This is a genomic window from Arthrobacter sp. 2MCAF15, assembly GCF_052115605.1.
In the GTDB taxonomy this organism is placed as follows: domain Bacteria; phylum Actinomycetota; class Actinomycetes; order Actinomycetales; family Micrococcaceae; genus Arthrobacter.
Window position 1 is genome coordinate 110143 of the sequence record NZ_JBFRGZ010000006.1, and the last position, 57671, is coordinate 167813.

Sequence of the window (57671 nt, forward strand, 5' to 3'; positions counted from 1 at the left end):
GTCGTCGGGCCGCGTCTACCGCTGCGTGAGAACCCGCCGCGACGGAGAGCAGCAGCGCCACGGCCAGGGTGGCACGAAGGCTGCGTGGGGCAGCCGGTCGGGGACGGCGGCCCCGTCCGGCTCCGTCAGTCCCAATCCAGCCGGACCTCTTCCAGCCGAACCCGATCCAGTCAAACCCGGTCCAGTCAAACCCTCCTCTGGCCCGCCCGGGCAGGAACAGCAGGATCCCCGCGGCCGCCGCCAGGGTCGCGCAGAGAGCGGCCAGCCCGGCCGGGGGCAGCCAGTTTCCGGCAACGGCAGTCCCCCAGACGAGCAGGGCCGGCAACACCAGCCGAAGGTCCGTCCGCCGACTGCGTTCCGCCCCACGCCGGCGCAGGGCCGTGCCGCGCGCCGCCCCGGACAGGAGGCGGGCGGAGATGTGTCCCGCAATAGGCCCGCTGAGGCTCGATGAGAACGGTAGCCGCTGCGCACGGTGGCCCGGCGGCGAAGCACCTCCCCGCCGCGCCCCGCGGTTTTCCGGCGCAGGCTCGTCGGCTCCGCGGCCCGGGCCGGCGCAATCCGTGCGTCCGGAATCCGGCGCCGGGGAATGGACCGCTGCGTCGACATACCGCTGCCAGCGGCTCCTCCGGCCCGCTTCAGGACCGGTCGCGCGGGTTTGCCCCATGTCTCGCTGTGCCATGTCGGCGCCGCGCGGGGCCATGTCAGCGGCTTGCGGATTCATCCCACTGGCTTGCGGGGCCATCTCAGATACCCACCAACGGAAGTAGGGCCGCCAGCAGCTTCGGACCGATCCCGTCAACAGCGTCGAGCTCCTGAACAGCCTTGAACCGACCGTGCTGCTGGCGCCAGTCCACGATGCGCTGCGCCAAGACCGGACCGACGCGCGGGAGTGTCCCTAGCTCCTCGACGCCGGCGGTGTTCAGGTTGACCTTGCCGCCGCCACTGCCTGACCTTGTGCCGCCCGTGGCGGAACCCGCCACAGGCCCGCCGCCGTCTGTGGGCGCCTCGGCTTGGTCGGGTTCCCCGCGGACCGGCACCTGGACTTTCTGCCCGTCCTCCAGCACGGCTGCGAGGTTGAGCCGGTCCGGATCCCCGATCTCCGTGGCCCCGCCAGCCGCAGCAATCGCTTCGTGCAGCCGGCTGCCCGCGGGCAACTGCACCACGCCCGGCCGGGCGACGGCGCCGGCGACATGCACAATGATGCTTCCGGGTGCAGCGCTGGCCTCTTTTCCCGGTGGCGCGTCTCCCAGTGGCGCGAGGGTAGCCTCCGCTGCCGGGGCGGACGCCTCTTCCGCGGCAGGGGCGGCCTCGCTGAGCGCGACCACCTGGGCACCGCCAGTGCCGGCCTGCCACCAGAAGCAGGCGCCCAGCACCGCGGAAAGGATGCCCACCAGCGCCGCCGCACGCACTCCGGTCCGCGCCCGCAACCGCGCCGATACCGGCCGCCTTTCTGACCGCCGGTTCCCCGGCAGCGCCCCCGAATGGGTTCCGGCATCGCGCGCGCTACGGCGGCTGGCAGCACCGGCGGAAGGGGCGGACCGGGACCGGTCGGGCAGGCCGAACGCCGACACTTCCAACAGCCCAGAGGCGGGCCCCGCCGCCCCGGCGTCTCCTGTATCCGTTTGTCCATGATCTGCTGCGCCCCCGAGCGTCACCGCCAGGCGTTCCCGGGCAACCCGAATTCCCGTGGCGGACTCAGCTTCGGGGCTCCGGCGTGACATGGAATCGACACTAGGCAACCCGCAGCCACACTGGCATCAGGGATCAGGCGTATGTGGAAACACCTGCGTAGTACCAGTATTCCGATGGCATCGGGCAAGTATTCCCTACGCTGGTGCCCACCCGGACCCGGTGGTAACGTCTGGATCCTCATTCGAGAAGACTTTTGCCGGCTGGGGGCAACCCTGATCGTCTGGATGTGTCAGCCAGGCGTCGAAAGCTGGTGTGCGATGGAAAGGTTGTTTTGGCCGGCAGCGGTCGTGGCCCTTAGTGGTGCCATGCTGCCGGCCCCGCCCGCAGTGGCAGACACAATTCAGGCCACCTCAACCCAGGTGGTCAACTTCTCACTCGACAGCAGTTTCTGTCCCCAGCACGGCCTCTACGGCATAGCGCATGTGACCGTTGACGGCACGGCAGGCATGAAGGCCGACCAGAACTTCATCTGGACCACCCAGACGGCCGCCACCTCTATCCACTCGGTTCCGCCGCAGGGCGCCGTCGCCAATGTCACCGTGGTCTACCACTGCAACGTCCAGGTGCTGTGGTGGGTGGAGCCAGGCGCAGCCCGGAAGGTGAGCGCCTCGCTGTGGGTCAACGGTTCGGGCCAGCAACCGAGCTACACCATCGGACCGAATCGGCCAGCCCCCACCCCGACGGCCGCGCCGGAACCAACGACCATTCCGGTTCCCTTGCCGGCCCCAGAACCAACGACCATTCCGGCTCCCGCACCAACAACCATCCGGGCCCCGGCGCCAACGACCATCCCGGCTCCGGCACCAACGGCTATTCCGGCTCCCGCACCAGCTACCGTCCAGGCTCCGGCACCAACAACCGTTCCAGCCCCTGCGCCAACGAACATCCCGGCTCCCCCGCCAACAACCGTCCCGGCTCCCCCGCCAACAACCGTCCAGGCTCCGCCACCAACAACCGTTCCAGCCCCTGCGCCAACAACCGTTCCGGCTCCCCCGCAAACGACCGCTCCAGTTCCAGGACCGACGCCTGCACCAACGTCAGCACCGACGTCTGCACCGGCCTCCGCGCCAGCGACCCCGCTGGTTCCAGGACTTACGATCACACCTACGCCGTGAGGCGAAGCGCCCGGCCGCCGCTTTACTTCTGGTAGGTGATGTAGGCCTCGTACTGCACCCGCCATTTGTCCGCAGCCTTGGGATCAGGCACGGTGGTGGTGAGGAACTGGACGCTAGTCACCTGGCCTTTGAGGTATTTGAGCCACTTCGTCACCTCTTCCGAAACGTCGCGGTCGAACTGGACTACGTGGTGCACCTGCATCGCCATGGCGGCCTCCGGTACGTTGGGTTTGGTGCAGTGACTGTACCCCCAACGCCCTCTCGCGGCCATAGCCCGGATAACCCAGAACCCAGAGCCCCCAGAGTCCCCAGCCCACAGCCCTCAGCCCGGACGGGTCTCATCCAGACTCGAACCGTCCGAAGGTGAGCTTGCAGAAATGGCGCTGCCGGGCGTACTGCCCTCACCCACAATCACCGCCAGCACACCCAGCCCGGCGTGGGCAGCCAGGACGGCCGGAAGGGCACTGATCTGGGCCGGCGGACAGGCGGGCAACGCTACCGCCAGGCGCCGGGCGAGCTCTTGGGCCTCGGACTCATTGCCGAAATGGTGCACGGCCAGCCTCGCCTGCCCGGCAGGACGCGTGGAGGCATCGGCGGCAACGATTTCCTCGAGCCGTGCGATCGCCTTCGCCGCGGACCGGACCTTTTCCAGCGGGATGATCCGGCCGTCGTCGACCGCCAGGATGGGCTTGATGGAGAACATCGTCCCCAAGAGCGAGGCCGCGGCCCCCACTCGGCCGCCCCGGCGCAACTGCTCCAGGCTCGGAACATAGAAGTAGACTTTGGTGCGATCCAGCCGGTCCTGCGCGAAGGCCAACACGTCGGCCGCGTTCCTGCCATCGGCCGCCGCGACGACAGCGCCCTGCACGCCCATCCCCTGGGCCATGCCAACTGTCCGGGAGTCGAGGACTTCTACCGGAATGCCGACCCGTTGGGCTGCAAGGCGGGCGGCGTCGGCAGTCCCGGACAGCTCGGCGGAAATATGGATCGAGACCACAGACTGGAAGCCACGTTCGCGGGCCTCCCGGTACGCGTGCTCAAACTGCCCTGGTGAAGGGCGGGAGGTCTTGACGGGCTTGCCGCTGGCCAGGGCAACGGCAATCGTCTCCGTGATGTCGTCTTCGCCCTCGCCGTAGATTTCGGCGCCGACCATGACGGGCATCGGAACCACCGTGAGCCTGCCGTCAGCGGCGAAAGCACGGATCCAGTCGGCGGGCAGCGCGGCGGCAGAGTCCGTAACCACGGCGACCTGCACGACGGCGGCCGGAGCCGCTTCGGGGACGGCGCCGCCCCGGCCCTGCCGAAGGCGTATCAGCCGCTCGCGCAGCCATGGCCAGCCTGACGGCTCGCGGTCTGGCACGAGGGACCTCCTGCTGCTCTGGGGACGCATGGACTTTCTCCGGCCAGGGCAATCCGTGCCGGTCACCTTAGCGACACTGGCCGCCGGCTACAGCCGGCGGCCCGTGTCAGTGCAGTGCCAGGCCAGTGTCAGGCCATCCCGCCCGGCTAGGCCGGGACGATGTTGACCAGTTTAGGCGCCCGCACGATCACCGTGCGGAGGGCGCGGCCGTCGAGGGCCCGCTGGACGTTTTCCGAGGCCAGCGCCAGTTCGCGCAGGTCCGCTTCGGAGATGTCCGGGGACACCTCCAGGCGGTCCCGCACCTTGCCCTGGACCTGGACGACGGCGGTGACCGTGTCCTCCACGAGCAAAGCGTCGTCGTGCGTGGGCCAGCCGGCGTTTGCGACCGACGCCGGGTGTCCCAGGACATTCCACAGGTCCTCGGCGGTGTACGGCGCGAACAGGCTCAGGATGACCGCAACGGCTTCCACGGCTTCACGGACCGCAGGGTCCGCGCCGCCGGCCCCCGTGGCTGCGTCAATGGTTTTGCGGGTCGCGTTGACCAGTTCCATCAGCTTTGCCACCACCACGTTGAACTTGTTGTGGTCAAGCAGGGTCTGCGCATCGGCGATCGTGCGGTGGGTGATGGTGCGCAGGGCACGGTCACCGGTGGAGAAGTCGACGCCGGGCGCGCTCGTTACGTCCTGGCCGAGCCGCCAGGCACGGGCCAGGAACTTCGCGGAGCCCGACGGCGATACGTCCGCCCAGTCGACGTCGTCCTCCGGCGGGGAGGCGAAGATCATGGTCAGGCGCACGGCGTCCACGCCGAACTTGTCCAGCTGCTCGCCAAGGTCGACGCCGTTGCCCAGGGACTTGCTCATGGCCTTGCCGCCGTTGAGCACTTGGCCCTGGTTCAGCAGCGCCCGGAACGGCTCGTCAGCATCGATCATGCCGAGGTCGTGGATGACCTTGGTGAAGAACCGCGCGTACAGCAGGTGCAGGATGGCGTGCTCGACGCCGCCGACGTACTGGCCCACCGGCATCCAGTCGTTGATCTTGGCCGGATCAAACGGGCCCTCGGTGTACTGCGGGGACACGAAGCGCAGGAAGTACCAGGACGAGTCCACGAAGGTGTCCATGGTGTCCGTGTCGCGCTTGGCCGGGCCGTGGCAGGAGGGGCACTCCACGTTGACCCAGTCCTCGACGGCGGCCAGCGGGGACGTGCCCTTCGGGGACAGGTCTTCGCCACGCAGGTCTGCCGGCAGGGTCACAGGCAGCTGATCGTCCGGGACCGGGACTTCGCCGCAGGCCGGGCAGTGGATGATGGGGATCGGGGTGCCCCAGAACCGCTGCCGGCTGAGCAGCCAGTCACGCAGGCGGAAGTTCACGAACTTCTCGCCTGTGCCCAGCTCGCGCAGGATCTCGATGGCGGCCGGGATGGCCTCGGCCTTGGGCAGCCCGTCGAGGCCGCCGGAGTTGATCAGCGTTCCCTCGCCGGAGGTCGCGATGCCCGTGGTTGCGGGATCTTCCTCGCCGGTGTCCAGCACAGCCCGGACGGGCAGGTCAAAGGTCCGGGCGAAGTCGAGGTCGCGCTGGTCATGGGCCGGCACAGCCATGATGGCGCCGGTGCCGTAGTCGGCCAGGACGTAGTCGGCGGCCCAGACGGGCAGCTTCTCGCCGTTGAGCGGGTTGGTCGCGTAGCGCCCGGTGAAGACGCCGGTCTTCTCGCGCTCGGTGGACTGGCGCTCGATCTCCGACAGTGCCTTGACCTGTTCGCGGTAGGCGTCCAGGGCGGGGGCGTGCTCGTCGGTGACCAGTTCGACGGCGAGAGGCGCGTCGGCGGCGACGACGAAGAACGTGGCGCCGTAGAGGGTGTCCGGGCGGGTCGTGAAGACGGTGACGTCCTTGGCGGCCTTGCCGCCGTCGGCCTCGATCACGAAGTTGACGTGGGCGCCCTCGGAGCGGCCGATCCAGTTCTTCTGCATGGCGAGGACGCGCTCGGGCCAGTGCCCGCGCAATTCGTCCATGTCATCGAGCAGTCGGTCCGCGTAGTCGGTGATCTTGAAGTACCACTGGTTCAAGGACTTCTTGGTGACGGGGGTGCCACACCGCTCACAGGCGCCATTGACTACCTGCTCGTTGGCCAGCACGGTCTGGTCCTTGGGGCACCAGTTGACCGGCGAATTCTTGCGGTACGCCAGTCCGCGGTCGTAGAACCGCGTGAACAGCCACTGGGTCCAGCGGTAGTACTCCGGGTCGGAGGTGTGCAGCCGGCGGGACCAGTCCGCCGAGATGGCGTAGCGCTTGAACGACGCCGCCTGGGTGTCAATGTTGGCGTACGTCCACTCGCTGGGGTGCGCGTTGCGCTTGATCGCGGCGTTCTCCGCCGGGAGGCCGAAGGAGTCCCAGCCAATCGGGTGCAGCACGTCGTAGCCCTGCTGGCGCAGGTAGCGGGCCACGACGTCGCCCATCGCGAACGCCTCGGCGTGGCCCATGTGAAGGTCACCGGACGGATACGGGAACATGTCCAGCACGTAGCGGCGTTCCTTGGAACCGTCGTCGAGCGGCGTGAAGACCTTCAGGTCTTCCCAGACCTGCGGCCATTTGGCTTCCATCGCCGCGAAGCTGTAGGCACCTTCCTCGGGCCCCTCCGCCGCGGCTGCCGGCGATCCGGTCTGTGTTTCCGGCTGAACGCTCACTGCTGGCCTCTTCTGTTCTATGCGGCCTGTTATCCCAAGCCTGTCTACCTTCAGGCCTGCCTGCCGCCAGGCCTGTTCACCTTCAAGTCTGCACTGTCGCGGCCGGCTGCCCGGCCCTGACTCCATGCTGTCTGTACGTCGCACTCATGCTGTAACAACCTGCTTTGCGGTTCGGAATATACCCCGGACACACAAAAGCCCCTCGACATGGAGGGGCCGCCGCTCGGCAATCCGAGTCTCTTCGGGATCGAGGTCTCGTCGGGATGCCGGGCGGCTAGCTAAGAAGAAGCACTGCGCGCATAGGACCACTTTAGCCCCTTGGGCTGGCTCGTGCGGAACCGCGGGCCCGGCGCCGCCCGGGAGCCACCACGGAACCGGCCTCCCGGCACCCTTCGCAGACAACTGTGCCCAAAATTGTTACAAATGACATACCTATGGATTAGCAGTACTTACTGCCAGTCTCAGAATGTCGTGGGCGCGTAGTCAAAACGGAAATTCAAGTATCCATCCGCGGAAAAGCAAGTAATTAATTCACCGGCACTTGGGTGAATTAATGCAGGGCGGCGACCAGTTCCAAGAAGTTCTCTCCAGAAGCGCATTATGCGACCCAAAGCTGGGAGAAACCCGTGAAAACACGCGGCCGTGACCCGTAATTTTCAACCTTGCCAAACGATTCCGATGGGGACACTATTCGATAAAGGTCAGCAATCGGGATCTCTTGGGGGGATTCGCAAATGGTCTCGGGTTGAGGAGCCTGTCATGTATCACTTGCGCAATTTTTCCGTGCAACCGCCGGACACCCCCGCTGGCCGCCGTCGCGCCGCCAGCGCCCGGAAACAGGTCTAGCCATGTTCGGATGGATTACCCGTTTCAGTATGCAGTTCCGCATCCTGGTTCTCGCCATGGCCGCCGGCCTCATTACCTTCGGGGTAGTGAACGTTCCAAACGTCGCCATCGACAGCATGCCGGAGTTTGCCCCCGCGCACGTCGAGATCCAGACCGAGGCCTTGGGCCTGTCAGCTGCCGAAGTCGAGCAGCTCATCACCGCACCGATGGAAGCCGACCTGTTAAATGGGGTGGCGTGGCTCGATGAAATCCGGTCAAAGTCCGTTCCGGGCCTGTCTTCAATCGAATTGGTATTCGAGCCCGGTACCGATCTTCTGCGCGCGCGCCAGCTCGTCGCAGAACGCATGACCCAGGCCCACGCACTGCCGAACGTCTCGGCACCGCCCTTGATCATGCAGCCGATGTCCTCCACCAGCCGTGTCCTTATGGTCCGGATGAACTCCCAGCAGCTTTCCGGGATCGAAATGTCGGTCCTGGCCCGGTGGAAGATCAAGCCGCGGCTGATCGGCATTCCGGGGGTCGCCAACGTTTCCATTTGGGGACAGCGCGAACAGCAGCTCCAGGTCGAGGTGACCCCGACGCAGCTCCGGGACAAGGGCATCACCCTCGAACAGGTCATCAAGACCACGGGCAACGCCGTCTGGGTGTCTCCGCTGAGCTTCCTTGAGGCGTCAACCCCCGGCACGGGCGGATTCGTCGAGTCGCCGAGCCAACGTCTGGGCATCCAGCACGTCTTGCCCATCAGAACGCCGGCGGACCTGTCCAAGGTCAGCGTCGAGGACGCCCCATCCCCCATGCTCCTCGGTGACATTGCCCAGGTGAAAGAGGACCACCAGCCACTGATCGGCGACGCCGTTGTCGGCCAGGACGCAGGCCTGCTGCTGGTCGTGGAGAAGTTCCCCGGAACCAGCACGATGCAGGTCACCAAGGACATCGAAGCTGCCCTGAACGACCTGCAGCCCGGGCTCTCCGGAATCCAGATGGACACGTCCGTCTTCCGGCCCGCCTCGTTCCTGCAAGATACCGTGGACGGACTCGGCGTGGCGCTGCTGGTCAGCCTCCTGATCGCCGTCCTGCTCTTCTGGCTCCTCTTCCGTTCCTGGCGCGTGGCCGTGATCGCCCTCGTGGCCATCACCACAACCGTCATGGCCGCGGGAGTGGTTCTGTACCTGTTTGACTCCACACTGAACATCTCGGTTCTCGCCGGCATCATTCTGGGCGTCTCCGTGATTGTGGGAGACATCGTGGAGGATGTCCAGGCCCAGCGGCGCCGTACACTGCGGACCACCGCAACCGAGACTGAAGCCACGATCAGGTTCCGGATGGTCCAACTGGTCCGCGGCGTCCGCACGCCGCTGTTCCACGGTTCCCTCGTCATGGTTCTCGCGCTGGTTCCGACGCTGTTCGTCACAGGGGTCGGCGGTGCGTTCTTCCAGCCCCTGTTCTGGTCGATGGCGCTGGCGCTGGCCGTGTCCATGGTGGTGGGTTTGTCCCTGACGCCGGTCCTTGCGTATCTCCTGCTTCCCGGCGAGAGCGCCCCGCGGGCCGAATCGTCCGCGGTTCTCCGGGCGCGGTCGTACTACGACCGGGCCCTCGAGGGCGCACGTTCCCGCACCGCGCTCGGCGTCGTCGCAGTCGCCGTCGTCGGCCTGCTGGGACTCGCCGCCGCATCACAACTGATCGGAAACCGGGCGGTCGTTCCGACGATCCCGGACCGAACGCTTCTGGTGCAGTGGGACTCGATGGCCGGCACGTCCAACGATGAGGTCCGCCGCGTGGCGTCGAAGGCGTCCGATGAGCTGCGGACCCTGTCAGGAGTGTCGGGAGTCGGCGGGCACATCGGCCGCGCCATCTCCTCTGACCAGGTGGTCGGGAACAGCTCTGCCGAACTCTGGGTATCCATTACGCCGGATGCCAACTTCAGCGAAACGGAGCAGGCTGTCCGCGACGTCGTCCAGGGCTACCCGGGCATCGCCCACAACGTGGTGAACTACTCCCAGCAAAAGATCGGCCAACAGCGCAGCACCATGGATCCGGGCTTCGCCGTCCGCGTGTTCGGGACCGATATGCCGGTCCTGCGCGAGAAGGCCGAAGAGGTCCGCAAGGCCATTGAAAAGGTCGACGGCGTGAAGAACCCGACGATCAACGCCAGCGCCATGACGCCAGTCGTCGAAGTGGAGGTCAACCTTGAGCTGGCGCAAAAGTTCGGCATCAAACCTGGCGACGCCCGCCGCGCCGCTGCGGCACTCATGCAAGGCATTGTCGTTGGCAACCTCTTCGAACAGCAGAAGGTCTTCGAAGTCGTGGTGCGCGGCGCGGTTGATGTCAGGGATGACCTGACCAGCATCCGTGAACTCCTGCTCGACACGCCAAGCGGCGGCCAGGTCCAGCTGGGCCAGATTGCCGATGTCCGGCTCGTTCCCAATGAGGTGGTGATCATGCACGATGACACCTCGCGCCGGATCGATGTCGTGGCCGACGTCAGCGGACGGCCGCTGGCCGATATCCAGCGCGATATCACCGCGGCGATCGGGCAGATCCAGTTCCCGCTGGAATACCACGCCGAAATCCCCACGAAGTACAGTGAACAACTGGCCGGGGACGCCCTGGTTCTCTGGATCGGCGCGGCCGCCCTCATAGCGATCCTGCTCCTTCTCCAGACAGCCGTGCGGAGCTGGCGGCTGGCGCTTGCCGTCTTCCTTTCCCTGCCGGCCGCGCTGGCCGGAGCTGCAATAGCAGCGTGGATCGCAGGGGGCGCCGTCAGCGTGCTGGCGCTCACGGCGTTTGCCGCTGTGCTGGCCGTCGCTGCCCGCAACGCGGCGCTGCTCTCGGCCCGGACGGATGACCTGTGGCGGGCAGCCCCGCACGAACCCCGCGACACGGTCGTCATGCAGGCAGCGCGGGACCGGGTGTCGCCCATCCTGAAGGCCGCCCTGATCACGGTGGCGATCCTGATCCCGCCGGGGCTCTTTGGCGGCGCCGTGGGCGCGGCTCTCCTGGGCCCGATGGCCCTGATCATCATGTGCGGACTCATCACTACAACTCTCATCGGGATCTTCGTGCTCCCCCTGCTCGCACTCTGGTTCGGGCCCCGGTCCGCCCCTGAAGAGTGGGCAGAAGTCTACGAGGCCGAGCATCCCGTCCAGCCCGTTACGCAGGAAAAGGTGGAAGCAAAATGACCAGCCAACAGCCCCTGCGGCGCCTGCCCCTGGCGGCCGCTGTATGCGCAGCAATTCTGTTCGCGGTGCCGGCATGCGCCCAGACGACGGCGGCAGCCCCCGCCGCCGTCGCGGCCAACGAACCCGCCAAGGTGGAAAAGAACGCCGCGACGGGCATCGCAAAACTGACCCTGACCGAAAAGGGGATCGAGCGCCTCGACCTGCAAACCGAGACCGTCAAGGCCGGTACGGGGAAGGACGTCCTCGTGCCTTACGCAGCTCTGCTCTATGACGCCAGCGGAAAGACCTGGGTTTACACCAACCCGGCCCCGCGGGTCTACCAGCGGGCGCCTGTCACGGTGGCCAAGGTGGAGTCCGGGGTGGTTACCGCCTCGACCGGCCCCGCGGTGGGCACCGTGATCGTGACTGTCGGCGCGGCGGAACTCTTCGGCGCTGAATTCGATACGGCACATTGACATGCGCCGGATTGTCGCTGCAAGTCTGAGGTTCCGGTCGATCATCATTGCGATGGCGGCCGCCCTCATGATCGTGGGCGGCGCGCAACTGAGCAGTGCTTCGGTGGATGTTTTCCCGGAGTTTGCACCGCCCCGTGTCGAGGTCCAGACGGCATGCCTGGGACTCACCGCCTCCGAAGTTGAGGAACTGGTGACGGTTCCGATGGAGGAGGCCTTCAACGGCATCGACGGGCTTGACCAGATGCGGTCGAAGTCGGTGTCGCAGTTGTCCGCCATCGTGATGGAATTCAAACCCGGAACCGATCTGCTCACCGCCAGGCAGCTGGTGTCGGAGCGGATGGCAACGGTCATTCCGACGCTGCCCACCTGGGCTGCGCCTCCGCTGATGCTCCAGCCGTTGTCCTCCACCAGCCGTGTCATGAAGATCGGGCTGTCCTCCGACTCCCGTTCCCTGATCGAGATGTCCATGATTTCCTACTGGAATATCAGGGCGCATCTCTTGCGGGTGCCGGGCGTCGCCAATGTGGCCATCTGGGGAGAACGGCTCCAGATGCTGCAGGTCCAGGTTGATCCCGCCAAGCTGGCAGCAAACAAGGTGACGCTGGAAAACGTCATGAATTCCACGTCCGATGCCTTGGACGCCGGCCTGCTCAAGTACTCCCCCGGCGCCCTGATCGGCACCGGAGGGGCGCTGGAAACGCCCAGCCAGAGCCTGGGCATCAGGCACGTGCAACCCATCACTTCTCCGGCGGACCTTGCCCAGGTGCCACTGGAGGAGCGCGAGGGGCTGACTCCCCTGAAGCTCGCTGACGTGGCAACCGTCGTGGAAGACCACCAGCAGTTGATCGGTGACGCGGTCATCAACGGCGGCCCCGGCCTCATGCTGATTGTCGAGAAGCTGCCATGGGGCAACACGCTCGAAGTCACGCGCGGGGTTGAGGAGGCGCTCAGGGAACTGCAGCCCGGCCTGACCGGGATCGAGGTCGACACAACCCTGTTCCGGCCTGCCTCGTTCATCGAGGAGTCCCTCGGCAACCTGAGCCTGGCCCTCCTGCTGGGCTGTTTCCTGGTGGTCCTGGTGCTCAGCGTGTTCCTGTTCCAGTGGAGGACGGCGCTGGTCAGTGTCATGGCCATCCCGTTGTCCCTGGTTGCCGCGGCCCTGGTGCTGTACTGGACCGGGGGAACGATCAACACCATGGTGCTCGCCGGGCTGGTGATCGCTGTCGGGGTCGTTGTGGATGACGCCATCATCGACGTCGAGAACATCGTCCGGCGGCTGCGGCACCACCGGGCCAGCGGCGGGACCGAGAGCACCGCCCGGGTGGTGGTCAATGCCTCCCTGGAGGTCCGCGGACCCATCGTCTACGCCACTTTGATTATCGTCGCCGCCACGGTGCCGATCTTCTTCCTGGACGGACTCACGGGCGCGTTCTTCCGGCCCCTGGCAATCTCCTACACCCTCGCCGTGATGGCGTCCATGCTGGTGGCCCTCACGGTCACACCCGCCATGGCGTACATCTTCCTGCGCAACGCCAAACTGGAGGACCGGGATCCGCCGGTGGTCCGGGTTCTCAAACGCTGGTATGGCAAGGCCCTGCGGCCCATCGTGAGGAGGCCGCTCCCCGGCTACCTCGCCGTTGCGGCGCTCGGCGTCGCCGGAATCGTGGCGGCCCCGCTCCTGGGCCAGTCGCTGCTGCCCTCATTCAAGGAACGCGACTTCCTCATGCACTGGGTCACGCAACCTGGCACCTCAAATGCCGAGGAAGTGCGCGTCAGCCAGCTGGCCTGTAAGGAGCTGATGACCATCCCGGGCGTCAACAACTGCGGGTCCCACATCGGCCAGGCCTTTGCCGCCGATGAGGTGGTGGGCGTGAACTTCGGTGAGAACTGGATCAGCGTCGACCCCTCGGTCGACTACGACAAGACCCTGGCATCCATCCAGCAGGTCGTGGACGGCTACCCCGGCATCCACCGGGACGTCCAGACCTACCTCAAGGAACGTGTCCGTGAAGTGCTCACCGGCACCGGCTACTCGATCGTCGTGCGTGTGTACGGCGATGACCTGAACACGCTGAAGAAACAGGCGGACCAGGTCAAGACCGTCCTTGCCGGGATCGAGGGGGCAATCGGAGCCAAAGTTGCCCTGCAGGTCAACGTCCCCCAGGTGGACGTCGAGGTGGACCTGGACGCCGCCAACAGGTACGGGCTCAAGCCCGGTGACGTCCGCCGGGCCGCCGCCACCCTGGTTTCCGGCGAAGAGGTCGGCGACGTGTATCGCGACGGCAAGGCCTACGACGTCCAGGTCTGGAGTCCTCCCGAGATCCGGACCAGCGTCACGAGCATCCAGAACCTTCCCCTGGACACCCCCAGCGGACAGACGATCCGGGTGGCCGATGTCGCCAAGATCTCGGTCAAGCCCACTCCCAACGTCATTGAGCGTTCGGAAGGCTCCCGCCGTCTGGATGTCAGCGCCAACGTCAAGGAAGGCGATCTCGCAAAAGTCGTCGAGAAACTCGAGTCCGAGCTCAAATCCGTGGAGTTCCCCACGGGCTACAGCGCGGACATCCTGGGCGAGTACGCAGAGCGGCAGGCCGCCTCACAACGGCTTCTGCTCTTCGCGATCGGCGCCGTGATCGTGGTGTATCTCCTGCTCCAGGCGGCCTTCCGCAGCTGGCGGCTGGCCACCCTTGCCATACTGACGTTGCCGGTCGCCCTGGTGGGCGGGGTGATCGCCGCGCACATGAGCGGCGGAATCCTGTCCCTCGGCTCGCTTGTCGGGTTCCTGACCGTGATGGGGATCGCCGCCCGCAACGGCATCCTGCTCATCAACCACTGCCAGCATCTGGAGCAGTTCGAGGGCGTGCCGTTTGGCCGGGGCCTGGTGCTGCGCGGCGCGGCCGAACGCCTGTCACCAATCCTGATGACCACCCTCGCCACCGCACTCGCCCTGGTACCGCTGGTGGTCCTGGGTACCCGGCCCGGCCATGAGATCGAGCATCCCATGGCCGTGGTGATCCTCGGTGGGCTGGTGACCTCGACACTGGTCAACCTGTTCATCGTTCCATCCCTCTACCTCCGGTTCGCCAAGAAGGGTCCGGCGCGTGAACGCGGGCCCCGAGAGCCGGAAGCCGTACCAGCCGCCTAGAAACCACAACAACAATTGAGAGGCCAGTCAGATGACTCCACGAACTAAGAGATTAACCGCCTACGGCTCCGCGCTCTTGTTGGTGGTGGCATCGCTAACGTCGGCGACGGCGGCAGCGGCCGCCGTGCCGGCGGCCGTCAGTTCCCAGGAACTGTGCGGCCCCGGCTCGGCGATCCACTTCAACCGGGCGGACTTCCCGGCGAACCCGGTGATCGACAACAAATGGAACCCGCTCAAACCCGGCATGCAGTTCACCACTACAGGCGAGGTGAAGTCCGCGGACGGCAGCGTGAGCGCCCACTCGGTCGTTCACACCGTGACCGGGCTGACCAAGGTGATCAACGGCGTCAAGACCCTGGTCTTGTGGGACCGGGATTATTCAGACGGCGTCCTGGCCGAGTCAGAACTCGCCTTCTTCGCCCAGTCGAAGAGGACGGGCAGCGTCTGGCTCTTCGGCGAATACCCGGAGGAGTACGACAACGGAAAGTTGAGCGGCGCGCCCAGCACTTTTATCAGCGGAATCGATAAGGCGCAGGCCGGGACCGCCATACAGGGAACCCCCCACCGCAACACCCCGGCCTATGTACAGGCCTACGCACCCAGCGTGGACTTCCTTGACTGCGGCCGGGTGTTGTACAAGAACCAGCGGGTCTGCGTTAAGACAGGTTGCTACAACGATGTGCTGGTGATCGATGAGTTCAACCCACTGGACCCGCCGAGCGCCGGCCACCAGCGGAAGTTCTACTCGGCCGGGACCGGGCTCGTCAAAGTAACCGCCGTCAGTGGAGCGGACCAGGAGTTCATGGACCTCGTGAAGATCAAGAAGCTCAGCAATGCGGAGCTCCAAAGCGTCAATGCGCAGGCACTGAAACAGGACAAGCGCGGCTACACGGTCAGCAAGGACGTCTACGCCAAGACGCCCCGCGCTGTCGTGACAACCACGACTACGGGGCCCGTGTCCTGAGCGGCTCCGGGCGGCTGACGCGGACACACAGCTGACGCGGAAACAAAGAAGAGCTCCGACCAGGGATCCTGGCCGGAGCTCTTCTTTTGCTGCCTGCCGAAGCCGTGGCTACCGGCGGGTCAGGGTGATCGGCTACTTGACGTCGTCGTCCACCCAGTCCATGGACTTGGTGACGGCCTTCTTCCAGAGACGCATCTGGCGTTCCCGTTCGGCCTGGTCCATTTGCGGCTCCCACCGCTTGTCTTCGGCCCAGTTGGCCGAGCATTCGCCCAGATCCTTCCAGAATCCGACCGCCAGGCCGGCCGCGTAGGCTGCGCCCAGGGCGGTGGTCTCGACCACCTTCGGCCGGATCACCGGCACGCCGAGGATGTCCGCCTGGAACTGCATGAGGGCGTCGTTGGCGACCATGCCGCCGTCGACCTTCAGTTCCGTCAGCGGCACGCCGGAATCGGCGTTGACGGCGTCCAGCACCTCACGGGTCTGGAAGGCCGTGGCCTCCAGGGCCGCGCGGGCGATGTGGTTCTTGTTCACATAGCGGGTCAGGCCCACAATGGCGCCGCGGGCATCGGAACGCCAGTAAGGCGCGAAGAGGCCGGAGAACGCCGGCACAATGTACACGCCGCCGTTGTCCTCCACCGAGGCCGCGAGGGTCTCGACCTCCGGGGCGCTGCTGATCAGGCCGAGGTTGTCACGCAGCCACTGGATCAACGAACCCGTGACGGCGATGGAGCCCTCCAGCGCGTAATGCGGCGCCGCGTCGCCGAGCTTGTAACCCACGGTGGTCAGCAGCCCGTTCTTGGAATGGATGATTTCCTCGGCCGTGTTGAAGATCAGGAAGCAGCCCGTGCCGTACGTGTTCTTGGCTTCACCGGCCTCGAATGCCGCCTGGCCGAACGTGGCCGCCTGCTGGTCGCCCAGGATGCCGGCCACGGGAACCTCGCGCAGCAGCTGGGAGGTGTGCACCGTGCCGTAGACCTCGGAGGAGGACTTGATGGTCGGCATCATGGAGGCCGGGACGCCGAACGCGTCCAGGATCTCCTGGTCCCAGGACAACGTCTCGAGGTCCATGAACATGGTCCGCGAGGCGTTGGTGACGTCGGTGACGTGCACTCCGCCGTCGGTCCCGCCGGTCAGGTTCCAGAGCACCCAGCAGTCGGTGTTGCCGAAGACCAGGTCACCGGCCTCCGCCTTGGCCCGGGCGCCCTCGACGTTGTCCAGGATCCACTTGATCTTGGTGCCCGAGAAGTAGGTCGCCAGCGGCAGGCCCACCTTCTGCTTGAACCGCTCCGGGCCTCCCTCCTTCGCCAGCTCGTCCACGATCGACTGCGTGCGGGTGTCCTGCCAGACGATGGCGTTGTAGATCGCCTCGCCGGTGGTCTTGTCCCACACGACCGCGGTTTCGCGCTGGTTGGTGATGCCGACGGCGGCGATGTCGTGCCGGGTCAGGTTCGCCTTGGACAGGGCCGAGCCGATCACTTCGCGGGTGTTGTTCCAGATTTCAGCGGGGTTGTGCTCTACCCAGCCAGCCTGGGGGAAGATCTGCTCGTGCTCCATCTGGCCGGAGGAGACGATGCTGCCGCTGTGGTCGAAGACGATGGCGCGGGTGCTCGTGGTGCCCTGATCGATAGCGACTACGTACTGGTTCATAGTGAGACGTCCTTGTCTGTTTGGCGTGTCTGTTTAGCGTGTCTGTTTAGCGTGTCTGTTTTGCATGGCAGTTGGTCTGGCAATTAATGAACTGGCAGTTAGTGACTGTTAGTGAGGGATTGCGGGGACGATGAACGGCACGATTGCTGCCACGAGGCCGCCGAGTCCGCCGCCGATGAGGGGTCCGACGACCGGGATCCAGGAGTAGCTCCAGTCGGAGGACCCCTTGCCCTTGATGGGGAGCAGAGCGTGCGCGATGCGCGGACCCAGGTCACGGGCCGGGTTGATGGCGTAGCCGGTGGGACCACCGAGGGAAACACCGATGCCGACAACAAGCAGGGCCACCGCGAGCGGGCCGAGCCCGGAAGGTGTCCCGCCGAAGGTCAGGATGACGAACACGAGGACAAAGGTGCCGATGATCTCGGTGACCAGGTTCCACGGGTTCGAGCGGATCGCCGGGCCGGTGGAGAAGACGGCCAGCTGGCTGGCTGGCTCGGTTTCGACATCAAAGTGCTGCCGGTAGGCCAGCCACATGATGACGGCGCCCAGGAAGGCACCGGTCAGTTCACCGCCGAAGTAGGTCAGGGTTGAGGCGAAATCGACCGGAACGCCGGGAGCGTACAACCTCTTGCCGTTGACCAACAGGCCAAAAGTCACGGCCGGGTTCAGGTGCGCACCTGAGATGGCGGCAACATAGACACCGGAGAAGACGGCAATGCCCCATCCCCAGGTCACCATCAGGAACCCGCCGTTGTTGCCCTTGGTGCCTTTGAGCGCAACGTTGGCCACCACGCCGCAACCCAGCAGGGTAAGCATGGCGGTACCGAATAATTCGGATAGGAAAACTATTCCAAGAGACATCTTTGACTCCTCTATCTTCTGTTGTCGGCCTCCGCGAGTTTGAAGGGCCGTGGGGCCGGCAGCATGTTGGTGCTGCCGGCCAGCCACTGCGCCGGCCGCCGGGGCGGACCGCGCAGTGCTTGCACCCGGGCTTCCCTGCCCGGGCACGCAAGTCGTATCAGGCGACCAGGCTGTGGACCCGGACGCCGTGGAACCGCAGAAGCACCTCCTGTGCGTGGCTGATCTCCATGGCCCGGCGAGCCGCGTCCCAGCCGAGCGGGCCCGAAAGGATGTCGGCAACTTCGTTCAGGAGTTCCCCGGTCACGAGCCCCCGGAAGGCCAGGGAGGTGCGGCGGATCAGGACATCCACGAGGTGTCCGACCTGCTCGTTCGCCGCCATGAACTCCAGTTCGCGGGTGCTGAGCTCACGGGTGGAATGCAGCAGCCTGTCCGGTTGACGGGCCGGGGCCCCGTCCAGGAAGCGGATGACCTCTTCGGCACGGGTGCCGTAGCGGGTCAGCAGCCCGGTGACGCGGGCGGCGTCGCGGCCGGCGGACATGTGGGCCTTGATCCACCGCTGGACGCCGTCCTCGCTGTCCGGGAACCCTGCGCCGCCGCCGATGGCGAGCTTCGCCGTCGAGACTTTCCGTTCCATGCCGAGCTCGGCCAGGACATCGTTGCTCAGGTGCTCGGCGAGGGCCCGGAACGTGGTCCACTTGCCGCCCACGAGGCTGAGGACCGCCCCGCCTGGCGCCGCACGGCGTTCGATCCGGTAGTCCCGGCTGACGAACCCGGGCTGGGTGGCGTCGTGCTTCGGCAGCGGGCGCACGCCGGAGAACGTATAGACGATCTGGCCCCGGTCCACCTGGATGTCGGGGAAGACGTGGCCGATCAGGTCAAAGAAGTAGTCGATTTCCGCCTCGGTGCAGACTGCATCCTCAGCCATGTCGGCGTCGACGTCGGTGGTGCCGACCAGAACGCGGTCCCCCATCGGATAGATCAGCACAATCCGGCCGTCCGTGTGTTCGAAGAAGATCTCGCGGCCGTTGCACGCCGCGAGCAGCTCCGGGTGGTCCAGCACGATGTGCGAGCCTTTGGTTCCACCCATGAAGGACGACGCCGCCCCCATGGCCTCGTTGGTCAGGTCCACCCAGGCGCCGGTGGTGTTCACGATGACGTCGGCGGTGAAGTCGAAGACTTCGCCGGTCAGCTCGTCGCGGAGCTGGACGGTGGTGCCGGTTCCGTCCGCTGCTCCCAGAGCGGCAGCCCTGGCGTCCTTAGAGGAGGTGCCCTGCGAAACGAAAGAAACGTAGTTGCTGGCCCGAGCCAGGTGGCTGTCCACGCCGCCGGCCTTCTCGCCGTCCTGGAGCACATCGAGGGTGAGGCGCTCGGGATTGTGGACGGACGCGTCAAAGTAGGTGGCCGCGTATTTGATCCCGGGGTGCAGGCGGGGCAGCTCGGCCAGGGCGCGCTTGCGTCCGCGGAACTGGTGGCGCGGAACCGTGCCGCCGTCGCGGGAGAAGAAGTCATACATGCTGAGGCCGAGCTTGATCAGGAACGCTCCGCGCTCGGTGTGCTTACCCTGCTTGTGGGTCAGGAAGCGCATCGGGGCGGCCAGGACCCCGGAGAACGTGCTGAAGATCGGGATCGTGGTCTGCAGCGGCTTGACGTAGTGCGGTGCAATCCGCAGGAGCCGGTTGCGTTCAACCACGGATTCCTGGACCAGGCGGAACTCGCCATTCTCGAGGTACCGGATGCCGCCGTGGATCATGTGGGACGATGCGCCACTGGCGCCCTGGCAGTAGTCGCCGCGCTCAACGAGCGCCACGTCGACGCCCTGGAGGGCCAGGTCGCGGAACGTGCCCACGCCGTTGATGCCGCCTCCGATGATCAGCACCTGCGCGTGCCGCCGCGTCCGCAGCTTCTGCACCGAGGCGCGGTGGTTCGCCGGTGTGCCGACTGAGTCCTTCTGTCCCAAAACTGCTCCCTTGGGTTTGGTTCTGTGCGGCACGCCCGGGGCGCGGCGCCGTTCAACACTATTCTTTGGAGTAATGGAAAATGGTGTCAAGCACTATGCACAAACGTGCAGACGGGAAATTTCATGACCCTTTCACGCCAGTCCGACGCCCTCCGCGCGGCGCAGCTGTATTACCTCCAGGACCTGACAATGGACGCCATTGCACGGGAGCTGCGGACGTCCCGGTCCACGGTTTCGCGGCTGCTGTCGGCGGCGCGCGATTCGGGTCTGGTGCAGATCCAGATCCGCAGCCCGTTGGATACCGGTCCCGAACTGGAAAGCATGATCCGGGCCGAATACAAGGTGGACGTGCATGTCGTTCCGGTGGTGGACACCCTCAATGAGGCGGAAACACTGGACCGCGTGGCCATGCAGGCCGCCCGGACGATCGGTCCGCTGGTGGATTCCAACGCCATCATCGGCGTCGCCTGGGGCTCCACCCTGAGCGCCGTGAGCCGGCACCTGACCCGCAAGATCACCCACGACAGCGTGATCGTGCAGCTCAACGGTGCCGGGAACATGCAGACCACCGGTATCACCTACGCCTCGGACATCATGCGGCGGTTCGGCAGCGCCTACGGTGCACGGGTGGAGCAGTTTCCCGTGCCGGCCTTCTTCGACCACGCCACGACCAAAACGGCCATGTGGAATGAGCGCAGTGTTCAACGCATCCTGGAGCTGCAGGCCAGGATGAGCATCGCGATCTTCGGCGTCGGATCGGTCGACGCCGACTACCCCAGCCACGTCTACGCCGGCGGTTACCTCGATGAAGACGACCTGATCGTCCTCGCCAACTCCGATGTGGTCGGTGACGTCGCCACCGTGTTCTTCCGCGCTGACGGGTCCTCGGACGGCATCACCCTCAATGAGCGGTCCACCGGCCCGGACCTGGCCCAGCTCCGCCAGGTGCGGCGCCGCATCTGCGTCGTGTCCGGTGCGTCCAAGATCAACGGGCTCCGGGGGGCGCTGGCGGCGGGCCTGGCCACAGACCTGATCCTGGACGAGGCCAGCGCCCGCAGGCTGGTCCGCTTCGACGGCCTGGGCTGAGCGGCGTGCGGGAGCGCCAGTGGGTAGAGTCGTTGTCATGAAACTTTCCCCCGGGCTGGCCCTGAACAACGGCGTATTGATCGACCGGCTGGGATTCGGGCTGTACAAGGTCCCCCCGGCCGACGCCGCCAACCTGGTGACCATGGCCATCGAGGCCGGTTACCGGCACTTCGACACCGCCGCCATGTATGGCAACGAGACCGGCGTCGGCAAGGGAATCGGCGCCCTGTCCGGATTTGAGGGCACCGGCGGCGGCCCCGGGGAAACCGCACCGTTTGTATCCCGCCAGGACCTCTTCGTCACCACTAAGGTCTGGAATGACGACCACGGCTACGACGCGACCATGCGGGCCTTCGACACGTCGATCTCCAACCTCGGCCTGGAGTACGTCGACCTGTACCTGATCCATTGGCCGTGCGCGCGGCGTGGGTTGTTCCCGGAAACGTACCGGGCGCTTGAGACGCTGTACCGCGAGGGCAAGGTCCGGGCGATCGGCGTCTCCAACTTCCAGCCGCAGCACCTGGACCGGCTCCTGGACACCGCGGAGGTTGTCCCCGCCGTGAACCAGATCGAGCTTCATCCCTGGCTGCAGCAGGACGAACTGCGGGCAAAGCACGAGCCCCTGGGCATCCGCACGGAGGCGTGGAGTCCCCTGGGACGCGGCCAGGTGCTGAAAGACCCGGTCATTCTGGCCCTCGCCGCCGAACACGACCGCACTCCGGCGCAGATTATTCTCCGCTGGCACCTGCAGCTGGGCAACATCGCGATCCCCAAGGCCAGCTCGTCCGGGCGGATCCGGGAAAACTTTGAGGTCTTCGACTTTGAGCTCTCCCCGCTGGACATGTCGGAGATGGCGGGCCTCGAACGCGGCTTCCGGACCGGCTCCCACCCCGACAACGTCGCATAGGAATCAATCCAAATGGAACAAGTGGACACCGGGTCCTCACGCACGCCGCTGATCAGCAGCGGACTCGAAGCCCGCACCCGGGCCGAGTCCGTTGACGTTGACGGCGCCCGTACCGCCTATTGGGTCTACGAACCCGTCCGGGTCACGGCGGAGACCCGGACCATCCTGGTGGTGCACGGTTTCCGCGGCGACCACCACGGCCTGCTCCGGGTAGCAGACCAGTTGACGGAGATGCGCCTGATCATGCCGGACCTGCCCGGCTTCGGCAGCTCGGCCGCCTTCGAGGGGACCGAGCACAGTGTCCGCGCGTACGGTGGTTTCCTCGGCAGTTTCATGGCTGCACTGGGTCTGGGTGCGGACACGGTCCTGCTGGGACATTCGTTCGGTTCAATCATCGCCAGCCACTTCGTAGCGGCGAACCCCGGCGCCGTGGCCGAACTGATCCTGGTCAATCCCATCGCGGCGCCGGCGCTCGAGGGCCCCAAAGGCCTCATGACAAAGCTCGCGGTGCTCTACTACGAGGCTGCAGCGCGACTCCCCCGGCGGTTCGGGCTCGCCCTGCTGCGCAGCCAGGCGATCGTCCGGGTAATGAGCGTGGCCATGGCCAAGACCGGGGATAAGGATATCCGCAGGTTCGTCCACGCCCAGCACAGCGCCTATTTCTCCTCTTTCGCGGACCGGGACACCCTGCTGCAGGCCTTCAAGGCCTCGGTCGGGAGCAATGTCTCCGAGGTGGCCGCTGAACTTTCGCTGCCCGTGCTGCTGATCGCGGGCGAGAAGGATGAGATCGCCATGCTGGCGGACCAGCACAAACTCGCGGCGCTGCTGCCGGACGGGAGGCTGGAAGTCATTCCCGGCGTCGGGCATTTGATCCACTACGAAACCCCCGAACCCGCCGCCCGCTATATCCGACGCTTCCTAAAGGACCACGCCGCGTGAAGATTCTCATTGATGCCCGCTTCACCCGGCTGGACCACCACGACGGCATCAGCCGCTACGGCGCCAGCCTGATCGCAGCAGCCGCAAAGATCGCGGACGTCTCGATGCTGATCAGCGACCCCCGCCAGCTCGCGCTCCTGCCCGACGTACCGTACACCGTGATCAACAGCCCCCTGTCACCGGCGGAACTCTTCGTGGCGGCGAGGGTCAACAAGCTGGGCGCGGACGTGGTGGTGTGCCCCATGCAGACCATGGGCAGCTGGGGACGCAAATACGCCCTGGTGCTGACCCTGCACGACCTCATTTACTACGAGCACCCCGCCCCGCCCGGGTTCCTGCCGGCTCCGGTCCGGGTCCTGTGGCGGCTGTACCACAAGGCCTTCTGGCCCCAGCGGCTCCTGCTGGACAGGGCCGACATCGTGGCGACCATCAGTTCCACCACGGCGGCCCTGATGGCCAAGTACCGGCTCACCCGGCGCCCGGTCAGAATTGTCGGCAACGCCCCCCAGCACGGCCACACACCGCGCGACCCCGGGGCGGGGGCCGACAAGACGCTGCTCTATATGGGTTCCTTCATGCCCTACAAGAACGTGGAGACGATGATCCTGGGCATGGCGGAACTGCCGGACATGACCCTCCACCTGCTGAGCCGGATCGCCCCGGAGCGGCGGGCGGAACTGGAGGCACTGGCTCCGGAGGGGGCCAACATCATCTTCCACAACGGCGTGAGTGACGCCGAGTACGAGGCACTCCTGGCGCGCACCACCGCCCTGATCAGCCTGTCCCGGGCCGAGGGCTACGGACTGCCGCTGGTCGAGGCGATGTCGCACGGCACGCCGGTGATCGCCAGCGACATCCCGATCTTCCGGGAGGTCGGCGATGACGCCGTCAGCTACGTGCACCCGGACTCGCCCGCGGAGTTTGCCGAGGCCGTGCGCCGCCTCGAGGACCCTGCCCTGTGGAAGGCCCGGTCCCTCCGTGCGGTGGAGCGGGCGGCCGACTTCAGCTGGGATGAGTCCGCCCGGCGGCTCGTGGCGGTCGCCGAAGAGGCCGTCGCGCTCCGGGGCCGGACCAAGAACTAGCTCACGCGCCGGCTTCAGCGCGCTGGCCACCGGGCTCGGGGAACCGCGCCGAAATTCCCCACCTTTGACACCGCAACCCCGCGACACGCCGCTGTTACTGGCCGGCACGCCGCCGGAGGCTGCCAAAGGTGGGGAATCTGGGCGGCGCGGCAGCTCTCCTGGCGAGCTCGCCCGATGGCCTGTTAGAGGACGTCCACACCGTCCAGGCGCAGCTGCACCGGGTCGTCGCTGCGCTTGGCCGCGGCTGCCGCCTTGACCGCGCGCAGGACGGCCGTGGCCTCGGCGGCCTGGGCGTAGGGGATGAACAGCAGGGTCCGGACCTCCTCGCCGGAATCCCGCGGTCCTGGTTCCCCCTGCGCTGAGCGCCCTCCCGCGGCGGCCGGCAGTATCAGGGGCGCGGGTCCGGCCGTCCGAAGGACGGTTCCGTGCACCGCCAGCCGGTGCTCTACGGCGTCGGTGAAGTGCCCGACGGCGGTCCTGCCCCCGGTGACGGAGGCGACCCGCACGGCGGGCGGCAGCTGCAGCTCCTGCCGCAGCGCCAGTTCCCGGCTCGCGTACCCGGCAGGATCCCAGCGCAGCAGGGCGCCAACCCCGGCAGCGTCGTCGGCGGTGATGACCACCAGGCCGCCCTCGGGTGCCGGCCGCACCAGGGCTGCGGCGTTGAACCAGCGGCGCACTGCGTCCTCCCCCGCCCTCAGGTTTTCCCGGCGCAGCAACGAGTCGCCGTCGAGCAGCAGGGCCGCGGCGTACCCGCCGGTGGCCACCGGCTCGGCACCGACGGTGGCCACCACGAGTGACTTCGTCGCCGCGACGGTGGCCTTGACGTGATCTCCCGAGGAGGTGATGACCGGTGTTCCCGGAAACGCCCGGCCCAGCTCCTCCGCCGTCCGGAGGGCCCCCGTGGCGCCACGCCGGAGCCGGACACCGTTGCAGGTACCACAGCGCCATGACGGGGCCGGCGATGAGCACCAGCGGCATTGCGGCACGGCGCTGCTCCCGCCCGGCCCGGCGATCGCCAGGGGCCCGCTGCAGGCGGTGCAGCGGGCCGGTTCCCGGCAGGTTTCGCACACCAGCGAGGGGGCGTAGCCGGCTCGGGCCACCTGGACCAGGACCGGGCCGCGTTCCAGGCCTTCCTTGGCCGTCCGCCAGGCCGCGCCCGGGAGGCGGGCGATGCGGGCCAGCGGGTCACGTTCCTGTTCAAAGCTGTCCGCCGTGTTCAGTACGCGCGGGACCGTCCGGCGGAGGACGGTTCGCTCCGCTTCCACGGCCTGTGCCCAGCCGGAGGCGACCAGCCGTTCCGTTTCGGTGCTGCGGGAGTGGGCCGCGAGCAGGCAAGCGGCTCCCTCCTGGCCTGCGCGGAGGAGGAGGACTTCGCGGGAGTGCGCGTACGGGGACCGTTGTTCGATGTGGAGGTCATCGCCGTCGTCCCAGCAGACCACGAGCCCCAGGTTCGGCACCGGGGCGTAGGCCGCGGAACGCGTGCCCACGGCGACCCCGGCCGCGCCGCTGAGGACGCGCAGGAAGCTGCGGTAGCGCGGGGTCTGGCCATCGTCCGCGGTAAGCCGGGCGACGTCGCCGGCGGGAAGGAGTTCCAGCAGGGCGGACTCCACCCGGTCCAGGTCCCGGTAGTCGGGCACCACCACGACGGCGCCGCGGCCGGAGATCCGCACGGCGGCCACGGCCTCGGCGACCATCCGCGGCCAGCCGCCGGGCCCGTAGCCCTGGAGGGCGGTCAGCACGGCCCTGGGCGACTCCCCCGCGGCCAGGTGGGCCAGGAACGCCTGACCGTTGCGGTACGGGGCCCAGACGCTGCCTGCGGCCCGTGAGGGCAGCGACGCGGAGGTCGCAAGACCGGCCATCTCAGTACCGAACAGCTCGGGGTCGAGCCGGCCGTCCGGGGCGAATTCCTTTTCGAGCTTGGCCATGCGTGGCGGCACGGCAACGCGCAGGACGTCGCTGACCGTTCCGGCGTACCGGGAGGCGATACGGCCGGCGAGTTCGGCTACGGCGGGGGTCAGCACCGGCACGGACGACAGTACTTTGTGCAGTGGCACGAGCGGGTGGCCGGCGTCGGACGCGGCGGTGCGCTCCAGGACGTATCCGGGCAGTTCCTGGCCGTTGAACTTGACCTTGACCCGCACCCCGGGCAGGGCCTGGGTGTCGAGGGTGGCAGGCACGCTGTAGTCGAAGGGCCGGTCCAGGTGTGGCAGCGAGGATTCGATCAGCACCCGCGCCACCGGCAGCTGGGCGGCGAGGGCTGGCCCGGGCGCTTCCGCGGCGGATACGGGGAAGCCCTGGAGCAGGGACAGCTGCTGGGGTTCGCCGGGCGCGCCGCCGGTGGGATTGGGACTCACGCGCACCTCCCTTGGGCTAAATGGCGGTTTCTCAAATGCACTGTAGCCAGGCCACCGGAAGGCGGCCTGGCTACAGCAGATCACACAGCACTGACAAATAACTCAACGGCAAACGCACATCGTGAAAACGCACGCCCTGAAAACGGACCGTCCGGCCAGTTTCCCTGCCGGATTCACCCCGCGTATCCGGCGGACTTAGGCGTTGAAGAACGCCTTCAGCTCGTCCACCCGGTCCAGGCGTTCCCAGGTGAAGTCCGGATCTTCGCGGCCGAAGTGCCCGTGGGCTGCGGTCTTGGCGTAGATCGGGCGCTTGAGGTCGAGGGCGTCGATGATGGCCCGCGGGCGAAGGTCGAAGATCTCGGCGATCGCGGCGCTGATCCGCGCCGGGTCCACGGTTTCGGTTCCGAACGTCTCCACGTAGGTACCCACCGGGCGGGCCTGTCCGATCGCGTACGCGATCTGGATTTCGGCGCGCTTGGCCAGGCCTGCGGCCACCACGTTCTTGGCGACCCAGCGCATGGCGTAGGCGGCTGAGCGGTCCACCTTCGACGGATCCTTGCCGGAGAACGCGCCGCCGCCGTGGCGGGCCATGCCGCCATAGGTGTCGACGATGATCTTGCGGCCGGTGAGGCCGGCGTCGCCCACGGGGCCGCCAATGACGAAGGCGCCCGCGGGGTTCAGGATGTTGCGGGTCCGGGAGATGTCCAGGTTGGACAGCGCCATGACCGGCTCCACCACGTGCTTGGCGAGGTCGGCGCGGAGCTGGTCGAGGCTGGTGCCTTCGGCGTGCTGGCTGGAGATGACCACGGTCTCCACGGAAACCGGCCGGTCGCCGTCGTAGCCCACGGTGACCTGGGTCTTGCCGTCCGGGCGCAGGTAGCCGAGTTCGCCGTTCTTGCGGACCTCGGTGAGGCGCTCGGAGAGCCGGTGCGCGAGCCAGATCGGCACGGGCATGTAGGACGGGGTCTCGTCGCTGGCGTAGCCGAACATGAGACCCTGGTCGCCGGCGCCCTGGAGGTCGTAGTCGTCTTCCTGGCGTCCCTCGCGGGCTTCGAGCGAGTTGAACACGCCGCCGGCGATGTCGTTGGACTGCTGGCCGATCGATACCGAGACGCCGCAGCGGGCGCCGTCGAAGCCGTTGGCCGAGGAGTCGTAGCCGATGCCCAGGATGGTCTCGCGGACAATCTGGGGGATCTCGACATAGGCGTCCGTGGTGACCTCGCCGGCCACGTGAACCAGCCCGGTGGTGGCCAGCGTTTCGACGGCTACGCGGGATTCGGGGTCCTTGTCCAGCAGGGCGTCCAGGATCGCATCGCTGATCTGGTCACAGATCTTGTCGGGGTGGCCCTCCGTCACCGACTCGGACGTAAAGAGCCGGAGCGCGGCGGGCGTGGACCCGTGGAAGTCGGGGATGTGCAGCGGTAAAGTCACTCAACTACCTTACTGGTTGGAAAACGGGCGTCCGGCGGCGTGTGTCCCCATGCTAAGGAGATGTTGGTTACGCCGGCTAGGCCGGCGGTACTGCCCGGCTCAGCTCGGCGCTGATCCGGTCGATCACGGCAGCCGCGACGTCGGATTTGGAACCCGACGCCTCTTGGGGTTCGGAGCCGGCACGGGAAAGGATGACCACGGAGTTCGTGTCTTCGCCAAAGACCTTGTCCCGGCCCACCTGGTTGACCACCAGCAGGTCACAGGCCTTCCGGTGCAGCTTGGCCAGGGCGTACTCGAGGACATCTCCCCCGGCATCGCCTGTTTCGGCGGCGAAGCCGACAATCAGCTGATGCCGGGACGCGGCGTCGCGGACCTCAACGAGTTCCCGCAGGATGTCCGGGTTGCGCACCAGGTTGATGACGGGATCGGCGACGTCGTCGCGCTTCTTGATCTTGGTGCCGGAGACGTCCGCCGGGCGGAAGTCCGCGACGGCGGCGGCCATGATGACGACGTCGGAGTCGGCGGCCGCGTGCAGGGCCGCCTCCCGCAGCTCCAGGGCCGTCTCGACCTGGACGAGTTCGGCACCGACGGGCGCCGGAACCTCCATGTGGGCGGCCAGCAGGCGGACGCGGGCGCCGGCCTCAAGGGCGGCCGCGGCCAGGGCCACGCCCTGCTTGCCCGAGGAGCGGTTGCCGAGGAAACGCACGGGGTCCAGCGGTTCACGGGTGCCGCCGGCGCTGATGGTGACCGTCAGCCCGGCCAACGGGCGGCCGGCGGGAGGCCCGGCAACCAGCGCCGGATCCGCGGCGGCGGATGCCGGCACGGCGTCTGCCGGCGTCAGGGAGGACGTGCCGGGCACGGCGGATGCCCCGGCGAGGGCCAGGGCGGCGGTGAAGATCGCCTCCGGTTCGGGCAGCCTGCCGGGGCCGGAGTCGGCTCCGGTCAGCCGGCCGCTCGCGGGTTCCAGCACGGTGATGCCGCGGCTGCGCAGGGTTTCGACGTTTGCCTGGGTGGCCTGGTGCTGCCACATTTCGGTGTGCATGGCCGGGGCCATGAGGACGGGGCAGTCGCCGGCCATCAGCAGCGTGTTGGTGAGGAGGTCATCGGCCTGGCCGGTGGCCGCGCGGGCCAGGAGATCGGCGGTGGCCGGTGCCACGACGATCAGGTCAGCCTCGTGGCCGAGCCGGACATGGTTGACCGTGTGGACGGCGTCGAACACGCTGTTGCTCACCGGGTGCCCGGACAGGGCCTCCCACGTGGCAACGCCGACGAAGCGGGTGGCCGACTCGGTAGGGATGACCGTGACGTCATGCCCGGCTTCAGTAAAAAGCCGGAGGAGCGATGCCACCTTGTAGGCGGCAATCCCTCCCCCGACTCCGAGGACTATGCGCACGTGATCTCCGTCAACAGGCAGTCTGTTTACCTTGCTATTCCCGCGAAGGGAATTACTCCGCGGCTTCGATCGGCGTGGAAACGAGCTTGCCTTCGTTGATCTCGCGCAGCGCGATCGACAGGGACTTCTCGTTCAGCTTGGTGTCGACCAGCGGACCAACGTACTCAAACAGGCCCTCGTGCAGCTGGGCGTAGTACGCGTTGATCTGGCGTGCGCGCTTGGCACCGAAAATCACCAGTCCGTACTTCGAGTCGGCGGCCTTCAGCAGCTCGTCGATCGGCGGGTTGATGATGCCTTCAAGGTTCGTGGACACGAATTCTCCAAATTCTAACGGGCTGATGGCTTTCCGCGGCTAGCGCGGGTGGGGGGTCAGCCCCATGAGTGAAACAAGCTCGTCCGCTGCCCGGCGAACGTCGTCATTAATGACGGTGTGGTCGAACTCCGGTTCAGCAGCAAGCTCTACTTTACCGGTTTCCAGCCGTCGCTGCTGTTCTTCGGCGCTTTCCGTGCCGCGGCCCACAAGCCGGCGCACCAATTCATCCCAGCTGGGCGGCGCAAGGAACACGAACTGCGCATCCGGAACGGCTTGCCTTACTTGGCGTGCTCCCTGCAGATCGATTTCCAGCAGTACCGGGCGGCCCTCGGCGATGGCCTGGTTGACCGTGCTCTTCAGGGTGCCATAGGTGTTCTGTCCGTGCACCACGGCCCATTCAAGCAGTTCGCCGGCAGCCACCAGGGACTCGAACTCCTCCTTGGACTTGAAGAAGTAGTGCACCCCGTCGATTTCCCCGGGCCGCGGAGCCCGGGTGGTAGCGGACACTGACAGCCACACCTCGGGGTAGTTGTCGCGAATATAGGTGGACACGGTGCCTTTGCCAACAGCCGTCGGGCCGGCGAGGACTGTCAGTCCCGGTTTCTTGCTCACATATTCCTTTGGGCGTTGGGGCAGCTCAGCGAACCAAGCTATTTGTCGTCAATAAAATCTACCAGCGCCCGGCGCTGGTGGATTCCCAGGCCGCGGACGCGCCGGGATTGCGCGATGCCGAGCTGGTCCATGATGGCCGCGGCACGGACCCGGCCGATCCCAGGCAGGGCCTCCAGCAGCTCCACGATCCGCATGCGGGCAATGGCGTCGTCGGTTTCCGCGGCATCGATGACGTTGGCGATGGTCAGCGCTCCCGTCTTCAGGCGCTCCTTGGCCTCGGCCCTGGTGGCCCTTGCGGCAGCGGCCTTGCGAAGGGCATCGGAACGCTCCTGCGGAGTGAGGGGTTTCAAGCTCACTGAGGTCCTCCCTGCATGGCGGGACGGGGCACCCGTGCCCTTGCCCTGAACCTACCCGCTGGCGGAGGCAGAAATCAATGGAAATCTGCAGCCGTCCCGGCAGGTCAAAAGCCCAGTTCCCTAACAGGACAGCACGCAGCCCGGGTCCGGTATCTCCGGTCCCGGGCCGGCCCGGCGGCGGCTAGGCTGCGAGGAGTTCGTCGAGGGTGCGCCGTGCGGCATCCCGGAGCTGCTGCAGCTGCGGTCCGGCGCCGAGGATGTCCCGGCTCGAGGTGCCCAGGACCTGCGGATAGGCCGCACCGAAAGTGCGGCGCAGATCCGCAGCGGTTGCGCCCTGCGCTCCCAGCCCGGGGGCCAGGATGGGCCCGCGGACCGCCGCCAGGTCCAGATTCAGAGCGGTCAGGGCGGAGCCCACCGTGGCGCCGACCACAAGGCCCACGGAACCGAGGGAACCGTCGTAGCGGCGGTTCTCCGCCGCGGCCGCCTCCGTGATCCGCCGCGCGACGGAATCCGCCCCGCCGACGTGCTGCACCGAGGCGCCTTCCGGGTTGGAGGTTAGCGCGAGGACGAACACGCCCCGCCCGGTCTCGGCGGCCAGGTCCAGGGCGGGCCGCAGCGACTCAAAGCCCAGGTACGGGCTCAAGGTAACCGAATCCGCGGCAAGGGCCGAGCCGTCCCGCAGCCAGGCGTCGGCGTAGGCGGCCATGGTGGAGCCGATGTCGCCGCGCTTGGCGTCCGCGATGGTCAGAACGGAGGCCTCCGCGGCAGCGGCCAGGGTGCGTTCGAGCACGGCCATGCCGGCGGAGCCGTGCCGCTCGTACAGCGCCACTTGCGGCTTCACCGCGGCAGCGAGGGAGGCCACCGCCTCCAGGACGGTCAGCGAAAAGCGTTCCAGCCCGGCGGCGTCGTCGGTCAGACCCCATTGCTGCAGCAGCGCCGGATGCGGGTCGATGCCGACGCACAGCGGTCCGCGGTCCGCCATGGCCCGGCCCAGCCGGGAGCCGAAGGACTCCCGGCCGGGCGTTACTGCGGTGGCTGCCTCAGGCATCCTGGAGGGCCTTGAGGTTCGCGGCGTGCTCCTGCAGGCTCGTGACGGACCATTCGTAGGTGCGCAGCGCCTCGATGGCCTGGACGGCGGCGTTGAACTCGGCCACGGTGGTGATGCACGGGATGCCGATCGAGGTCGCGGCGGCGCGCAGTTCGTAACCGTCGCTGCGGGCCTCGCCACCGGAGGGGGTGTTGAAGACCATGTCGATTTCGCCGGCAATGATGAGGTCCGCGATGGTGCCTTCGCCTTCGGCGCTGGAGCCCTCGGCGACCTTCCTGACCGGGGTGGCCTGGATGCCGTTGCGGCGCAGCACGTCGGCCGTGCCGCCGGTGGAGACGATCTCGAAGCCGAGGTCCGAAAGCCGTTTGACGCCCATGATGACCGAGCGCTTGTCCCGGTTAGCCACGGAGACGAAGATCTTGCCCTCGGTGGGCAACGCGTTGTTGGCGGCCGCCTGGCTCTTGGCGAAGGCCGTGTCGAAGTGCTTGTCGATGCCCATGACCTCGCCCGTGGAGCGCATTTCCGGGCCAAGCAGGGAGTCGACCACCTTGCCCTCCGGGGTGCGGAAGCGGCTGAAGGGCAGCACGGCTTCCTTGACCGAGACCGGTGCATCCAGCGGCAGCGTGGAGCCGTCGCCGGATTCGGGCAGCATCTTGTAGGCCGAGCGGAGCTGGTTGATGGTGACGCCGGTGCCGATCAGGGCCGCGGCCTTGGCCATCTGGACACCGGTGGCCTTGGAGACGAACGGCACGGTGCGGGAGGCCCGCGGGTTGGCTTCCAGGACGTAGAGCACGTCGGAGGCCAGGGCGAACTGGATGTTGATCAGGCCGCGGACGCCCACGCCCTCGGCGATGGCCAGGGTGGCGGTCCGGACCCGTTCCAGCACGTTGTTGCCCAGGGTGATCGGCGGCAGGACGCAGGCCGAGTCGCCGGAGTGGATGCCGGCCTCCTCGATGTGTTCCATGATGCCGCCGAGGTACATCTCCGTGCCGTCGTAGAGGGCGTCGACGTCGATCTCGACGGCGTCCTCCAGGAACCTGTCGATCAGGACCGGGTGGTCCGGGGTGATTTCGGTGGCGTTGGCGATGTAGCGGGAGAGGTTGGGCTCGTCGTAGACGATCTCCATGCCGCGGCCGCCGAGCACGTAGGACGGGCGGACCAGGACCGGGTAGCCGATCTCGTCGGCGATCTTCTTGGCGTCCTCGAAGGACACGGCGGTGCCGTTCTTCGGTGAGACGAGCCCTGCCTTGTCCAGTACGCGGGAGAACGCGCCACGGTGTTCGGCGAGGTCGATCGCTTCCGGCGAGGTGCCCAGGATCGGCACGCCGGCGTCGGCCAGCTGCTGGGCGAGCTTGAGCGGGGTCTGGCCGCCGAGCTGGACGAAGACGCCCATGACGCCGCCGGTGCGCTCCTCGGCCGCGATGACCTCGAGGACGTCCTCGAGGGTGAGCGGTTCGAAGTACAGGCGGGTGGAGACGTCGTAGTCGGTGGAGACGGTCTCGGGGTTGCAGTTGACCATGACTGTCTCGTAGCCGGCCTTGCGCAGCGCCATGGAGGCGTGGACGCAGGAGTAGTCGAACTCGATGCCCTGGCCGATCCGGTTCGGCCCGGAGCCGAGGATGATGATGGACGGCTTGGCGTGCAGCGCGACCTCGTCCTCCTCGTCGTAGGAGGAGTAGTGGTAGGGCGTGTAGGCGGCGAACTCGGCGGCGCACGTGTCCACGGTCTTGTAGACCGGGCGGATGCCGAGGGCCTGCCGGACACCGCGGACCACGTCCTCGGAATTGTGGGTCAGGGCGCCGATCTGCTCGTCGGAGAAGCCGTGCCGCTTGGCGCGGGTCAGCATTTCCGGGGTCAGGGCCGCGGCCTGCCGGATTTCGAGGGAGATCTCGTTGAGGAGCTGGAGCTGGTCCAGGTACCAGGGGTCGATCTTGGTGGCCTCGAAGAGCTGCTCCACGGTGGCGCCGCCGAGCAGGGCCCGCTGGACCTGGTGCAGGCGCTCGGTGGTGGGCCGCTTTGCCTTCTCGATCAGCTCCGCGACTTCCCATTCCGGGACGTGGCTGAAGTCCAGCTGCGAGCCCTTCTGTTCGAGGGAGCGCAGGGCCTTCTGCAGCGCCTCGGTGAAGTTCCGGCCCATGGCCATGGCCTCGCCCACCGATTTCATGGTGGTGGTCAGGGTCGGATCCGCCGCCGGGAACTTCTCGAAGGCGAAGCGCGGGACCTTGACGACGACGTAGTCCAGGGTCGGCTCGAAGGACGCCGGGGTCTTCTGGGTGATGTCGTTCGGGATCTCGTCCAGGGTGTAGCCGAGGGAGAGCTTGGTGGCGATCTTGGCGATCGCGAAGCCGGTGGCCTTGGAGGCGAGGGCGGAGGAGCGGGAGACGCGCGGGTTCATCTCGATCACGACGACGCGGCCGGTGTCCGGCTCGACGGCGAACTGGATGTTGCAGCCGCCGGTGTCGACGCCGACTTCGCGGATGACGGCGATGGAGATGTCGCGCAGCCGCTGGTATTCGCGGTCCGTCAGGGTCAGTGCCGGCGCGACGGTGATCGAGTCGCCGGTGTGCACGCCGACCGGGTCGAAGTTCTCGATGGAGCAGACCACCACGACGTTGTCGTTCTTGTCCCGCATCATCTCGAGCTCGTATTCCTTCCAGCCGAGGATGCTCTCTTCGAGCAGCACCTCGCTGGTGGGGCTGTACTGCAGGCCCTGGCCGACGATCCGGCGGAGGTCGGCCTCATCGTAAGCCAGGCCGGAGCCGAGGCCGCCCATGGTGAAGGAGGGCCGGACGACCATGGGGTAGCCGAGGTCCTCGGCCGCGGCGAGGGCCTCGTCGATGGTGTGGATGATGTGGCTGCGGGCCGATTCGGCGCCGCAGCGTTCCACGACGCCCTTGAACTTCTCGCGGTCCTCGCCGAGTTCGATCGCGGCGATGTTGGCGCCGATCAGGTCGACGTTGTACTTTTCCAGGACGCCGTTCTTGTCCAGTGCGATGGCCGTGTTGAGTGCGGTCTGCCCGCCCAGGGTGGGCAGGACCGCGTCCGGGCGCTCCTTGGCGATGATCTTCTCGACCACCTCAGGGGTGATCGGCTCGATGTAGGTGGCGTCGGCGAACTCGGGGTCCGTCATGATGGTGGCCGGGTTGGAGTTCACGAGGATGACCCGCAGGCCCTCCTCCTTSAGGACGCGCAGTGCCTGGGTGCCGGAGTAGTCGAATTCGGCGGCCTGGCCGATCACGATCGGACCGGACCCGATGACCAGGACGCTCTTAAGGTCAGTTCTCTTGGGCATTACTTCTTGTCCTCAGTCTTGGATTCGGTGGCAGTCGTTGTGCCGGTCTCTGTCTTTGAAGGAGCGTCCGCCGTCTTTGAAGAAGCGTTCGCCATGAGTTCGATGAAGCGGTCGAAGAGGTAGGCGGCGTCGTGCGGGCCGGCCGCCGCTTCGGGGTGGTACTGCACGGAGAAGGCCGGGATGTCGAGGCAGTTGAGGCCCTCGACGACGTCGTCGTTGAGGCTCACGTGGCTGACCTCCACACGGCCGAAGCGCTCCTCGGGCGCCTGCGTGGCGCCGTTGAGCGGGGCGTCGACGGCGAAGCCGTGGTTCTGCGAGGTGATTTCGACCTTGCCGGTGCGGCGGTCCATGACCGGCTGGTTGAGGCCGCGGTGGCCGTAGCGCAGCTTGTAGGTGCCGAATCCGAGGGCGCGGCCCAGGATCTGGTTGCCGAAGCAGATGCCGAAGTACGGGATCTTCTCGTCGAGGACCGAGCGGAGCAGCTTGACCTGGTTGTCCGCGGTGGCGGGGTCGCCGGGGCCGTTGGACATGAAGAAGCCGTCGGGGTTGACGGCCTGGACGTCGGCGAGGGTTGCGGTGGCGGGCAGCACGTGCACCAGGACGCCGCGCTCGGCGAAACGGATGGGGGTCATGCGCTTGATGCCGAGGTCGATCGCGGCGATGCTGAACCGCGGCTCGCCGTCCCAGCCGAAGTCCTTGGGCTCCACCGTGTACGCGGCGTCCACGCTGACTTCCTCGGCGAGCCGGGAGCCTTCCATGGGCGCGCTGGCCAGGACGGCGTCGAGCAGTTCCTTGTCCGTGGCGCGGGCGGCGTCGCCGGAGAAGATGCCGGCGCGCATGGTCTTGTGTTCGCGCAGGTGGCGGGTGRTGGCCCGGGTGTCCACGCCCTGGATGCCGACGATTCCCTGTTCGACGAGTTCGTCATCGAGGGACCGTTCGGACCGCCAGTTGGAGGGCCGGCGGGCGGCGTCGCGGACGATGTAGCCGGCCACCCAGATGCGGCGGGACTCGGCGTCGTCGGCGTTGACGCCGGTGTTGCCAATGTGCGGCGCGGTCTGGACCACGAGCTGGCGCGCGTACGAGGGGTCCGTGATGGTCTCCTGGTAGCCGGTCATGCCGGTGGCGAAGACCGCCTCGCCGAGGGCGGTTCCGGTGGCGCCATAGCTGGTGCCGCGGAAAATCCGGCCGTCTTCGAGCACGAGGACTGCTGGGGTGGATGCTGCTGCAGCGTCGTTTGCTGTCACTGTTTTTTCTGTCTCTGTCTTTTCTGAAACTGCGTTGGATTCCGTCACGTCGTTACTTTCCACTATCGGCTTCCGCCTGAGGGGCTGCGGAGATCAAATCTTTGAGGGTGGCCAGGAGCAGGTCCTTCTCATCTGCCCGGCGGGTCCGGAAGCCGGTGTCCAGCTCGTGGGAGCCGAGCATCCAGCTGACCACCAGGAGGCCGTCCTTTTCCACGAACTTTCCGGCCATGCCGCTTTCCTGGCGCACGCCCGTGAGGCGGGCAGCCGGGATGAACACCGGCCCGGCACCGGCACGGTCGAAGAGCACACCGTCGGGGTGCACGCTGAGCGTGGCGTTGGTGCGGATGCCCAGGTTATGCACGGCGATGCGGTCCAGCCAGTCGCCGGCAGTGGTGGACACGACGTACTGCCCGTCGGCCGTGGCCAGCGGAGCGCCAAGTTCGTCGGGGACCTCGGGCAGGGGCTCGACGTCGGACTGGCGGCGCAGGCGGTTGCGCCAGCCGACCGCGATGAGGATCAGCGCCACGGCCGTCAGGACCACCGTGAAGAGCAGGGAAAGGTCCTTGACCATCACGGGCGGCCCGCCGGTCCGGCGTCGAGGGCCTCGGCCGGCCACCGGTACGGGGTGTTCAGTTGGCCGTCGAGCACGGTCGGGTGGCCCTTGAAGAACGTCGCCACCACCTTGCCGGGGAGTTCCCGGCCGGCAAACGGAGAGTTACGGCCCATGGTTGCCATCTTAGAAGGGTCCACGGTCCAGCGCGCAGCCGGGTCCACGAGTGTGACGTTGGCGGGTTCGCCGGGCTCGAGCGGGCGGCCCTGGTCCTCCAGCCGGCCGATCGCGGCCGGGGCGGTCGAGGTGACCCGGGCGAAGTCGTCCCAGCCCATCAGCCCGGTTTCGATCATGGTGTGCTGGACCACCGAGAGGGCGGTTTCCAGTCCGGTCATGCCCATGGCCGCCTGCGCCCATTCGCATTCCTTGTGTTCGCTCGGGTGCGGGGCGTGGTCGGTACCGACGACGTCGATCGTGCCGTCGGCCAGGGCGGCGCGGAGGGCCTGGACATCGGCGTCGGTGCGCAGCGGCGGGTTGACCTTGTAGACGGGGTCGTAGCTGCGGGCGAGCTCGTCGGTGAGCCAGAGGTGGTGCGGGGTGACCTCGGCCGTGACGTTGACGCCGCGGGACTTGGCCCAGCGGATGATTTCCACGGACCCGGCGGTGGAGACGTGGCAGACGTGCAGGCGGGAGCCGACGTGCTGGGCCAGGAGCACGTCGCGGGCGATGATGCTCTCTTCGGCGACGGCCGGCCAACCGGCCAGGCCCAGGACCGCGGAGACCTCGCCCTCATTCATCTGGGCGCCGGCGGTGAGGCGGGGTTCCTGTGCGTGCTGGGCCACGACGCCGTCGAACGCCTTGACGTACTCGAGCGCGCGCCGCATCAGCACGGGATCGTGGACGCAGATGCCGTCGTCCGAGAACACCCGCACGTGGGCGCGGGAGTCGGCCATGGCACCCAGTTCGGCGAGTTGCTCCCCCGCCAGGCCGACGGTGACGGCGCCCACGGGACGGACGTCCACCCAACCGGCGGTGCGGCCCAGGGTGAGTACCTGTTCGACGACGCCGGCGGTGTCCGCCACCGGGGTGCTGTTGGCCATCGCGTGGACGGCCGTGTAGCCGCCGAGGGCGGCGGCGCGGGTGCCGGTTTCGACAGTTTCGGCGTCTTCGCGGCCGGGTTCGCGCAGGTGGGTGTGGATGTCCACCATGCCGGGCAGGGCGACGAGGCCGGTGGCGTCGATTATGGTTGCGTCCCCGGCGTCCAGTTCCCGGCCGCGCGCGGCGATGACGCCGTCACGGACCAGGAGGTCCTCGGCTGCTCCGCCCAGGATCGCGGCGCCGCGGATCAGGTAGGCGCCGCTGTTGTCTGCGTTCTGCTGCTGTTGGGCCATCAGTGGCTCTCCTGGGGGGAATAAGTGGCGTTCGGATGGGCGGGGGACGCGGCCGCGGAGGCAGATACAGCCACCCCGGCGAGGGAGGCGGAGGCGGGTGCGACTGGTGCGGCGGCCGGTTCGCGGTTCTCGCCGGAGAGCAGCAGGTACAGTGCCGCCATCCGGATGGAGACGCCGTTGCGGACCTGCGCCAGCACCGTGGAGCGCGGCGAGTCCGCCGCGGCTGCGGAAATTTCCAGGCCGCGGTTCATGGGACCGGGGTGCATGATGATGGTGTCCTTGAGCCCCAGGCTGTCGAGGGCCCGGAGCCGGTTGTCGTCGAAGCCCCACCGGCGTGAGTATTCGCGGGTGGTCGGGAAGAAGGACGCGTTCATCCGTTCGCCCTGGACGCGGAGCATCATCATGGCGTCCACGCCCTGGGCGAGGGTCTCGTCGAGGTCGAAGCTGACGGCGCAGGGCCATTTTTCGACGCCGATGGGCAGCAGCGTGGGCGGCGCGACGAGTGTGACCTCGGCGCCGAGGGTGCGCAGCAGCCAGACGTTGGAGCGGGCCACGCGGGAGTGCAGGACGTCGCCCGCGATGGCGACGCGCATGCCCTGCAGGTCCGCCCCGGCCGACGGCTTGCCGGCCAGTTTGGCCCAGTGCCGGCGCATGGTGAACGCGTCCAGCAGTGCCTGGGTGGGGTGTTCGTGGGTGCCGTCGCCGGCGTTGATGATGGCGGCGTCGATCCAGTCGGTGGCGGCGAGCCGGTGCGGGGCGCCGGAGGCCCAGTGCCGGATGACGACGGCGTCGGCGCCCATCGCGGCGAGTGTCTGGGCGGTGTCCTTGAGGGACTCGCCCTTGGAGACGGAGGAGCCCTTCGCGGCGAAGTTGATGACGTCCGCGGAGAGCCGCTTGGCCGCGGCCTCGAAGGAGATCCGGGTGCGGGTGGAGTCCTCGAAGAAAAGGTTGACCACGGTGCGGCCGCGCAGGGCGGGGAGCTTCTTGACCTCACGCTCCCCGACGGCTGCCATTTCCTCGGCGGTGTCGAGGATGCGGATGGCGTTGTGCAGGCTCAGGTCTTCGGTGGAGAGCAGGTGCCTCATGCGGTGGCCTCGATAACCACTTCATTGACCGGGGCGCCGTCGACGCTGTCGGTTTCCTCGAGCCGGACACGGACCTTCTCGGAGGAGGACGTGGGCAGGTTCTTGCCGACGTGGTCCGCGCGGATGGGCAGTTCGCGGTGGCCACGGTCGATCAGCACCGCCAGGCGGACAATCCGCGGGCGGCCGAGGTCGATGATGGCATCCAGGGCTGCGCGGATGGTGCGTCCGGAGTAGAGGACGTCGTCGATGAGCACGACAACCTTGTTGTCGATCCCGGTGCGCGGCAGCTGGGTGGGGTACGGCGGCCGGGTGGGCTGGTGGGAGAGGTCATCGCGGAACATGGTGACGTCGAGCTGGCCGACGATCGCGGCGGCGTCCACGGTGGGATCGGCGGCGGCGATTTTGGCGGCGAGGCGGACGGCGAGGGGGTAGCCCCGGCGCGGGATGCCCAGCAGGACGAGGTCCTGGGAGCCCTTGTTGGCCTCGAGAATTTCATGGGCGATACGAGTGAGGGCGCGGTCGATGTCAGCCTGGTTGAGGACAACCCTGGTGAGCACAACCTTCGCCGGACCCGGTGCTGAAGGCACAGAAGTCAAAGCTCGTCTCCCCTTTCCCCGCCTCACGGGACGGAATTAAAAAAGGATTATTTGCTCTTTCAAATTACCACAGCGGGGCTGGCGGCCCGTCGCCGCCCGAATGCGTTTAACCTCACACGGACATAGGCTCGAGTCCATGACGACGAACGAGCCGCGGCCGGGGCAGGGCCGGCCCGGCTACCCCGCCTCCGGCCGGCCGCCGCTGCCCCCGCAGGCCAACCCGACGTGGCTGGGGCACGTCCGGCCGCAGCACTACCAGCAGGCGCCGGCCAACAGCCGCGGCCACTTCCCGCCGGTGCTGCCACCCGCCGTTCCCGCGGGAGGCAGTTCCGGCTGGAAGGCCGGCAGCAGCTCCGCCGGTGTTTTTGGACTTGTGCTCGCCGGCGGACTCCTGGCGTTCATCAGCCTCTTCCTGGTCCTGCCCTTCCTCCTGGACCGCACGGGAATCTCCGGCTTCGTGGTTGGTTTCCTCGCCTCGCTGGTTCCCCTGGCGACCGTGCTGTTGACGGTGCGTATCATCGACCGCTGGGAACCCGAGCCCAGGGCGCTGCTGCTCTTCGCCTTTGCCTGGGGAGCCGTCGTCTCGATAGCGGTGACCATGCTCATCCAGCCCTATATTTCGCTGGTGGCCGGGCCGGCCTCGGGACTGGACCATACGACGTTCGCAGTGACGGTCCAGGCGCCGGTGGTGGAGGAATTCGCCAAGTCCCTGGGGCTGCTGATGATCCTGCTCTTCGCCCCAAAACATTTCAACGGACCGGTGGACGGTGTGGTGTTCGCCTTCACGATCGCGGCCGGCTTCGCGTTCACCGAGAACATCCTCTACTTCGGCCGCGCCATTGCTGAATCCAGTGACCCGGGCACGGACCTCGCGGTGGTGTTCTTCCTGCGCGGGGTCATGTCACCATTCGCCCACGCCATTTTCACGGGTACCACGGGGCTGATCATGGGCTTCGCCGTGAGCCGCGGGAGCACCGGGCTGTCCGTGCTGGCGTTTCTGGTCGGCCTCGTCCCGGCGATGCTTCTGCACAGCGGCTGGAACAGCATGGGCCAGGACTTCCTGGCCCAGTACGTGCTGGTGCAGGTGCCGATCTTCCTGCTGGCGGTCCTGGTCATTGCCCTGCTGCGGGTGGCGGAGCGCAGGCTCACGCGCCAGCGGCTCAGGGAGTACGCTGCCGCGGGCTGGTTCACCGCGGCCGAGGTGGACATGATGGCCACCCCCGGGCGGACGCCGCTCCGCACTGCGCTGGGCCAGGTTCGTGGGGCGAGAGGCCCAGATGAAGGCCCTGCTCCATGCGGCCACCGAACTCGCCTTCACCCGGCAGCGGATCCTCGGCGGCCGGGACGTGGCCGCGCATCAACGCGATGAGCAGCGCCAGCTTGCCGAGATCGCCGCCCTCCGCGCCGCCGTCGTCGGCTAACGAAAGAACCCCGCCCGGAGTCCCGGGCGGGGTTCTTTGTGGTGCTGGGTTGTTGTTCCCGAACGACCTAGGCCAGCAGCGAAGGCTTCAGCTGCTGCAGGCGGCCCAGCAGGCCGTTGATGAACGACGGCGACTCGTCAGTGGAGAGCGTCTTGGCCAGGGCCACAGCCTCGCTGACAGCCACGCCGTCGGGCACGTCGTCGTTGTAGAGCAGTTCCCACGTGCCGATCCGCAGGATGATGCGGTCCACGGAGGGCATGCGCTCCAGGGTCCAGCCCTGCGAATAGGTCTCCAGGAATTCGTCGATGGCGGCCTGGTGGGACACCACGCCTTCGACAATTTCCAGGGTGTACGGGTTGACGATCTGGTCTGTCTGCTCGCGGCGGGACTTCAGTACGTCGAAGGCCGAGGCGGAGCGCTGCTCGGCCTCAAAGAGGACATCGAGGGCCCGGTTCCGGGCCTTACCGCGTGCACTCACTAGTCGTTGACCCGGCCGAGGTAGGAGCCGTCGCGGGTGTCGACCTTGACCTTGGTGTTGTTCTCGACGAACAGCGGAACCTGGATCTCGTACCCGGTTTCGAGGGTGGCGGGCTTGGTGCCGGCCGAGGAGCGGTCGCCCTGCAGGCCCGGCTCCGTGTAGGTGATCTCGAGGACGACGCTCGGGGGCAGTTCGATGTAGAGCGGGTTGCCCTCGTGGATGGCGATGTTGACCATCTGGTTTTCGAGCATGAAGTTGGTGGCGTCGCCGACGGTGGCGGCCGAAACGGTGAGCTGGTCGAAGTCCGAGGTGTCCATGAAGACGAAGTCGGCGCCGTCCTGGTACAGGTACTGGTAGTCGCGGCGGTCCACCGTGGCGGTCTCGATCTTCAGTCCGGCGTTGAAGGTCTTGTCGACGACCTTGCCGGACATCACGTTGCGCATCTTGGTGCGCACGAACGCGCCACCCTTGCCGGGCTTGACGTGCTGGAACTCGATGATGTTCCAAAGCTGGCCCTCAAGCTTAAGGACGGTTCCGTTCTTGATGTCGTTAGTGGTTGCCACAGTATCCTCTTAGTTTCTCGATGGTTCCATCAGGCCGGTGCTAGCGGCCGGACGCTTATGCCGGGCCGGCATGCCAAGCGGCCCGCCAGCGCGTATTTGTCAAAAATCCAAGATCTATTCTACCGGTTCCGGCCGACCACTGGCTGACGGGGCCTCAGGACTGCTGTTCCGCCACGTCCCGGGCGCGTTGCAGCGCCACCGCGGAGGCGTAGATCAGGGCCGCGTCGGCGGAGCCGGCTACGCGCAAATCCAGGGCCTTGGCGAAGGACTCGACGGCGGCGCCAACGTTGCCGCCGGCGAAGTAGGACCGGCCCAGGTGCTGCCGCACGGCCGCCTCTTCCAGGGTGCCCTGGGTCTCGGCGAGGAGTTGCCTTAACACCTCGACGGCGCGGTCGAACCGGTTCGAAACCCGGAGCACGTCCGCCTCGAAGATCCGCAGCCGGAGCGAGCCGGGGTCCTTGTACCGGGCGTCGGCGAGGAGTTCGGCGGCTTCGGCCGCGTGCCCTTCGACGAGCCTGAGGAGGATCAGGTCGCCCGGGTCGGTGGAGGCCGCCAACGCCTCGGCCAGGACCTCGTCGTTGACGATCTGGGGCATGAGGCTTTGCGGGTTGATCCGGATTCCGGGAACTCCCGCGTCGGGCCACTCGGTGGTGCCGCCCTTCACCGTCATCATCAGGAGGCAATCTCCTGGTAGGCGGCAAAGAGCAGTGACGTGTCCGGGACGTCGAGGATGCCGGGCCGCCCGACGCCGTCGAGCACCACGAACCGCAGCAGGTCACCGCGGGATTTCTTGTCCCGGCGCATGCCGTCGAGGAGCGCCTGCCAGCGGTCGCGGCGGTAGGTGATGGGAAGCCCCAGGCTTTCGAGGATGCTCCGGTGCCTGTCGGCGTCGGCGTCGCTGAGCCGGCCGACGCTGCGGGCGAGCTCGGCGGCGAACATCATGCCGACGGAGACGGCGGCACCGTGACGCCAGGAATAGCGTTCCGCGAGTTCGATCGCGTGGCCCAGGGTGTGGCCGTAGTTCAGGATCTCGCGCTGGCCGGTTTCCTTCAGGTCCTCGGAGACCACCTTGGCCTTGACGCTGATGGCGCGTTCGATCAGTTCGCGCAGGACTTCCGAGCGCGGATCGGAGACGGCGGTGGGGTCCTTTTCGATCAGGTCCAGGATGGCCGGGTCGGCGATGAAACCGCATTTGATGACCTCGGCCATGCCGGAGATGATCTCGTTCTTCGGCAGCGTCTCCAGGGTGTCCAGATCCGCGAGGACGCCGGCGGGCGGGTGGAACGCGCCGACGAGGTTCTTGCCCTCGGCGGTGTTGATCCCCGTCTTCCCGCCGACGGAGGCGTCCACCATGCCCAGCAGGCTCGTGGGCATGTGGATGACCTTCACGCCGCGCAGCCAGGTCGCGGCGACAAAGCCGGCAAGGTCCGTCACGGCGCCGCCGCCGACGGCGACGATGGCGTCGGAGCGGGTGAAGTCGTTCTGCCCCAGCACCTGCCAGCAGAAGGAGGCCACTTCGATGTGCTTGCCCTCTTCGGCGTCCGGGATTTCGGCGGTCAGCGCGGTGAACCCGGCGGCGGCCAGCTCTTCGCGGACGGTGTCGCCGGTGAGCCGAAGCGCGCGGGGGTGGATGACCAGGACACGCTTGACGCGTTCGCCCAGCAGGCCCGGCAGGCTTGCCAGCAGGCCGCGGCCCACCACGACGTCGTAGTTCTCAGCGGGCGTTTGTCCGGTGACTTTGATGACGGTTGATTCGGTACTCACTTTTCAACTTCCTTTGTTGACGCCGGAGTGGGCACTGCCGCGGACTTGGCCGCGGCGCGCTCCCCCAGCGCTTCTTCCAGACGGTGAGCCAGCTCCGCAACGTTGCCGCTCCGGACATCGAGGACGAGGTCGGCGAGGCGTTCGTAGACCGGCTGCCGGGTGGCGAACAGGGTCCGCCACCTGCCCATGGCGTCGCCGGCCAGGAGTGGCCGGCCCGAATTCTTGGCAATGCGTTCCGCCACGGTCGCGGCGTCGCATTCGAGGTACACCACGGTACAGCGGGCCAGGAGCTGCTGCGTCCCGGAGTCCAGGACGGCCCCGCCGCCAAGCGAGATGACACTGGTGCCGCCCCGCGCCTCGTCGATGGCCTGCGCCACGGCCCGGGCTTCCAGCTCGCGGAAGGCGTGCTCTCCGCGGCTGGCGAAGATCTCGGCGATGGTCCCGTGCTGGGCCACCACGAGGGCGTCGGTGTCGGCGAAGGCGCACCCGAGGTGCTGAGCGAGCTGCTGCCCGATCGCCGATTTACCCACGGCCATCGGTCCGATCAGGACCACCGGGCCAATGTGTCGTGCCGCGGCGGAGAGCGCTTCGGTATTCCCCACCGGCACTAGTGGCCGATCGAGTCCAGGGACGCCGGAATGCTGTCCAGGTAACCCTTGATGTTGCGGGCGGTCTCCTGCACGGAGTCACCGCCGAATTTTTCCGCGACCGCTTCGGCGATCACGAGGGCCACCATGGCCTCGGCCACCACGCCGGCGGCCGGGACGGCACAGACGTCGGAGCGCTGGTGGTGGGCCTTGGCGGCCTCCCCGGTGCTGACGTCGACCGTCTTGAGCGCGCGCGGCACGGTGGCGATCGGCTTCATGGCGGCACGGACACGCAGGACATCGCCAATGCTCATGCCGCCCTCGATCCCGCCGGCGCGGTTGGAGGTGCGGATGATCTTGCCGTCCGCGTCCTTGACGATCTCGTCGTGGGCAGCCGAGCCGCGGCGCGCGGCCGTGCGGAAGCCGTCGCCGACCTCGACGCCCTTGATGGCCTGGATGCCCATCAGGGCCGCCGCCAGGCGGGAGTCGAGGCGCCGGTCCCAGTGGACGTAGCTGCCGAGTCCCGGCGGGAGGCCGTAGGCCAGCACTTCAACGACGCCGCCGAGGGTTTCGCCTTCTTTGTGTGCGACGTCGACCTCGGCCACCATGGCGTCCGAGGTTTCGCGGTCGAAGCAGCGCAGCGGGTCGGCGTCAAGGGCGATCACGTTGCCCGGGCGGGGAAGCGGCCGGCCTTCCGGCACGGCAACGCTGGCGATGGAGACGGTGTGGGAGACGAGTTCGATCCCGACCTGCTTGAGGAACGCTGCGGCGACCGTGCCGAGCGCCACCCGGGTGGCCGTCTCGCGGGCGCTGGCGCGTTCCAGCACCGGACGGGCCTCGTCGAAGCCGTATTTCTGCATGCCGGTGAAGTCGGCGTGGCCGGGCCGCGGCCGTGTCAGCGGGGCGTTCCGGGCCTGGTCGGCCAGGATTTCCGGCTCCACGGGATCGGAGGACATGATCTGTTCCCACTTGGGCCACTCGGTGTTGCCGACCTGGATGGCGACGGGGCCGCCCTGGGTCAGGCCGTGGCGGACGCCGCCGAGGATCGTGACCACGTCCTGCTCGAATTTCATCCGGGCACCGCGGCCATAACCTAGCCGCCGGCGGGCCAGCGCCTCGCTGATGTGGGCGCTGGTGAGTTCAACACCGGCGGGCACGCCTTCAATAATTCCGACCAGTGCCGGGCCATGGGATTCACCGGCAGTCAACCAACGCAACATACAATCCATCCTGCCATGTCGGGCACTTAGAACACCCGTCGGGGTGCCCCGACTGCGTCACACATCACATCTATGACTCCGGCCGGCAGGGCCTCTCCCAGTCCGGTGAAATGCCGCACCTGCTCCACTGCCTGGTAGATGAGCATTTCAAGACCCGGGACCACCGTGCCGCCGGCTTCCTGCCAGGCCGCGGCAATCCGGCTGGGCCACGGATCGTAGGCGACGTCCAGGAGGACGCCCGGGTGGCCGGAGGCTGCTGCCAGCCCGGCAGCGATTTCGGCGGCAAGCCCGTCTGCCGCGCGGGGCGGGAAGGTGGAGATGACGACGTCGGCCGTGGCGACGGCGGCGGCCGCACCGTCGAGGGGAAGCACCTGGACGGGGAGCCCCACGGCGGCGGAGGCGGCGCGGGCCTCGCTGGCCCGGCTGACGTCGCGCACGAACACTTCGGCGGACGCCGCGCCGAGTTCCTTGAGGGCTGCGATGGCTGCCGCAGCGGTCCCGCCCCCGCCGAGGACCACGGCCGTGGGTGCCGCGGCCGCACCGGCGTGCCGGAGCGCGTTGACGATCCCGGCGACGTCGGTGTTGTAGGCAACCAGCCGGGTTGAGCCGCCGTCGGATTCGAAGGCAACGGTGTTGACGACGCCGAGCGCACCGGCCACGCCCCGGACCTCGTCCACTTCCGCCACCATGGCGGATTTGAGCGGCATGGTGACCGAAAGCCCGCGCCAGGACCCCTCAGCGCGGACCTCGCCCCGGACCTGCCGCATGAAGTCCGGCAGGTCCGCCTCTGTCACGTCAATGGCGGAGTAGGCGATGTCCACGCCCAGGAGCGCGTAGGCGGCCCTATGCAGCGCCGGGGACTTCGAATGGCTGATGGGATGCCCGAGGACGGCCGCCCGCAGCGTCATACGCAACGTCCCGGGTTCGCCTCGCACCAGGAGTTGTACTGCTCCACGTAACCGAGGTGTTCAGCCAGGGTCTTGGAGAACTTGGTCTCCTTGGTGTCCAGGTTGATGGTGACCCAGTACAGGTAGTTGTTGGTCTTTGGCTTGGCGGCGGCGTCAATGGCCGTCTTGCCCGGCGAGCCGATGGGTCCGGCCGGCAGCCCCTGGTTGGCGTAGGTGTTGTACGGGTTCGACTTGTCGGCCTTCTGGCCCTCGTCGATGTGGAAGCTGCGGATACCCAGGCCATAGGTGACGGTCGCATCGGACTGGATGAGCCCGTTGGTCTCGGTGTTGTTGGGCTTGAGGCGGTTGTAGATGGCGCCGGCAACGTCCCCGTATTCGGCCTGGCCGCCTTCTGCCTGGACGATGCTCGCTACGGTGAGGACGTCGTATTGTTTCGCGGGATCGGTGACGCCTTGGGCCTTGAGCTCATCCTGGGTGCTGCCGACGAGCTGCTGCAGGATGTCCTTGGCGGAGGTGCCCAGCGGGAAGCGGTACTCTCCCGGAGCCAGGTAGCCCTCAAGGTTCTTGGCCTTGGCCGGGACGCCGAACTGCGCGGGCGCATCGCTGAGCGCCTTCAGGTCCGGAACCGGGATCCCGGTTCCCTCGGAAATCGCCTGCAGGGATTCGCTGATCCGCAACCCGGCGCTGAGCGCAAAGTACATGACCTTGCCCTTGTCCTTGTTGAGCAGGATGTCCACGGCATCCGAATTCTTCATTTCCTGGCGCATCGAGAACGTGCCCGGGTTCAGGGCACCGCCGGACGCGGTGAACGCCTTAAGGAACGTATCCGCGTTCGCCACGACCTTCTTCGACTCCAGCTCGGTGGCCACGGACCTCGGTCCGTCGCCGGGCTGGACTACGATGCTGACCTCGCCGGTCCCGGGGCCGGGGTAGTCCGCCTTGGTGTCCCCGCCCAGGAGGGGCTTGAGGAACTGTGCGCCCACCGCGATGGCGACAACGAAGACCGTCAGGGTCAGCACCAGGGCCAGGAAGCGGCGCCGGCGGCGGACCTTCTTGGTCGGGGCCTTGTCGTAGCGGACGGCTCCGGCCATCAGATCGTGCGCTGGTTCGGCGTGGTACTCGGCCTCCGGGTGCACCTGGGGGTCGACGGAGTCGTCGTAAACATGGTGAGCCTCGTCGTGGGGGTGCAGGGCGTAGCCATCGTGGGCGGTTGCATCCTGGCCAGCGGCATCGTGGTGGGCCTGGTGGCCGTACTGCCCGGCCGCGGCATAGACGGCGTCGTGGTCTGCGGCATCGCGGTCTGCGGCGTCGTGGTCTGCGGCATCGCGGGCGGGCTCATCGGCGGCGGGGTCGTGGGAAGGGACGTCGCGGACCGGCATCATCTGGGTGAAGTCATCGCGGGCGGGCTCAGCCTCAGCGGGGACTTCGTGCAGGGGTTCGTCGTCGGGTTCTTCATGCACAGGTTCTTCATGCACAGCGTCGTGCACGGGTTCTACGGGGAGAGGTTCGTGCACGGGTTCTTCAAACAGAGGTTCTTCGTGCAGCGGTTCTTCGTGCACGGTGGGTGCCGCTTCGGGGATCTCCGGAGCTGCCTGCGGCGGCTCGTTGGCAGGCTGGGCTTCCGAAGGCGCCGCCGTCGGGACATCCTGTCCCGTCTCGAATGCCTGCGGCGGGATCACGTTGTGCCCCTGGGTCGCCAGGAGTTTCTCCCGGGCCCTGATCTCCTTGCGCGTCAGCGGTCGGCTGGCACCACCGAGGTCGTCACCGGAGGAGTCATCACTGTTGACCGGGCTCACTGTAGCCTTCCATGTTCTGAAGAGTGCGTCTGTACTGCCGGGCCGGTCTGTGCGCCGTCTCCGGTCGGCCCCGGCGCAGACTCCGCGTAGACGCGGTTTCCGACCTCCGTTCCCCTGGCCTTTTGCATATCAATCGCATGCTGCAGAATACCTGCCGCCGCAACCTGATCAACAACTGTACGGTGATTCCGGCTGCTCATGCCAGCTTCGTGCAGGTTGCGGTGGGCCGTCACGGTGCTCAGCCGCTCGTCAACCAGCCGCACGGGCATATCCGATCCGGCGGCCTGCAGGGCCCGGGCCAGCAACTGTGCGTACTCCGTCGCCATCCTGGCCGAGGCGTGCTCTTCGCCCTTCATGGTGCGCGGCAGGCCCACGAAAATCTCCACGGCGTCCAGCTCCACGGCCAGAGCGGCCAGGATACGCACGTCAGTGTTCTTTTTCACGTTCCGCTGCAGCGTGCGCAGCGGGGTCGCCAGGATTCCGTCGCGGTCGCAGACGGCCACGCCCACACGGACGGTGCCGACGTCCACCCCGAGCTTCACACCCCGGGGATAGACGCCGGCCACAGCAGCTTCAGACACGTACGGTTCCGCTATCGCCGGGTAATCACATCCACGACGGCGCTGAGGGCAGCTCCGACCTGGGCGGCGTCCGTGCCGCCGCCCTGCGCGACGTCGTCCTTGCCGCCACCGCCGCCGCCGAGGACACCGGCGGCGAGGCGCACCAGGGCACCTGCCTTGACGCCGGCTGCCCGGGCGGCCTCGTTGGTGGCGATCAGGATCACGGGACGGTCGTTGCTGACACCGGCCACCGCGACGGCGGCGGGCTCGGACCCCAGACGCGTCCGCAGGTCCAGGGCCAGGCCGCGCAGGTCATCGGCGCCGCTGACCTGGCCGGCGTCGTGGGCAATGACCTTGATGCCGGCGGCGTCCTTGGCGGTGCCGACCAGCTGGGCGGCGGCAGCGGTGAGCTGCTCCTTGCGCAGGCGCTCAAGTTCCTTTTCGGCGGTCTTGAGCTTGGTCAGCGTGCTGGCGATCCGGTCCGCGAGGAGTCCCGAGGGTACCTTCAGCATTTCGGTGAGCTCGGTGACGAGGGCGCGTTCGGCGGCGAGGTGCCGGAAGGCGTCCATGCCCACGAAGGCCTCGACACGGCGGTTTCCCGAGCCAACGGACTGCTCGCCGAGAAGGGACAGGCTGCCGATCCGAGAGGTGTTCTCGACGTGGGTGCCGCCGCAGAGTTCGCGGGACCAGGCGCCGTCGATCTCCACGACCCGGACCTCGTTGCCGTAGTTCTCGCCGAACAGCGCCATGGCGCCGAGTGCCTTGGCCTCAGCCAGTCCCATGATCTTGGTCTCCACCCGGAAGTTGTTGCGGATGGCGATGTTGGAGACTTCCTCGATCTCGGACCGGGTGGCGGCGCTCAGGCCCTCGCCCCAGGCGAAGTCGAAGCGCAGGTAGCCGGCCTTGTTGAAGGAGCCGCGCTGCAGGGCTTCCGGGCCGAGGATCTGGTGCAGGGCCGCGTGCACAATGTGCGTGCCGGTGTGCGCCTGCTCCGCGGCGTGGCGGCGTTCCCGGTCGACGGCGGCCTGGACCAGGACGTCCGTGCCGATTTCGCCTTCGCGGACAATCGCCTTGTGCACGCTCAGGCCCTTGAGCGGGCGCTGGACGTCCAGGACTTCGACGACGAAGCCGTCGCCGGTGATGAGTCCGGTGTCGGCGGCCTGGCCGCCGGCCTCGGCGTAGAAGGGCGTCTCGGCCAGGACCAGCTCGATTTCATCGCCAGTGGAGGCCTGGGAGACCTTGCGGCCGCCGGCCAGGATGCCGCGGACCTTGGATTCGCCCTGCAGGTCGGTGTAGCCGGTGAAGACGGTCTCGCCCTCGGCCAGGAGCTCCTGGAACGCGCTGAGGTCGGCGTGGGCGCCCTTCTTGCCCTTGGCATCGGCCTGGGCGCGCTGGCGCTGTTCGAGCATGAGCTTGCGGAATTCGGGCTCGTCGACCTTGAGCCCGGCCTCCTCGGCCATCTCCAGAGTGAGGTCGATGGGGAACCCGTAGGTGTCGTGCAGGGCGAAGGCATCGGCGCCGGAGAGCGGCCGGCCGGCGGACTTGGACTCCTTGACGGCGTCCTCAAGCCGTGCGGTGCCGGAGGCGATGGTGCGCAGGAATGCCTTTTCTTCGGCGTAGGCGATGCGGCTGATCCGCTCGAAGTCGGTCTCCACGATCGGGTAGACGCCCTTCATGGCGTCCCGCGAGGCCGGCAGCAGCTCCGGCAGGCAGGCCTTTTCGACGCCGAGCAGGCGCATGGAGCGCACGGCGCGGCGGATCAGGCGGCGCAGGACGTAGCCGCGGCCCTCGTTGGAGGGGGTGACGCCATCGGCGATCAGCATGAGGGCCGAGCGGATGTGGTCGGCAACGACCCGCATGCGGACGTCGTCGGTGTGGTGCGGGTCTTCAGCGGACTCCGCGGACGTGTATTCCCGGCCGGAGAGTGCCGCGGCGCGGTCGATCACCGGGCGGACCTGGTCCGTCTCGTACATGTTTTCGACGTCCTGCAGGATCATCGCGAGGCGTTCCATGCCGAGGCCCGTGTCGATGTTCTTCTTGGGCAGTTCACCGGTGATGTCGAAGTCCACCTTGGAGCGGACGTTGTCGATCTGGTACTGCATGAACACGAGGTTCCAGATCTCGACATAGCGGTTTTCGTCGGCGATGGGGCCGCCCTCAACGCCGTAAGACGGGCCGCGGTCGTAGTAGATCTCCGAGCAGGGACCGGCGGGGCCGGGCTGGCCGGTTGACCAGTAGTTGTCCGCCTTGCCCATGCGCTGGATGCGCTCGGCGGGCATGCCCGTGTTCTTCAGCCACAGCTGCTCGGCCTCGTCGTCCTCTTCGTAGACGGTGACCCAGAGCCGCTCCGGCGGCAGTCCGTACCCGCCGTCGTCCACGTTGGTGGTGAGCAGTTCCCACGCGAACTTGATGGCGTCTTCCTTGAAGTAGTCGCCAAAGGAGAAGTTGCCGCACATCTGGAAGAAGGTGCCGTGGCGGGCGGTCTTGCCGACTTCCTCGATGTCACCGGTCCGGATGCACTTCTGCACGCTCGTGGCCCGCTGGTAGGGGGCTTCCTCACGGGCAGTCAGGTACGGGATGAACGGCACCATGCCGGCCACGGTGAACAGCAAGGAGGGGTCGCTGGAGACCAGGGAGGCGGAGGGCACGGCGGTGTGTCCCTTGCTGACAAAAAAGTCGATCCAGCGCTTGGTGATCTCCTGCGACTTCATGAGCTGATTTCTTACCCTTCAATATTCACTGCGTTATGTGGCCCGCGTCTGTGCTGCGCGGGACAAGCTGAGGACCGGCACTGATCCGGGCCCCGTCGAACGGGGTCTCTTTTTAGGAGGTTCGGACATGCCGGCACGCCCTTAACGGGCACCGTACTTACTAATTCTCTCCCGGCTAGCGCCGGACCGCATCCCGGCGGGCAACGGCGCCGCCGGCAGCGATATCTGCTGCCGTGTCGATGCCAAGGGCAGTCCGGAGTTCGGCTTCCCGCTCCCCCATGCCTTCGCGGACGGCGTCGGCGAAGTCGAACAGTCCGTCTGCCAGCCGTCCGACGGCCCGGTTGAGCCCCTCGGGGCCGAGCGCGGACTGGGCTTCGGTGACCTTGCGGAAGGCGATGACGCCGATCGCGACGCCGATTCCCATCCAGATAATTCTGTTCATTTCAGGTTCTCCTGGCGGGCTTAGCGGCTGCGCCGGCCGGTGGCGGGCTTTTTGCGGGCGGAGAAGGCGGAGCGTACGCCGTAGCTGAAGGCAGCCACTTTGATCAGGGGCGATCCCACGGTGGCGGCCATCAGCGAGGACAGTGCCGAAATGTTGGCGGACGCGTCCGAGACGTTGGAGGAAATGCCGTCGACCTTCTTCAACTGCTCGTTGGTGGTGGTCACCGTGGCGGTGACTTCGTCCATGAGCGGGGTGGCGCCGTCGCTGATTGACCGGATGGAGGTCCGTACTTCGTCGAACACTCCCCCGAGCTTCAGGATCGGCACGGCGAGCAGCAGGACCAGGAGTGCAAACACCCCTGCCGCGATCAGGCCGGCAATATCGCCACCAGACATAGACACTCATCTCCTTGAACTGCAGTGGATAGCTGCTCGTTGCGTCGGGTCCCGACGGATTCAACCGACGGACAGAATCAGCTCCCGGGGAACTCCCCCCAGTACCTTACATACAAAGAAGCCCGCGGCGCTTGCCACGGGCTTCTTTGTAGGTGTTGCCTTTTGAACTAGCGTGCGTAGAATTCCACGACGAGCTGCTCTTCGCAGGTCACGGGGATCTCGGAACGCTTGGGGCGGCGCACCAGGCGGGCCTGCAGGGCGTCAAGCTTGACGTCCAGGTAGGCCGGAACGATCGGCAGGACGTCGCGGTGGGCGCCGGCTGCTGCAACCTGGAACGGAGGCATGGTCTCGCTGCGGCTGTGAACGTGGACCAGCTGGCCCTCGGCGACGCGGAAAGACGGGCGGTCAACGCGGATGCCGTCAACGAGGATGTGGCGGTGCACAACCAGCTGGCGGGCCTGGGCGATGGTGCGGGCGAAGCCGGCACGCAGCACGAGGGCGTCGAGACGCATTTCGAGCAGTTCGATCAGGTTTTCACCGGTCAGGCCCTTGGTGCGGCGTGCTTCTTCGAATGCACGGGTCATCTGGGCTTCGCGGATGCCGTACTGGGCGCGCAGACGCTGCTTTTCGCGCAGACGTACGGCGTAGTCGGAGTCCTGCTTCTTGCGGGCACGGCCATGCTCACCGGGGCCGTACGGGCGGCGCTCCATGTACTTGGCGGCCTTGGGGGTCAGAGCGATGCCGAGTGCGCGCGAAAGGCGTGCGGTACGGCGAGCACGAGTGTTGTTAGCCACTTGTGTCCTTCCAATATCTGCGGTGTGTCAGTGTTACTGGCCTCCACGATGGAGAGCATCGGCCAACCGCTGCCTTTTGCTACTGGGCACAGGGCAAACCTCATCAAATGCGAAGATTCAATGGATTGTGCGTCCGTGCCTTGCCAGACAACGAACTAGCCTACCATGAGCAGGCCCCTGGCCCGAAGCCGGTACCGAAGTCAGACTCTGGCGTGCACTCCCCTGGCACCGCTGCGCCCGAAGGACGCCGCACCCAGGAATTCCACGGCCACGAAAGGCTTCGGGCCCACCACCCATTCGTCATGGCCCGGCGGAATCGCGTAGGTGTCGTTGGCGTGGATCGTGGAGTGCAGCCCTTCGGCCGATTCGACTTCCATTTCACCGGAGATGCAGACGCCCAGATGGTGGTGCTGGCACACGTCGGTCTGCTCGTAGGGTCTGGTGTTTTCCGACCACCGCCAGCCCGGGCCCAGGATCAGCCGGGCCACCGAGTAGTCGTTCACAGTGCAGAGATCGAATTCGGCCTTGTCCGGGCACCGCTTCTTGTCGGGCACATCGAAGGACTTCACTGCCATGGCGGTAACGAAATTAATACTCATGGGACACTCACTGGGGAAGAAACTGGACGGGGCGGGGACGCTCGCGCTGGATGAGCTGGAAGGGGGCGGGGCCGGCTGCGTTTGGGGGTCCGCGTATCAAGCCGGCGACGATAGCTGCGCTGTCCCCTGCGCCGCACAGGTAGTCAGCAGATCAATGCCGACGTAATTCCACGTTAGACCTCTTGGCCCMTATGTCAACGGCGGTTTCCGGCGCCGCATGGGCGCGGCGGACCAGCCGCAGGCCAGCGGGGGGCCAGCCGCGACCCAGCCGCTAACCGTGTTGCCGTTCACGTGCCGCGAATGATCTTCCGGAGCCGCTCGAGCCGCGTGGCAATGTCCCGTTCGGCTCCGTTGGCGGTGGGGACATAGTAGTTGCGTCCGACGAGGTCATCCGGCGGATACTGCTGCGTGGCCACGGCATGCGGGGCGTCGTGGGCGTACTTGTAGCCCTTGCCGTGACCCAGCTGTTTTGAGCCAGGATAGTGGGCGTCGCGCAGGTGGGCCGGTATGCCGTTGCCGAGGCCGGCGCGGACGTCGGCGATCGCCTGGTTGATCCCCATGTACGCGGCATTGGACTTCGGCGCGGTGGCCAGGTGCACCACCGCCTCGGCCAGGACGATGCGGCCTTCCGGCATGCCGATCAGCTGCACAGCCTGGGCCGCGGCGACGGCGGTCTGCAGCGCCGTCGGGTCCGCCATGCCGACGTCCTCGGCCGCCGAGATCACGATCCGGCGGGCCACGAAGCGCGGGTCCTCACCGGCCTCCAGCATCCGGGCGAGATAGTGCAGCGAGGCGTCGACGTCGGAGCCGCGGATCGACTTGATGAACGCGCTGGCGACGTCGTAGTGCTGGTCCCCGGCCCGGTCGTAGCGAACGGACGCGACGTCCAGGGCCCGCTCCGTGTGCCGCAGCTGGATCGTGACGGGCTCCGCCGCTCCCGCGCCGGCTGTGTCGCTGTCGGCTGTGTCGCTGTCGGCTGTGTCAGTACCGCCTGTGTCCTTATCCGCAGTGTTACCAACGACCGCGTCGGCGTCGTCCGCGTCACCAAAGGCGACGCCGGCGGCCGCCTCGAGTGCCGTCAGGGCCCGCCGGGCGTCGCCGCCGGAGAGTCGGACCAGGTGGGCCAGGGCCTCGGCGCTGAGGACGGCTGTGCCGTTCAGTCCGCGGACATCAGCAACGGCCCGCTGCAGCAGGCCCTCGACGTCGGCGTCGGTGAGCGGTTTGAGGGTCAGCAGCAGCGAGCGGGACAGCAACGGGGACACGACCGAGAACGAAGGGTTTTCGGTGGTGGCAGCAACCAGCACCACCCAGCGGTTCTCGACGCCGGGTAGCAGCGCGTCCTGCTGGGCCTTGTTGAAGCGGTGGATCTCATCGAGGAAGAGCACGGTGGTGGTCTTGTAGAGGTCGCGCGCCGTCAGGGCCTCATCCATCACGCGGCGGACGTCCTTGACGCCGGCGGTGATTGCGGAGAGTTCGACGAATTTCCGGCCGGGTCCCTTGGCAATCACGTGGGCAAGGGTGGTCTTGCCGGTGCCCGGCGGACCCCAGAGGATCACCGAACTCGGTCCGGCGGGGCCGGTCGCGTTGGAGCCGGCGGCCAGTTGGCGCAACGGTGAGCCCTGGCCGAGCAGGTGCTGCTGGCCCACTACGTCATCCAAGGTGCGCGGCCGCATCCGGACGGCGAGCGGGCTGCGCGGCGAGGCTACCCCGGCGCCGGATCGCGGTGCCGACCCGGCTCGCCCGGATTCCTCCGCGTCGCCGTTATCGTCCCCGCCGGCGTCGTCGTTTCCGTCGGCATTGTCCCGCCCTGCGCCAAAGAGATCATCCACATAGATAGGCTACTTCTAGTTCCTGCCCGTCCTGTCACTCCTCCATCACGCACGTGGTACCCCTCGCCCCGCGCCGACCCCCTCATCTCGCCGCTCATCTGAACCGGCACCTGACCCCGCAAACTAAACCCGCAAACTGAACCCGCATCTGACCCTGCAACGAAAGAGCCCTTCCATGCCCAGCCCCGAGACCCGTGTGGCCTTTGTCTCCGGAGCCCGACTGCCGGGCTGGGTGGACCGCTTCGCCGCGAGCCACGGCGCACTCAGTGAGGAAGAGACCGACGCCGGACTGGAGCTGCGCGCCGCGGACGGCGCTGTGGCCGTACTGCGGGCGCCTTGGCCCGTGGACGGCCGGCCCGGGAGCGGCCGCGACGCCGTCTCCCGGCTGGCCTCCCTGGCCGGCCAGCCGCGGAGCGTGGGTGCCGTACTGGTCCGCCGCGGCGGATATTCGGTGGCCGTGGTCAGTGGCGGCACTGTACTGGCGTCCAAGACCGGCACGCGCCACGTTCAGTCCCGGACGGCGGCCGGCGGCTGGTCCCAACAGCGCTTTGCCCGACGGCGCGCCAACCAGGCCGATGCCCTCGTCGAAGCGGTCGCCGAGCACGCAGCAAGGATCTTCGCCGAGCACCGGGTCGAATACCTGGCACCGGGCGGCGACCGGACACTGGCCGAGCAAGTGCTCGCCGAGCCGGTGCTGAAACGCTACGCCGGACTTGCCCGGCTGGCGTTCCTGGACGTCCCGGATCCGCGTGCCGCCATCCTGAAGAGGGCCGCCACGGACCTGTGTTCGGTGCGGATCCTCGTGACCGACCCGCAGTAGCTGTCCCCCCGCTGCGTGGTTCCCGCCCTGCCGTCACCCGTTACGTTCTGAGCCGGCCGCCACTGGAAGGGTGGGCACGCAACGGGTCGATCAGGCGCATTGGAGCAGGAAACTCTCCGGGAACGGGTCATCCGGTGGCACTGGCCGCCACGGATCGTTCGTATCTGCCACTGGCGTTGGACGCGCGGCGATAATTTCATGCCAGTCCGGGAAGGGATCCGGGGGCAGTTCCCGGCTGAGATCGCGCCCAGGGTCCGGGCAGGGGTCCCGGTCCCCGGTGAGCGCCGGATCCGGCTGGTGTCCTGGATCGGTGGGCAGGTGGTGGCCGGCGATTGCGTCGGCGGTCAGGACGTGTTCGGGCCAGGGCTCAGGCCACAGGGGTGGTTCCCAGTCCTGGTGCTCGCTGGGGTAATGCCGGCCGGACGGTGATGTCCACCCTGGAGGGTTGTCGTTGCTGGCTCCGGTTGGTGTCCAGGCGGAGCCGTGTTTGAGGCGGTGGTGTTTCGGGCAGGGCTGGCCCAGGTTGGAGATGCCGGTGGTGCCGCCCTCGGCCCAGGCCAGGAGGTGGTCTGCCTCGTTGTCCAGGGACTGGTTGCTGCAGCCGGGGAAGGGGCACTTGCCGTCACGGAGGCGCAGCCAGTGGCGCTGGGCCTTGGTCAGACGGTAGCTTGTCCGTCCGATTTCCAGCGGGGCGCCGTCACGGGGGTCGGTCAGGACCCGGTAGAACGATCCGGCGCCATCGCCGGCCAGACGGCGGGCCATGGACGGCGGGATCGGCCCGTAGCCGTCCAGGACGGCCGGTTCCGCGGTGGCGCCCAGCAGCGCCAGGACCGGGACTGTGATCAGCACCTGCGCCCGCGGGGACGGAACACCCCCGGACGCGCCGGGGTGGCCGTCGGCCGTTCCACCCTGGGTGCCCGTGCCCGTGTCGGTGTCGGTGTCGGTGGTGTGGCTGGTGAGGAGCCAGGTGGCGGCAACGTCGGCGCGGAGCTGGGCGAGGTTCCGGGGCTCGGCCGGGCCCTGGAGGGCGCGGGCCGCGGCAGTGGTCCGTTCCCAGATTCCTGCGGCGGTATCGGCCGGGAGGTAGGCGGAGAGCCACGCCATGCCGTCCCGGTCCGGGAGGAAATCGATCCGTCGGTCCGCGGCGCACTTGGCGTGGCGTTTCTCGATGCTGACCGGGTGGTGGCGTTCGCGCCAGGCGCGGGC

The 57671-nt window shown here is 67.4% G+C and carries 47 protein-coding genes and 1 pseudogene (2 of these 48 only partly in view); 11 read left to right on the forward strand and 37 right to left on the reverse strand.

Annotated elements, in window-relative coordinates; genetic code table 11:
- Window positions 1-328, reverse strand: the 5' end (the start) of a protein-coding gene (locus AB4089_RS09280) for a ComEC/Rec2 family competence protein (protein WP_441408993.1). 1472 nt of this gene lie to the left of the window's left edge; the window shows 328 of its 1800 coding nt (coding positions 1-328); its start codon is at window positions 326-328; its stop codon lies off the left edge, out of view.
- Window positions 329-743: 415 nt separating this feature from the next.
- The gene (locus AB4089_RS09285) at window positions 744-1391 is read right to left on the reverse strand and encodes a helix-hairpin-helix domain-containing protein (protein ID WP_441408994.1); all 648 of its coding nucleotides are present in this window, start codon (window positions 1389-1391) and stop codon (window positions 744-746) included.
- Between the two features lie 914 nt (window positions 1392-2305).
- Between AB4089_RS09285 and AB4089_RS09290 the strand changes: the two genes are divergently transcribed.
- On the forward strand, window positions 2306-2842 hold the full coding sequence (locus AB4089_RS09290) for a hypothetical protein (protein WP_441408995.1): 537 nt from the start codon (window positions 2306-2308) through the stop codon (window positions 2840-2842).
- On the opposite strand, the gene AB4089_RS09295 is transcribed toward AB4089_RS09290, so the two are convergent.
- From AB4089_RS09295 to leuS, 3 genes are all read right to left on the reverse strand, one after another.
- A complete protein-coding gene (locus AB4089_RS09295; protein WP_441408996.1) occupies window positions 2830-3015 on the reverse strand; it encodes a hypothetical protein in 186 nt (61 codons plus the stop codon). The genes AB4089_RS09290 and AB4089_RS09295 overlap by 13 nt on opposite strands.
- A gap of 114 nt (window positions 3016-3129) precedes the next feature.
- Entirely contained in the window at window positions 3130-4167 is a 1038-nt protein-coding gene (locus AB4089_RS09300) for a DegV family protein (protein ID WP_441408997.1), read from the reverse strand.
- A 146-nt stretch (window positions 4168-4313) separates the two neighbouring features.
- Entirely contained in the window at window positions 4314-6845 is a 2532-nt protein-coding gene (leuS, locus tag AB4089_RS09305; RefSeq protein WP_441408998.1) for a leucine--tRNA ligase, read from the reverse strand.
- Between the two features lie 875 nt (window positions 6846-7720).
- Here leuS and AB4089_RS09310 point away from each other — a divergent pair.
- The 4 genes from AB4089_RS09310 to AB4089_RS09325 are packed head-to-tail and all read left to right on the forward strand — an operon-like array spanning window position 7721 to window position 15434.
- On the forward strand, window positions 7721-10870 hold the full coding sequence (locus AB4089_RS09310; protein ID WP_441408999.1) for an efflux RND transporter permease subunit: 3150 nt from the start codon (window positions 7721-7723) through the stop codon (window positions 10868-10870).
- Window positions 10867-11325, forward strand: a complete 459-nt coding sequence (locus tag AB4089_RS09315; RefSeq protein ID WP_441409000.1) for a hypothetical protein — start codon at window positions 10867-10869, stop codon at window positions 11323-11325. Before AB4089_RS09310 ends, AB4089_RS09315 begins: the two co-directional genes overlap by 4 nt.
- A gap of 1 nt (window position 11326) precedes the next feature.
- Window positions 11327-14470 carry an efflux RND transporter permease subunit gene (locus AB4089_RS09320; RefSeq protein ID WP_441409001.1) on the forward strand — a complete coding sequence of 1048 codons (3144 nt, stop codon included), beginning with the start codon at window positions 11327-11329 and terminating at the stop codon, window positions 14468-14470.
- Between the two features lie 31 nt (window positions 14471-14501).
- On the forward strand, window positions 14502-15434 hold the full coding sequence (locus AB4089_RS09325; RefSeq protein ID WP_441409002.1) for a hypothetical protein: 933 nt from the start codon (window positions 14502-14504) through the stop codon (window positions 15432-15434).
- 132 nt (window positions 15435-15566) lie between these two features.
- Here AB4089_RS09325 and glpK read toward each other — a convergent pair whose 3' ends face one another.
- The 3 genes from glpK to AB4089_RS09340 form a co-directional block, all read right to left on the reverse strand.
- The gene (gene glpK, locus AB4089_RS09330; protein WP_441409003.1) at window positions 15567-17081 is read right to left on the reverse strand and encodes a glycerol kinase GlpK; all 1515 of its coding nucleotides are present in this window, start codon (window positions 17079-17081) and stop codon (window positions 15567-15569) included.
- Between the two features lie 108 nt (window positions 17082-17189).
- The gene (locus tag AB4089_RS09335; protein WP_441409004.1) at window positions 17190-17942 is read right to left on the reverse strand and encodes an MIP/aquaporin family protein; all 753 of its coding nucleotides are present in this window, start codon (window positions 17940-17942) and stop codon (window positions 17190-17192) included.
- 157 nt (window positions 17943-18099) lie between these two features.
- A complete protein-coding gene (locus tag AB4089_RS09340; RefSeq protein WP_441409005.1) occupies window positions 18100-19899 on the reverse strand; it encodes a glycerol-3-phosphate dehydrogenase/oxidase in 1800 nt (599 codons plus the stop codon).
- Window positions 19900-20022: 123 nt separating this feature from the next.
- Between AB4089_RS09340 and AB4089_RS09345 the strand changes: the two genes are divergently transcribed.
- Genes AB4089_RS09345 through AB4089_RS09360 form a run of 4 tightly spaced genes read left to right on the forward strand, consistent with a single transcriptional unit; the run spans window position 20023 to window position 23913 of the window.
- Complete coding sequence (locus AB4089_RS09345) at window positions 20023-20985, forward strand: sugar-binding transcriptional regulator (RefSeq protein ID WP_441409006.1); 963 nt, start codon at window positions 20023-20025, stop codon at window positions 20983-20985.
- Window positions 20986-21022: 37 nt separating this feature from the next.
- Window positions 21023-21892 carry an aldo/keto reductase gene (locus AB4089_RS09350; RefSeq protein ID WP_441409007.1) on the forward strand — a complete coding sequence of 290 codons (870 nt, stop codon included), beginning with the start codon at window positions 21023-21025 and terminating at the stop codon, window positions 21890-21892.
- Between the two features lie 12 nt (window positions 21893-21904).
- The gene (locus AB4089_RS09355) at window positions 21905-22831 is read left to right on the forward strand and encodes an alpha/beta fold hydrolase (RefSeq protein WP_441409008.1); all 927 of its coding nucleotides are present in this window, start codon (window positions 21905-21907) and stop codon (window positions 22829-22831) included.
- Entirely contained in the window at window positions 22828-23913 is a 1086-nt protein-coding gene (locus tag AB4089_RS09360; RefSeq protein WP_441409009.1) for a glycosyltransferase family 4 protein, read from the forward strand. The genes AB4089_RS09355 and AB4089_RS09360 overlap by 4 nt, the downstream gene beginning before the upstream one ends.
- Before the next feature lie 182 nt (window positions 23914-24095).
- Here AB4089_RS09360 and AB4089_RS09365 read toward each other — a convergent pair whose 3' ends face one another.
- From AB4089_RS09365 to pyrR, 13 genes are all read right to left on the reverse strand, one after another.
- Window positions 24096-26267, reverse strand: coding sequence for a primosomal protein N' (locus AB4089_RS09365; RefSeq protein ID WP_441409010.1), 2172 nt, complete (start codon window positions 26265-26267; stop codon window positions 24096-24098).
- A gap of 195 nt (window positions 26268-26462) precedes the next feature.
- On the reverse strand, window positions 26463-27698 hold the full coding sequence (gene metK, locus AB4089_RS09370) for a methionine adenosyltransferase (RefSeq protein ID WP_441409011.1): 1236 nt from the start codon (window positions 27696-27698) through the stop codon (window positions 26463-26465).
- A gap of 76 nt (window positions 27699-27774) precedes the next feature.
- Window positions 27775-29091 (reverse strand): bifunctional phosphopantothenoylcysteine decarboxylase/phosphopantothenate synthase, encoded by a 1317-nt coding sequence (locus AB4089_RS09375; RefSeq protein ID WP_441409012.1) that lies wholly within the window; start codon window positions 29089-29091, stop codon window positions 27775-27777.
- A 52-nt stretch (window positions 29092-29143) separates the two neighbouring features.
- Window positions 29144-29404, reverse strand: coding sequence for a DNA-directed RNA polymerase subunit omega (gene rpoZ, locus AB4089_RS09380; RefSeq protein WP_090581074.1), 261 nt, complete (start codon window positions 29402-29404; stop codon window positions 29144-29146).
- Between the two features lie 39 nt (window positions 29405-29443).
- Window positions 29444-30016 carry a guanylate kinase gene (gene gmk / locus AB4089_RS09385; RefSeq protein ID WP_441409013.1) on the reverse strand — a complete coding sequence of 191 codons (573 nt, stop codon included), beginning with the start codon at window positions 30014-30016 and terminating at the stop codon, window positions 29444-29446.
- 38 nt (window positions 30017-30054) lie between these two features.
- A complete protein-coding gene (mihF, locus tag AB4089_RS09390) occupies window positions 30055-30372 on the reverse strand; it encodes an integration host factor, actinobacterial type (RefSeq protein ID WP_441409014.1) in 318 nt (105 codons plus the stop codon).
- 181 nt (window positions 30373-30553) lie between these two features.
- The gene (pyrF, locus tag AB4089_RS09395) at window positions 30554-31420 is read right to left on the reverse strand and encodes an orotidine-5'-phosphate decarboxylase (RefSeq protein WP_441409015.1); all 867 of its coding nucleotides are present in this window, start codon (window positions 31418-31420) and stop codon (window positions 30554-30556) included.
- A complete protein-coding gene (gene carB, locus AB4089_RS09400) occupies window positions 31413-34712 on the reverse strand; it encodes a carbamoyl-phosphate synthase large subunit (protein WP_441409016.1) in 3300 nt (1099 codons plus the stop codon). Before carB ends, pyrF begins: the two co-directional genes overlap by 8 nt.
- Window positions 34712-35956, reverse strand: coding sequence for a glutamine-hydrolyzing carbamoyl-phosphate synthase small subunit (carA, locus tag AB4089_RS09405; RefSeq protein ID WP_441409017.1), 1245 nt, complete (start codon window positions 35954-35956; stop codon window positions 34712-34714). Before carA ends, carB begins: the two co-directional genes overlap by 1 nt.
- 52 nt (window positions 35957-36008) lie before the next feature.
- Window positions 36009-36527: a PH-like domain-containing protein gene (locus AB4089_RS09410; RefSeq protein ID WP_441409076.1), complete on the reverse strand. Its 519-nt coding sequence runs from the start codon at window positions 36525-36527 to the stop codon at window positions 36009-36011.
- Window positions 36527-37897, reverse strand: coding sequence for a dihydroorotase (locus tag AB4089_RS09415; protein ID WP_441409018.1), 1371 nt, complete (start codon window positions 37895-37897; stop codon window positions 36527-36529). The genes AB4089_RS09410 and AB4089_RS09415 overlap by 1 nt, the downstream gene beginning before the upstream one ends.
- A complete protein-coding gene (locus tag AB4089_RS09420) occupies window positions 37897-38982 on the reverse strand; it encodes an aspartate carbamoyltransferase catalytic subunit (protein WP_441409019.1) in 1086 nt (361 codons plus the stop codon). The genes AB4089_RS09415 and AB4089_RS09420 overlap by 1 nt, the downstream gene beginning before the upstream one ends.
- The gene (pyrR, locus tag AB4089_RS09425; protein WP_441409020.1) at window positions 38979-39578 is read right to left on the reverse strand and encodes a bifunctional pyr operon transcriptional regulator/uracil phosphoribosyltransferase PyrR; all 600 of its coding nucleotides are present in this window, start codon (window positions 39576-39578) and stop codon (window positions 38979-38981) included. The genes AB4089_RS09420 and pyrR overlap by 4 nt, the downstream gene beginning before the upstream one ends.
- Window positions 39579-39714: 136 nt before the next feature.
- Here pyrR and AB4089_RS09430 point away from each other — a divergent pair.
- A pseudogene (locus AB4089_RS09430) lies at window positions 39715-40999 on the forward strand (PrsW family intramembrane metalloprotease).
- A 67-nt stretch (window positions 41000-41066) separates the two neighbouring features.
- Here the strand turns inward: AB4089_RS09430 and nusB are convergent.
- From nusB to AB4089_RS09505, 15 genes are all read right to left on the reverse strand, one after another.
- On the reverse strand, window positions 41067-41477 hold the full coding sequence (gene nusB, locus AB4089_RS09435; protein WP_091251831.1) for a transcription antitermination factor NusB: 411 nt from the start codon (window positions 41475-41477) through the stop codon (window positions 41067-41069).
- A complete protein-coding gene (gene efp / locus AB4089_RS09440) occupies window positions 41477-42040 on the reverse strand; it encodes an elongation factor P (RefSeq protein WP_018773146.1) in 564 nt (187 codons plus the stop codon). The genes nusB and efp overlap by 1 nt, the downstream gene beginning before the upstream one ends.
- A gap of 154 nt (window positions 42041-42194) precedes the next feature.
- On the reverse strand, window positions 42195-42713 hold the full coding sequence (locus AB4089_RS09445) for a tetratricopeptide repeat protein (RefSeq protein WP_441409021.1): 519 nt from the start codon (window positions 42711-42713) through the stop codon (window positions 42195-42197).
- The gene (gene aroB, locus AB4089_RS09450; RefSeq protein WP_441409022.1) at window positions 42713-43804 is read right to left on the reverse strand and encodes a 3-dehydroquinate synthase; all 1092 of its coding nucleotides are present in this window, start codon (window positions 43802-43804) and stop codon (window positions 42713-42715) included. The genes AB4089_RS09445 and aroB overlap by 1 nt, the downstream gene beginning before the upstream one ends.
- Window positions 43801-44412 carry a shikimate kinase gene (locus AB4089_RS09455; protein WP_441409023.1) on the reverse strand — a complete coding sequence of 204 codons (612 nt, stop codon included), beginning with the start codon at window positions 44410-44412 and terminating at the stop codon, window positions 43801-43803. The genes aroB and AB4089_RS09455 overlap by 4 nt, the downstream gene beginning before the upstream one ends.
- Window positions 44412-45611: a chorismate synthase gene (gene aroC / locus AB4089_RS09460; protein ID WP_441409024.1), complete on the reverse strand. Its 1200-nt coding sequence runs from the start codon at window positions 45609-45611 to the stop codon at window positions 44412-44414. The genes AB4089_RS09455 and aroC overlap by 1 nt, the downstream gene beginning before the upstream one ends.
- 26 nt (window positions 45612-45637) lie before the next feature.
- Window positions 45638-46519, reverse strand: a complete 882-nt coding sequence (locus tag AB4089_RS09465) for a shikimate dehydrogenase (RefSeq protein ID WP_441409025.1) — start codon at window positions 46517-46519, stop codon at window positions 45638-45640.
- A complete protein-coding gene (gene mltG, locus AB4089_RS09470; protein WP_441409026.1) occupies window positions 46516-48315 on the reverse strand; it encodes an endolytic transglycosylase MltG in 1800 nt (599 codons plus the stop codon). Before mltG ends, AB4089_RS09465 begins: the two co-directional genes overlap by 4 nt.
- Complete coding sequence (ruvX, locus tag AB4089_RS09475; protein ID WP_441409027.1) at window positions 48312-48896, reverse strand: Holliday junction resolvase RuvX; 585 nt, start codon at window positions 48894-48896, stop codon at window positions 48312-48314. The genes mltG and ruvX overlap by 4 nt, the downstream gene beginning before the upstream one ends.
- 11 nt (window positions 48897-48907) lie before the next feature.
- Window positions 48908-51586, reverse strand: coding sequence for an alanine--tRNA ligase (gene alaS / locus AB4089_RS09480; RefSeq protein WP_441409028.1), 2679 nt, complete (start codon window positions 51584-51586; stop codon window positions 48908-48910).
- A 175-nt stretch (window positions 51587-51761) separates the two neighbouring features.
- A complete protein-coding gene (locus AB4089_RS09485) occupies window positions 51762-52028 on the reverse strand; it encodes a DUF6167 family protein (RefSeq protein WP_441409029.1) in 267 nt (88 codons plus the stop codon).
- Between the two features lie 20 nt (window positions 52029-52048).
- Complete coding sequence (locus AB4089_RS09490) at window positions 52049-52423, reverse strand: DUF948 domain-containing protein (RefSeq protein WP_441409030.1); 375 nt, start codon at window positions 52421-52423, stop codon at window positions 52049-52051.
- A 167-nt stretch (window positions 52424-52590) separates the two neighbouring features.
- Window positions 52591-53217 (reverse strand): 30S ribosomal protein S4, encoded by a 627-nt coding sequence (gene rpsD / locus AB4089_RS09495; RefSeq protein ID WP_441409031.1) that lies wholly within the window; start codon window positions 53215-53217, stop codon window positions 52591-52593.
- 200 nt (window positions 53218-53417) lie between these two features.
- Window positions 53418-53816, reverse strand: coding sequence for a cupin (locus AB4089_RS09500; protein ID WP_441409032.1), 399 nt, complete (start codon window positions 53814-53816; stop codon window positions 53418-53420).
- Between the two features lie 287 nt (window positions 53817-54103).
- Window positions 54104-55645, reverse strand: a complete 1542-nt coding sequence (locus tag AB4089_RS09505; RefSeq protein ID WP_441409033.1) for a replication-associated recombination protein A — start codon at window positions 55643-55645, stop codon at window positions 54104-54106.
- A 175-nt stretch (window positions 55646-55820) separates the two neighbouring features.
- On the opposite strand from AB4089_RS09505, the gene AB4089_RS09510 reads away from it, so the two are divergent.
- A complete protein-coding gene (locus tag AB4089_RS09510; protein ID WP_441409034.1) occupies window positions 55821-56465 on the forward strand; it encodes an acVLRF1 family peptidyl-tRNA hydrolase in 645 nt (214 codons plus the stop codon).
- A gap of 90 nt (window positions 56466-56555) precedes the next feature.
- On the opposite strand, the gene AB4089_RS09515 is transcribed toward AB4089_RS09510, so the two are convergent.
- Window positions 56556-57671: the 3' portion of a DUF222 domain-containing protein gene (locus AB4089_RS09515; protein ID WP_441409035.1), read on the reverse strand. 441 nt of this gene lie beyond the right edge of the window; only the last 1116 of its 1557 coding nucleotides appear in the window; the start codon falls outside the window, past its right edge — the gene reads right to left on this strand; the stop codon is at window positions 56556-56558.

What these genes read in the sequence shown, in the direction of transcription:
- AB4089_RS09295 (WP_441408996.1), bottom strand. Translation starts at nt 3,015, where the DNA reads ATGGCGATGCAGGTGCACCACGTAGTCCAGTTCGACCGCGACGTTTCG.
- AB4089_RS09310 (WP_441408999.1), top strand. Translation starts at nt 7,721, where the DNA reads ATGCAGTTCCGCATCCTGGTTCTCGCCATGGCCGCCGGCCTCATTACC.
- AB4089_RS09315 (WP_441409000.1), top strand. Translation starts at nt 10,867, where the DNA reads ATGACCAGCCAACAGCCCCTGCGGCGCCTGCCCCTGGCGGCCGCTGTA.
- AB4089_RS09320 (WP_441409001.1), top strand. Translation starts at nt 11,327, where the DNA reads ATGCGCCGGATTGTCGCTGCAAGTCTGAGGTTCCGGTCGATCATCATT.
- AB4089_RS09325 (WP_441409002.1), top strand. Translation starts at nt 14,502, where the DNA reads ATGACTCCACGAACTAAGAGATTAACCGCCTACGGCTCCGCGCTCTTG.
- glpK (WP_441409003.1), bottom strand. Translation starts at nt 17,081, where the DNA reads ATGAACCAGTACGTAGTCGCTATCGATCAGGGCACCACGAGCACCCGC.
- AB4089_RS09335 (WP_441409004.1), bottom strand. Translation starts at nt 17,942, where the DNA reads ATGTCTCTTGGAATAGTTTTCCTATCCGAATTATTCGGTACCGCCATG.
- AB4089_RS09345 (WP_441409006.1), top strand. Translation starts at nt 20,023, where the DNA reads ATGACCCTTTCACGCCAGTCCGACGCCCTCCGCGCGGCGCAGCTGTAT.
- AB4089_RS09350 (WP_441409007.1), top strand. Translation starts at nt 21,023, where the DNA reads ATGAAACTTTCCCCCGGGCTGGCCCTGAACAACGGCGTATTGATCGAC.
- AB4089_RS09355 (WP_441409008.1), top strand. Translation starts at nt 21,905, where the DNA reads ATGGAACAAGTGGACACCGGGTCCTCACGCACGCCGCTGATCAGCAGC.
- pyrF (WP_441409015.1), bottom strand. Translation starts at nt 31,420, where the DNA reads ATGCCTGAGGCAGCCACCGCAGTAACGCCCGGCCGGGAGTCCTTCGGC.
- AB4089_RS09410 (WP_441409076.1), bottom strand. Translation starts at nt 36,527, where the DNA reads ATGGTCAAGGACCTTTCCCTGCTCTTCACGGTGGTCCTGACGGCCGTG.
- AB4089_RS09415 (WP_441409018.1), bottom strand. Translation starts at nt 37,897, where the DNA reads ATGGCCCAACAGCAGCAGAACGCAGACAACAGCGGCGCCTACCTGATC.
- AB4089_RS09420 (WP_441409019.1), bottom strand. Translation starts at nt 38,982, where the DNA reads ATGAGGCACCTGCTCTCCACCGAAGACCTGAGCCTGCACAACGCCATC.
- AB4089_RS09445 (WP_441409021.1), bottom strand. Translation starts at nt 42,713, where the DNA reads ATGATGACGGTGAAGGGCGGCACCACCGAGTGGCCCGACGCGGGAGTT.
- aroC (WP_441409024.1), bottom strand. Translation starts at nt 45,611, where the DNA reads ATGTTGCGTTGGTTGACTGCCGGTGAATCCCATGGCCCGGCACTGGTC.
- AB4089_RS09465 (WP_441409025.1), bottom strand. Translation starts at nt 46,519, where the DNA reads ATGACGCTGCGGGCGGCCGTCCTCGGGCATCCCATCAGCCATTCGAAG.
- alaS (WP_441409028.1), bottom strand. Translation starts at nt 51,586, where the DNA reads ATGAAGTCGCAGGAGATCACCAAGCGCTGGATCGACTTTTTTGTCAGC.
- AB4089_RS09485 (WP_441409029.1), bottom strand. Translation starts at nt 52,028, where the DNA reads ATGAACAGAATTATCTGGATGGGAATCGGCGTCGCGATCGGCGTCATC.
- AB4089_RS09490 (WP_441409030.1), bottom strand. Translation starts at nt 52,423, where the DNA reads ATGTCTGGTGGCGATATTGCCGGCCTGATCGCGGCAGGGGTGTTTGCA.
- AB4089_RS09500 (WP_441409032.1), bottom strand. Translation starts at nt 53,816, where the DNA reads ATGAGTATTAATTTCGTTACCGCCATGGCAGTGAAGTCCTTCGATGTG.
- AB4089_RS09510 (WP_441409034.1), top strand. Translation starts at nt 55,821, where the DNA reads ATGCCCAGCCCCGAGACCCGTGTGGCCTTTGTCTCCGGAGCCCGACTG.